The 56604-nt window shown below is 59.6% G+C and carries 52 protein-coding genes, 2 tRNA genes and 1 other RNA gene (1 of these 55 cut by a window edge); 25 read left to right on the top strand and 30 right to left on the bottom strand.

What is annotated here, in order from left to right; all coding sequences use genetic code 11:
- On the top strand, window positions 1–127 hold the final stretch of the coding sequence (ppk1, locus tag AACX99_RS10275; RefSeq protein WP_339411571.1) for a polyphosphate kinase 1. It extends 2078 nt beyond the left edge of the window; the window shows 127 of its 2205 coding nt (coding positions 2079–2205); its start codon lies off the left edge, out of view; its stop codon occupies window positions 125–127.
- Window positions 128–151: 24 nt separating this feature from the next.
- On the opposite strand, the gene ppx is transcribed toward ppk1, so the two are convergent.
- Entirely contained in the window at window positions 152–1654 is a 1503-nt protein-coding gene (ppx, locus tag AACX99_RS10280; protein ID WP_339411573.1) for an exopolyphosphatase, read from the bottom strand.
- A 280-nt stretch (window positions 1655–1934) separates the two neighbouring features.
- Between ppx and trxA the strand changes: the two genes are divergently transcribed.
- The 4 genes from trxA to AACX99_RS10300 all read left to right on the top strand — a co-directional run bounded on the left by trxA (window position 1935) and on the right by AACX99_RS10300 (window position 6351).
- Entirely contained in the window at window positions 1935–2261 is a 327-nt protein-coding gene (gene trxA / locus AACX99_RS10285) for a thioredoxin TrxA (RefSeq protein ID WP_090241426.1), read from the top strand.
- Between the two features lie 257 nt (window positions 2262–2518).
- A complete protein-coding gene (gene rho / locus AACX99_RS10290) occupies window positions 2519–3778 on the top strand; it encodes a transcription termination factor Rho (RefSeq protein ID WP_339411574.1) in 1260 nt (419 codons plus the stop codon).
- A 135-nt stretch (window positions 3779–3913) separates the two neighbouring features.
- Window positions 3914–5380, top strand: coding sequence for a 4-hydroxy-3-polyprenylbenzoate decarboxylase (gene ubiD, locus AACX99_RS10295; RefSeq protein ID WP_339411576.1), 1467 nt, complete (start codon window positions 3914–3916; stop codon window positions 5378–5380).
- The gene (locus AACX99_RS10300; protein ID WP_339411577.1) at window positions 5380–6351 is read left to right on the top strand and encodes a CDP-6-deoxy-delta-3,4-glucoseen reductase; all 972 of its coding nucleotides are present in this window, start codon (window positions 5380–5382) and stop codon (window positions 6349–6351) included. Before ubiD ends, AACX99_RS10300 begins: the two co-directional genes overlap by 1 nt.
- A 101-nt stretch (window positions 6352–6452) precedes the next feature.
- Here the strand turns inward: AACX99_RS10300 and AACX99_RS10305 are convergent, their stop codons facing one another.
- Window positions 6453–7430 carry an NADPH:quinone oxidoreductase family protein gene (locus AACX99_RS10305; RefSeq protein WP_339411578.1) on the bottom strand — a complete coding sequence of 326 codons (978 nt, stop codon included), beginning with the start codon at window positions 7428–7430 and terminating at the stop codon, window positions 6453–6455.
- 158 nt (window positions 7431–7588) lie between these two features.
- On the opposite strand from AACX99_RS10305, the gene AACX99_RS10310 reads away from it, so the two are divergent.
- Complete coding sequence (locus AACX99_RS10310; RefSeq protein WP_339411579.1) at window positions 7589–7999, top strand: flagellar basal body-associated protein FliL; 411 nt, start codon at window positions 7589–7591, stop codon at window positions 7997–7999.
- A gap of 26 nt (window positions 8000–8025) precedes the next feature.
- On the opposite strand, the gene AACX99_RS10315 is transcribed toward AACX99_RS10310, so the two are convergent.
- Window positions 8026–8475: an EVE domain-containing protein gene (locus AACX99_RS10315; protein ID WP_339411580.1), complete on the bottom strand. Its 450-nt coding sequence runs from the start codon at window positions 8473–8475 to the stop codon at window positions 8026–8028.
- Window positions 8476–8638: 163 nt separating this feature from the next.
- On the opposite strand from AACX99_RS10315, the gene AACX99_RS10320 reads away from it, so the two are divergent.
- Window positions 8639–8773, top strand: coding sequence for a hypothetical protein (locus AACX99_RS10320; RefSeq protein WP_339411581.1), 135 nt, complete (start codon window positions 8639–8641; stop codon window positions 8771–8773).
- A gap of 50 nt (window positions 8774–8823) precedes the next feature.
- Here AACX99_RS10320 and AACX99_RS10325 read toward each other — a convergent pair whose 3' ends face one another.
- From AACX99_RS10325 to AACX99_RS10340, 4 genes are all read right to left on the bottom strand, one after another.
- Window positions 8824–9420: a 5-formyltetrahydrofolate cyclo-ligase gene (locus tag AACX99_RS10325; RefSeq protein ID WP_339411583.1), complete on the bottom strand. Its 597-nt coding sequence runs from the start codon at window positions 9418–9420 to the stop codon at window positions 8824–8826.
- 49 nt (window positions 9421–9469) lie between these two features.
- Window positions 9470–9648, bottom strand: a non-coding RNA gene (gene ssrS, locus AACX99_RS10330) — 6S RNA.
- 33 nt (window positions 9649–9681) lie between these two features.
- Window positions 9682–9996 (bottom strand): cell division protein ZapA, encoded by a 315-nt coding sequence (locus AACX99_RS10335; RefSeq protein WP_090254691.1) that lies wholly within the window; start codon window positions 9994–9996, stop codon window positions 9682–9684.
- A complete protein-coding gene (locus tag AACX99_RS10340; protein WP_090254694.1) occupies window positions 9996–10202 on the bottom strand; it encodes a TIGR02449 family protein in 207 nt (68 codons plus the stop codon). The genes AACX99_RS10335 and AACX99_RS10340 overlap by 1 nt, the downstream gene beginning before the upstream one ends.
- Before the next feature lie 277 nt (window positions 10203–10479).
- Here AACX99_RS10340 and AACX99_RS10345 point away from each other — a divergent pair, with 277 nt between their 5' ends.
- The 5 genes from AACX99_RS10345 to AACX99_RS10365 are packed head-to-tail and all read left to right on the top strand — an operon-like array spanning window position 10480 to window position 15325.
- The gene (locus tag AACX99_RS10345; RefSeq protein WP_339411585.1) at window positions 10480–11034 is read left to right on the top strand and encodes a YecA/YgfB family protein; all 555 of its coding nucleotides are present in this window, start codon (window positions 10480–10482) and stop codon (window positions 11032–11034) included.
- A 44-nt stretch (window positions 11035–11078) separates the two neighbouring features.
- Window positions 11079–12413: a Xaa-Pro aminopeptidase gene (gene pepP / locus AACX99_RS10350; protein ID WP_339411587.1), complete on the top strand. Its 1335-nt coding sequence runs from the start codon at window positions 11079–11081 to the stop codon at window positions 12411–12413.
- A gap of 3 nt (window positions 12414–12416) precedes the next feature.
- Window positions 12417–13601 carry a 2-octaprenyl-6-methoxyphenyl hydroxylase gene (gene ubiH, locus AACX99_RS10355; RefSeq protein WP_339411588.1) on the top strand — a complete coding sequence of 395 codons (1185 nt, stop codon included), beginning with the start codon at window positions 12417–12419 and terminating at the stop codon, window positions 13599–13601.
- Between the two features lie 9 nt (window positions 13602–13610).
- Window positions 13611–14093: a DUF4442 domain-containing protein gene (locus AACX99_RS10360; protein WP_339411590.1), complete on the top strand. Its 483-nt coding sequence runs from the start codon at window positions 13611–13613 to the stop codon at window positions 14091–14093.
- Between the two features lie 14 nt (window positions 14094–14107).
- Complete coding sequence (locus AACX99_RS10365; protein ID WP_339411592.1) at window positions 14108–15325, top strand: 2-octaprenyl-3-methyl-6-methoxy-1,4-benzoquinol hydroxylase; 1218 nt, start codon at window positions 14108–14110, stop codon at window positions 15323–15325.
- Between the two features lie 188 nt (window positions 15326–15513).
- Here the strand turns inward: AACX99_RS10365 and dctM are convergent, their stop codons facing one another.
- The 5 genes from dctM to AACX99_RS10390 form a co-directional block, all read right to left on the bottom strand.
- The gene (dctM, locus tag AACX99_RS10370) at window positions 15514–16797 is read right to left on the bottom strand and encodes a C4-dicarboxylate TRAP transporter large permease protein DctM (RefSeq protein WP_339411594.1); all 1284 of its coding nucleotides are present in this window, start codon (window positions 16795–16797) and stop codon (window positions 15514–15516) included.
- A complete protein-coding gene (locus AACX99_RS10375; protein ID WP_339411596.1) occupies window positions 16794–17426 on the bottom strand; it encodes a TRAP transporter small permease in 633 nt (210 codons plus the stop codon). The genes dctM and AACX99_RS10375 overlap by 4 nt, the downstream gene beginning before the upstream one ends.
- Window positions 17427–17553: 127 nt before the next feature.
- Window positions 17554–18543: a C4-dicarboxylate TRAP substrate-binding protein DctP gene (dctP, locus tag AACX99_RS10380; RefSeq protein WP_339411598.1), complete on the bottom strand. Its 990-nt coding sequence runs from the start codon at window positions 18541–18543 to the stop codon at window positions 17554–17556.
- Between the two features lie 294 nt (window positions 18544–18837).
- Complete coding sequence (locus AACX99_RS10385) at window positions 18838–20232, bottom strand: sigma-54-dependent transcriptional regulator (RefSeq protein WP_339411600.1); 1395 nt, start codon at window positions 20230–20232, stop codon at window positions 18838–18840.
- Complete coding sequence (locus AACX99_RS10390) at window positions 20229–22043, bottom strand: sensor histidine kinase (RefSeq protein WP_339411601.1); 1815 nt, start codon at window positions 22041–22043, stop codon at window positions 20229–20231. The genes AACX99_RS10385 and AACX99_RS10390 overlap by 4 nt, the downstream gene beginning before the upstream one ends.
- Window positions 22044–22210: 167 nt before the next feature.
- On the opposite strand from AACX99_RS10390, the gene AACX99_RS10395 reads away from it, so the two are divergent.
- Window positions 22211–23836, top strand: coding sequence for a methyl-accepting chemotaxis protein (locus AACX99_RS10395; protein WP_339411602.1), 1626 nt, complete (start codon window positions 22211–22213; stop codon window positions 23834–23836).
- Here AACX99_RS10395 and rfbD read toward each other — a convergent pair.
- From rfbD to rfbB, 4 genes are read right to left on the bottom strand one after another with little or no spacing between them, the layout of a single operon-like run.
- Window positions 23833–24711, bottom strand: a complete 879-nt coding sequence (gene rfbD / locus AACX99_RS10400) for a dTDP-4-dehydrorhamnose reductase (RefSeq protein WP_339411603.1) — start codon at window positions 24709–24711, stop codon at window positions 23833–23835. The genes AACX99_RS10395 and rfbD overlap by 4 nt on opposite strands.
- Window positions 24708–25253 (bottom strand): dTDP-4-dehydrorhamnose 3,5-epimerase, encoded by a 546-nt coding sequence (gene rfbC, locus AACX99_RS10405; RefSeq protein WP_339411604.1) that lies wholly within the window; start codon window positions 25251–25253, stop codon window positions 24708–24710. The genes rfbD and rfbC overlap by 4 nt, the downstream gene beginning before the upstream one ends.
- A gap of 2 nt (window positions 25254–25255) precedes the next feature.
- The gene (rfbA, locus tag AACX99_RS10410) at window positions 25256–26122 is read right to left on the bottom strand and encodes a glucose-1-phosphate thymidylyltransferase RfbA (RefSeq protein WP_339411606.1); all 867 of its coding nucleotides are present in this window, start codon (window positions 26120–26122) and stop codon (window positions 25256–25258) included.
- On the bottom strand, window positions 26119–27186 hold the full coding sequence (gene rfbB, locus AACX99_RS10415; protein WP_339411608.1) for a dTDP-glucose 4,6-dehydratase: 1068 nt from the start codon (window positions 27184–27186) through the stop codon (window positions 26119–26121). The genes rfbA and rfbB overlap by 4 nt, the downstream gene beginning before the upstream one ends.
- 426 nt (window positions 27187–27612) lie before the next feature.
- On the opposite strand from rfbB, the gene AACX99_RS10420 reads away from it, so the two are divergent.
- From AACX99_RS10420 to AACX99_RS10475, 12 genes are all read left to right on the top strand, one after another.
- Window positions 27613–29049, top strand: coding sequence for an undecaprenyl-phosphate glucose phosphotransferase (locus AACX99_RS10420; RefSeq protein WP_339411610.1), 1437 nt, complete (start codon window positions 27613–27615; stop codon window positions 29047–29049).
- Between the two features lie 12 nt (window positions 29050–29061).
- On the top strand, window positions 29062–30513 hold the full coding sequence (locus AACX99_RS10425; protein ID WP_339411612.1) for a mannose-1-phosphate guanylyltransferase/mannose-6-phosphate isomerase: 1452 nt from the start codon (window positions 29062–29064) through the stop codon (window positions 30511–30513).
- Entirely contained in the window at window positions 30513–31424 is a 912-nt protein-coding gene (locus tag AACX99_RS10430) for a glycosyltransferase family 2 protein (RefSeq protein ID WP_339411614.1), read from the top strand. The genes AACX99_RS10425 and AACX99_RS10430 overlap by 1 nt, the downstream gene beginning before the upstream one ends.
- A 12-nt stretch (window positions 31425–31436) precedes the next feature.
- Complete coding sequence (locus AACX99_RS10435; protein ID WP_445261859.1) at window positions 31437–32219, top strand: polysaccharide biosynthesis/export family protein; 783 nt, start codon at window positions 31437–31439, stop codon at window positions 32217–32219.
- Window positions 32220–32354: 135 nt separating this feature from the next.
- A complete protein-coding gene (locus tag AACX99_RS10440; RefSeq protein ID WP_339411616.1) occupies window positions 32355–34346 on the top strand; it encodes an exopolysaccharide transport family protein in 1992 nt (663 codons plus the stop codon).
- The gene (locus AACX99_RS10445; protein WP_339411618.1) at window positions 34346–35524 is read left to right on the top strand and encodes a glycosyltransferase; all 1179 of its coding nucleotides are present in this window, start codon (window positions 34346–34348) and stop codon (window positions 35522–35524) included. Before AACX99_RS10440 ends, AACX99_RS10445 begins: the two co-directional genes overlap by 1 nt.
- Entirely contained in the window at window positions 35521–36852 is a 1332-nt protein-coding gene (locus AACX99_RS10450; protein WP_339411620.1) for a beta-xylosidase, read from the top strand. Before AACX99_RS10445 ends, AACX99_RS10450 begins: the two co-directional genes overlap by 4 nt.
- 5 nt (window positions 36853–36857) lie before the next feature.
- Complete coding sequence (locus tag AACX99_RS10455; protein WP_339411622.1) at window positions 36858–38063, top strand: glycosyltransferase family 4 protein; 1206 nt, start codon at window positions 36858–36860, stop codon at window positions 38061–38063.
- Window positions 38054–39157, top strand: a complete 1104-nt coding sequence (locus tag AACX99_RS10460) for a glycosyltransferase family 4 protein (RefSeq protein ID WP_339411624.1) — start codon at window positions 38054–38056, stop codon at window positions 39155–39157. Before AACX99_RS10455 ends, AACX99_RS10460 begins: the two co-directional genes overlap by 10 nt.
- A complete protein-coding gene (locus tag AACX99_RS10465; protein WP_339411625.1) occupies window positions 39157–40554 on the top strand; it encodes an O-antigen ligase family protein in 1398 nt (465 codons plus the stop codon). Before AACX99_RS10460 ends, AACX99_RS10465 begins: the two co-directional genes overlap by 1 nt.
- Entirely contained in the window at window positions 40551–41360 is an 810-nt protein-coding gene (locus AACX99_RS10470) for an acyltransferase (RefSeq protein ID WP_339411626.1), read from the top strand. Before AACX99_RS10465 ends, AACX99_RS10470 begins: the two co-directional genes overlap by 4 nt.
- A 9-nt stretch (window positions 41361–41369) precedes the next feature.
- Window positions 41370–42776, top strand: a complete 1407-nt coding sequence (locus AACX99_RS10475) for a lipid II flippase MurJ (protein ID WP_339411627.1) — start codon at window positions 41370–41372, stop codon at window positions 42774–42776.
- Window positions 42777–43021: 245 nt separating this feature from the next.
- Here the strand turns inward: AACX99_RS10475 and AACX99_RS10480 are convergent.
- The 14 genes from AACX99_RS10480 to AACX99_RS10545 form a co-directional block, all read right to left on the bottom strand.
- A tRNA-Thr gene (locus AACX99_RS10480) sits at window positions 43022–43097 on the bottom strand.
- Window positions 43098–43345: 248 nt separating this feature from the next.
- The gene (locus tag AACX99_RS10485) at window positions 43346–44620 is read right to left on the bottom strand and encodes a methyltransferase (RefSeq protein ID WP_339411629.1); all 1275 of its coding nucleotides are present in this window, start codon (window positions 44618–44620) and stop codon (window positions 43346–43348) included.
- A gap of 36 nt (window positions 44621–44656) precedes the next feature.
- Window positions 44657–45427 carry an ABC transporter permease gene (locus AACX99_RS10490; RefSeq protein WP_339411630.1) on the bottom strand — a complete coding sequence of 257 codons (771 nt, stop codon included), beginning with the start codon at window positions 45425–45427 and terminating at the stop codon, window positions 44657–44659.
- On the bottom strand, window positions 45424–46119 hold the full coding sequence (locus AACX99_RS10495) for an ABC transporter permease (protein WP_090254729.1): 696 nt from the start codon (window positions 46117–46119) through the stop codon (window positions 45424–45426). The genes AACX99_RS10490 and AACX99_RS10495 overlap by 4 nt, the downstream gene beginning before the upstream one ends.
- Before the next feature lie 50 nt (window positions 46120–46169).
- Window positions 46170–46922 (bottom strand): ABC transporter substrate-binding protein, encoded by a 753-nt coding sequence (locus AACX99_RS10500; protein ID WP_339411631.1) that lies wholly within the window; start codon window positions 46920–46922, stop codon window positions 46170–46172.
- A gap of 19 nt (window positions 46923–46941) precedes the next feature.
- Window positions 46942–47715 (bottom strand): ABC transporter ATP-binding protein, encoded by a 774-nt coding sequence (locus tag AACX99_RS10505; RefSeq protein ID WP_339411633.1) that lies wholly within the window; start codon window positions 47713–47715, stop codon window positions 46942–46944.
- Window positions 47716–47969: 254 nt separating this feature from the next.
- Window positions 47970–48045: transfer RNA gene (locus tag AACX99_RS10510), tRNA-Phe, on the bottom strand.
- Window positions 48046–48322: 277 nt separating this feature from the next.
- Window positions 48323–48595, bottom strand: a complete 273-nt coding sequence (locus AACX99_RS10515) for an oxidative damage protection protein (protein WP_339411634.1) — start codon at window positions 48593–48595, stop codon at window positions 48323–48325.
- Complete coding sequence (gene mutY, locus AACX99_RS10520) at window positions 48592–49671, bottom strand: A/G-specific adenine glycosylase (RefSeq protein WP_339411636.1); 1080 nt, start codon at window positions 49669–49671, stop codon at window positions 48592–48594. The genes AACX99_RS10515 and mutY overlap by 4 nt, the downstream gene beginning before the upstream one ends.
- On the bottom strand, window positions 49668–51902 hold the full coding sequence (locus AACX99_RS10525) for an AsmA family protein (protein WP_339411638.1): 2235 nt from the start codon (window positions 51900–51902) through the stop codon (window positions 49668–49670). The genes mutY and AACX99_RS10525 overlap by 4 nt, the downstream gene beginning before the upstream one ends.
- A gap of 123 nt (window positions 51903–52025) precedes the next feature.
- A complete protein-coding gene (locus tag AACX99_RS10530) occupies window positions 52026–53126 on the bottom strand; it encodes an NAD(P)/FAD-dependent oxidoreductase (protein WP_339411640.1) in 1101 nt (366 codons plus the stop codon).
- Window positions 53127–53284: 158 nt separating this feature from the next.
- A complete protein-coding gene (locus AACX99_RS10535) occupies window positions 53285–54067 on the bottom strand; it encodes an ABC transporter ATP-binding protein (RefSeq protein ID WP_339411641.1) in 783 nt (260 codons plus the stop codon).
- Between the two features lie 10 nt (window positions 54068–54077).
- Complete coding sequence (gene ntrB, locus AACX99_RS10540) at window positions 54078–54950, bottom strand: nitrate ABC transporter permease (protein ID WP_339411642.1); 873 nt, start codon at window positions 54948–54950, stop codon at window positions 54078–54080.
- A gap of 31 nt (window positions 54951–54981) precedes the next feature.
- A complete protein-coding gene (locus tag AACX99_RS10545) occupies window positions 54982–56313 on the bottom strand; it encodes a CmpA/NrtA family ABC transporter substrate-binding protein (protein WP_339411643.1) in 1332 nt (443 codons plus the stop codon).
- Window positions 56314–56604: the final 291 nt, after the last annotated feature.

Consider the following 56604-nt stretch of genomic DNA (forward strand, 5'->3'; position numbering starts at 1 on the left):
CCAGGCCTGGGTGCTGCAGTCGGACGGGCGTTATCTGCGCACCAGCCCAAGTGGCAACCAGAACCCGCGCAGTGCGCAGGCTGGCCTGCTGGATAAGCTGACTGCACCGCTGATCAGCGCACGATAAATAAGGTGGGAGAGGGCGTGGGCGTCAGCTCACGCTCAGTTCGATACCGATACGTTTGAGCCACTCCGCTTCCTGGGTGAAGTCTGCCTGGGTCAGCGGGTTGTTTTCCAGCCAGCCTTCCGGGAACTGTATCTCCAGGCGCTGTTCTGCGGCCTTGAGCTGCACGTTGGGCATTTCCTGGGTGCCACGGATGTGGTGAAACAGGATGGCGAAGCGCAGCAGCACGCACAGGCGGATCAGCTTGACGCCCTCGGCGCCGAAGTCGGCGAACTTGTCCTTGGGGATATTGCGCCGATGACCGCGTACCAAGAGCGCGAGCATTTGTTGATCCTGGCGCGAGAAGCCGGACAGGTCCGAGTGCTCGACCAGGTAAGCGCCGTGCTTGTGGTACTGGTAGTGGGCGATGTCCAGGCCAACTTCATGCACCTTGGCCGCCCAGCTGAGCAGTTCTCGGTGCCAGTCATCTTCCAGCTGCCAATCCTGAGCGACCTTCTCCAGCGCCGAGAGCGCCTTGCTTTCGACTCGCGCGGCCTGGTCCAGATCGACGTGATAGCGCTCCATCAATGAGCTCAGGGTGCGTTCACGCACGTCCTCATGCTGATGGCGACCGAGCAGGTCATAGAGCACGCCTTCGCGTAGTGCGCCTTCGGAATGGCTCATGCGCTGGATGTCGCAGGCGTCGAAGATTGCTTCGAGAATTGCCAGGCCCGCCGGGAAAATGCCCCGGCGATCGGGTTTGATGCCGTCGAGGTCAAGTTTTTCCGCCTCGCCGATCTTGAATACTTTGCGTTTCAACCAGGCCAGGCCCTGTGGGTTGACCTCGCCTGAGCCGAGGCCGGCTGCCTGAATGGTCAGACCGATGGCTTTGATCGTGCCGGAGGCGCCAACAGCATCTTCCCAGCCCAAGCGCCGCAGGGCGTGCTCGATGCCCATTATCTCCAGTCGTGCGGCTGTATAGGCCTGGGCGTAACGCGCCGGGGTGATCTTGCCGTCCTTAAAGAAACGCTGGGTGTAGCTTACACAGCCCATCTGCAGGCTTTCACGCAGCAGCGGCTCGAAGCGTTGGCCGATGATGAATTCGGTGCTGCCGCCGCCAATGTCGGCGACCAGGCGGCGGCCTGGCGTGTCGGCGATGCTGTGCGACACGCCGAGGTAGATCAGTCGCGCTTCTTCACGTCCGGAGATGACTTCAACCGGGTGGCCGAGAATTTCCTCGGCGCGGCGGATAAATTCGCCACGGTTACGTGCCTCACGCAGGGCATTGGTGCCCACCACGCGTACTGCGCCTTCCGGCAGGCTGGCGGTCAGCTGGGCAAAGCGGCGCAGGCAGTCGAGCCCACGCTGCATGGCTTCTTCGCTGAGCAGGCGTTGCTCGTCGATGCCAGCGGCCAGCTGGACCTTGTCGCCGAGGCGTTCGAGGATGCGGATCTCGCCGTGATCGGCTTTGGCCAGCACCATATGGAAGCTGTTGGAGCCCAGGTCGATAGCTGCAATCAAAGGAAAAGACTCGGCAGGGGTATGCGGCATGGCAGAAACCATCTCAATGCGTAACTGCGCCATCGTGCCACGATAGCCTGGCCCCGCCAACGCATACTGATGTCGCAGGTACAGGCCAAGCCCGCTGCGCTATGGCTCTTGCAGCGGCTGGCCAGGGCTTGCCGGCCGTCTGAATAAATTGTGACGCAGGCAGTCGTGTGGCTGGCTTGTGGTCAGGCCATAGAGAAGCTCAATTGCCGCCGCCTTCCTGTGTGGGAAAAGCCGGGCTATGATGTCGCCCATCTTTTGCTTCCGAACACGGAGACTTTCCATGAGCGAATTCATCACCAATGTCAGCGATGCCAGCTTCGACCAAGACGTCCTGCAGGCCGAAGGGCCGGTGCTGGTCGACTACTGGGCTGAGTGGTGCGGCCCGTGCAAAATGATCGCGCCGGTGCTCGATGAGATCGCTCAGACCTATCAGGGCAAACTGAAAGTCTGCAAGCTGAACATCGATGAAAACCAGGATACCCCGCCAAAGTTCGGCGTGCGTGGCATTCCGACGCTGATGCTGTTCAAGAACGGCAATGTTGAGGCCACCAAGGTTGGCGCACTGTCCAAGTCGCAATTGGCAGCCTTCCTCGACAGCAATATCTAAGTTGCGCTGAGACGGCAACAAGCCCTAGAAGCCCCGCACATTGCGGGGCTTTTTTCTATCTAGGCGCTGGACGTATCAATAAAACCGGTGTTACATTCGGCCTCGCTGCATTTCCTATGCAGCCCCCTGCAAGCCGTCGCCGACGCATTCCTACGCGAATACCTTCGATACACGCTGGCGATCCAATCGCCTTTTAGCGGCGCGGCCTCCCAAGCTGAATAGCTTATTTCCCCTCCTTCATGAATTACGTCATTCCTATGAATCTGACCGAACTCAAGCAAAAGCCGATCACCGAACTGCTGGAACTCGCTGAACAACAGGGCCTGGATAACATGGCTCGTTCGCGCAAGCAGGATGTGATTTTCTCCCTGTTGAAAAAACACGCTAAAAGCGGTGAGGAAATCTCCGGTGATGGCGTGCTGGAGATTCTCCAGGACGGTTTCGGCTTTCTCCGCTCTGCGGATGCCTCGTACCTCGCTGGCCCCGATGACATCTACGTCTCGCCGAGCCAGATTCGCCGCTTCAACTTGCGTACTGGCGATACCATCGTCGGCAAGATTCGCCCGCCGAAAGAAGGCGAGCGTTACTTCGCGCTGCTCAAAGTTGACACGATCAACTACGACCGCCCGGAAAACGCCAAGAACAAAATTCTGTTTGAAAACCTGACGCCGCTGTTCCCCACCAAGCGTCTGGTCATGGAGGCCGGTAACGGCTCCACCGAGGACATCACCGGCCGGGTGATCGACCTCTGCGCCCCGATCGGCAAAGGCCAGCGCGGCCTGATCGTCGCACCGCCGAAAGCCGGTAAGACCATCATGCTGCAGAACATCGCGGCGAACATCGCGCGTAACAACCCCGAGTGCCACCTGATCGTGCTGCTGATCGACGAGCGCCCGGAAGAAGTGACCGAGATGCAGCGCACCGTGCGCGGCGAAGTGGTTGCCTCGACCTTCGACGAGCCGCCAACCCGCCACGTGCAGGTTGCCGAAATGGTCATCGAGAAGGCCAAGCGCCTGGTCGAGCACAAGAAGGATGTGGTTATCCTGCTCGACTCCATCACCCGTCTGGCACGTGCCTACAACACCGTGATCCCAAGCTCCGGCAAGGTCCTCACCGGTGGTGTCGACGCCCACGCCCTAGAGAAGCCGAAACGCTTCTTCGGCGCTGCGCGTAACATCGAGGAAGGCGGTTCGCTGACCATTATCGCCACCGCGCTGGTGGAAACCGGCTCGAAGATGGATGAAGTGATCTACGAAGAGTTCAAAGGCACCGGCAACATGGAGCTGCCGTTGGACCGCCGCATCGCCGAGAAGCGTGTGTTCCCCGCGATCAACATCAATCGCGCCGGTACCCGTCGTGAAGAATTGCTGACTGCCGATGACGAACTGCAGCGCATGTGGATTCTGCGTAAGCTGCTGCACCCGATGGATGAGATTGCCGCCATCGAGTTCCTCACCGACAAGCTGAAAGCGACCAAGACGAACGAAGAGTTCTTTCAATCGATGAAGCGTAAGTAAGGCGTCCTTCGCCTTCCAACAAAAGCCGGGTAAGCCCGGCTTTTGTGTTCCTGGGTATTGGCTTTCCCTTCTGAAAGACCCAGTTCGGCGCTAAACTTTGCGCCCCTATTGCTCGGCCCGAAACGAGGCATCTGCATGCAGTATCGTGACCTGCGCGACTTTATCCGCGGTCTGGAGACACGCGGCGAACTCAAGCGCATCCAAACGCCGGTTTCCCCTGTGCTGGAAATGACCGAAATCTGCGACCGCACCCTGCGTAAAGGCGGGCCGGCGTTGCTGTTCGAAAATCCCACGGGTTTTGATGTGCCGGTGCTCGGCAATCTATTCGGCACACCCAAGCGCGTGGCGCTGGGCATGGGTGCGGAAGAAGTCAGCGAGCTGCGCGAGATCGGCAAGCTGCTAGCTTTTCTCAAAGAGCCCGAGCCGCCGAAAGGCCTCAAGGACGCCTGGAGCAAGCTGCCGATCTACAAGAAGGTGCTGAGCATGGCGCCCAAGGTGCTGAAGGATGCACCGTGCCAGGAAGTGGTCGAAGAGGGCGATGACGTCGATCTCGGCAAGCTGCCGGTGCAAACCTGCTGGCCCGGCGATGTCGGCCCGCTGATTACCTGGGGCCTGACCATTACCAAAGGTCCGAATAAAGAACGACAGAACCTCGGCATTTATCGCCAGCAGGTGATCGGCCGGAACAAAGTGATCATGCGCTGGCTCAGTCACCGCGGCGGCGCTCTGGATTTCCGCGAGTGGTGCCAGAAGTACCCGGATCGCCCCTACCCGGTGTGCGTGGCGCTAGGCGCCGATCCGGCAACCATTCTCGGCGCGGTCACCCCGGTGCCCGATACCCTGTCCGAATATGCGTTTGCCGGTCTTTTGCGCGGTCATCGCACCGAGCTGATCAAGGCCCGAGGCAGCGATCTGCAGGTGCCGGCCAGTGCTGAAATCGTCCTCGAAGGGGTGATTCATCCCGGCGAGACCGCGCCGGAAGGGCCGTACGGCGATCACACCGGCTATTACAACGAGGTCGATACCTTCCCGGTGTTTACCGTCGAGCGCATTACCCGTCGGCAAAAGCCGATCTATCACAGCACCTACACCGGCCGTCCGCCGGATGAGCCGGCGATTCTTGGCGTGGCGCTCAATGAAGTATTTGTGCCGATCCTGCAGAAGCAGTTTCCCGAGATCATCGACTTCTATTTGCCGCCGGAAGGTTGCTCGTATCGCATGGCGGTGGTGACCATCAAGAAGCAGTACCCCGGCCACGCCAAGCGCGTGATGCTCGGTGTCTGGTCGTTTTTGCGACAGTTCATGTACACCAAGTTCGTTATCGTCACCGACGACGATATCAACGCGCGGGACTGGAACGACGTGATCTGGGCGATTACCACGCGCATGGACCCCAAGCGCGACACGGTGATGATCGATAACACACCGATCGACTACCTCGACTTCGCCTCGCCGATCTCTGGCCTTGGCTCGAAGATGGGCCTGGACGCCACCCATAAATGGCCTGGGGAAACCAATCGCGAGTGGGGGCGAGCTATTGTTCAGGATGACGCAATCAAACAGCGCGTCGATGCGCTGTGGTCTGAGCTGGGAATTGATTGATGAAAGTCACCCTGAACCCTTCGGGGGCCGTGCTTGAGGTGCAACCTCGCGAGCGCATCCTCGATGCCGCGCGGCGTCTGGGTTACGACTGCCCGCAGAGCTGCCGCAATGGCAATTGCCATATCTGCGCGGCGCTGCTGGTTGAAGGCCGCGTGCAGCAGGGTGGGGTCGAGTTGAGCCAGGGGGAGCTGTTCACCTGCCTGGCCGAGCCGCTGCAAGACTGTGTGCTGCATTGGGATGGCGTGCTCGCCCCCGGTGAGTTACCGGTGCGTGAGCTGGCCTGCCAGGTTGCTGCGTGTGATGAGCTGGGTGGCGATGTGTTTCGCCTGCGGCTGAATACGCCGGCCGGTAAGGCGCCGCGTTACCATGCCGGGCAATATTTGTTGCTGCAGCGCGACGGCGATGATTACGCAGCCTTCTCCCTGGCCTCGGCACCGCATCGCGGCCGTGAGCTGGAGTTGCATGTGCTGGCTCGCGATGAGGTCACAATTGCGTTGATCGCCCAGCTGCGCCGCAGCGGCCTGGTGCGGGTGAAGCTGCCGTTTGGCGATACCCATCTGGCCGAGTTGCCGGACGGGCCGCTGGTGCTGATCGCCGCCGGCACTGGCATGGCGCAGATGCACAGCCTGATCGAGCATTGCCGCGCTGCCGGCTTCGTCCATCCGGTGCATCTGTACTGGGGCGCGCGCCGCCCAGAAGACTTCTATCAACTCGAGCACTGGGCGCAGTGGCAGCAGGTGCCCAATCTGTTTCTGCATCAGGTGGTCAGCGACCCCTGCGGTTGGCAGGGCCGCTGCGGTCTGCTGCACGAAGCGGTGCGTGAAGATTTTCCCAATCTCAAGGCGCTGCACCTCTACGCCAGCGGCTCGCCAGCGATGGTCTACGCCACTCTGGATGCACTGGTGGAGGCCGGTATGGATGCCCACCAGATGCGTGCGGATGTATTTGCCTACGCACCGCGGGGTGAATGAAAGAAGCCGCTCTGGAGCGGCTTCGTAGGGTGGATCGCGTTTCATCGATCCACCAATCTGGGCGTGAGTGGTGGATGAGTAAAGCGTCATCCACCCTACATTTAACGCACCTGCACCACGACCTTGCCCACGGCCTTGCGCTGGCCGAGGGTATTGATCGCCTCCGCCGCTTGTTCCAGTGGGAAGGTCTGCGAAACCAGCGGCTTGAGTTTGCCCTCTGCGTGCCAGGCGAACAGTTGCTGGAAGTTGGCGGCGTTGTCCTGCGGCTGGCGCTGGGCGAAGGAGCCCCAGAAAACGCCGACCACGGCCGCGCCCTTGAGCAGGGTCAAGTTTACCGGTAGCTCGGGGATGCGCCCGCTGGCGAAGCCCACCACCAGCAGGCGGCCGTTCCAGGCGATGGAGCGGATGGCGGCATCGAACAGATCGCCCCCTACCGGGTCATAGATCACGTCCGCGCCCTGGCCGCCGGTCAGGCGTTTCACTTCGTCCTTCAGGTTGCTTTCGTTGTAGTTGATCAGCTCATCGGCGCCGGCGGCCTTGGCCACTTCGAGCTTTTCTGCGCTGCTTGCTGCAGCAATCACCTTGGCACCCATGGCTTTGCCGATTTCCACCGCCGCCAGGCCAACGCCTCCAGAGGCCCCGAGTACCAGCAGGGTCTCGCCTGGTTGCAGGTTGGCGCGCTGCTTGAGGGCGTGCATCGAGGTGCCGTAGGTCATGCCGAAGGCGGCAGCGCTGGCAAAGTCCATGCTCGCCGGGATCGGCATAACGTTATAGCCGGGCACGGCCACTTCTTCGGCAAAACTGCCCCAACCGGTCAGGGCCATGACCCGGTCGCCGACTTTAAGGTGGCTGACTTTCTCACCGACAGCCGAGACCACGCCGGCCGCTTCGCCACCCGGGGAGAAAGGGAAGGGCGGCTTGAACTGGTATTTGCCCTCGATGATCAGGGTGTCTGGGAAATTGACCCCGGCCGCATGAACCTGGAGCAGCACTTCGTTCTTCTTCGCTTCGGGGCTGGCGATTTCTTCCAGTACCAGGGTTTCGGCGGGGCCGAAGGCTTTGCATAGCACGGCTTTCATCGGGCTTTTCCTCTGCGGGTGATGGCCATGCAGTGTAGGTGCGGGCGATGTCCGGTCAACGAGCATGCCTGTGCCTGATAGCTATGCATAAGCTTGGGGCTTGGGCCGCCGCCTGACTGTGGCTATGCTAGGAAACAAATTATCGAGGAATACCGCCCGTGAAAGCCTGGATCGCATTGTTTTTGGCTCTGTCCCTGCCCTTGGCGGCGCACGCCTCGGAAGATAAAGAGGACAAGGAGGCCGCCGTGCCCGCCGTGGCCTATGTCTCGCTGTTCCCCGCACTGGTGGGAAATTTTGGTGAGGGGCCGAAGCTCAAGTTCTTCAAGGCCGATATTTCCCTGCGGGTAACGGGTGCGGATGTCGAAGCCAAGGTCAAACATCACGATCCGCTGATCCGCAATCAACTGGTCATGTTGTTCTCTCAGCAGACTGAAGAGGCCATGTCGGCCCCGGGCGCTCGTGAAACCCTACGTGCCGAAGCGCTTAAGCAGGTGCAGGAAGTGCTCACTCAGGAAGAAGGCAAGCCCCTGGTGGAAGACCTGCTGTTTAACAATCTGATCATTCAATAAGCCCACTTAGCGAGCGCTGCGCTATTTCAGCGCAGCGCCAGCACGGCTGACCACTCCTCGGCACTGACGGGCATTACCGAGAGGCGACTACCCTTCTGCGCCAGTGGCAACTCCAGCAGTGCACTCTGCGCTTTCAGCTGCGCCAGCGGTATAACCCGCTTGAACGCTTCGACAAATGCCACATCGACCGCGCTCCAGGGATTCTTGGCGGCGCTGGCCTTCGCATCGAAGTAGTGGCTGTCCGGCTCCAGCGCCGTGGGGTCGGGATAATGCGCCGAAGCGATGCGGCCGATCCCGGCAATGCCCGGCAGCGGGCAACTGGAGTGATAGAAGAAGAACAGATCTCCCGGCTGCATGCTGCGTACGAAGTTGCGCGCCTGGTAATTGCGTACTCCATCCCAGCGTGCGTGCTCCAGGCGCTGTAGGTCGTGGATCGAGAGTTCGTCGGGTTCTGACTTCATCAGCCAATAAGGCATGAACTTTGCTCCTGTGGTTCAGTCCGTTAGCGGGCAGGTGCTGATCACCTTGTTGTGCCCAGCTTTTTACAGCTGGTGCGTGTAGATGGCAGCCGCTGTCGGACCTATAAAAATAATCGCCGCGAATACAGCGTGCACTATGCCTTTAAGGGGGAGGCATTCGATGAAACGTAAACCCGATGTGTTGTTGATCTTGGTAATACTGTTCAGCCTGGGCGTGGTTACTACCGGTTATACCCAGAGTTTGTGGGATCGCCAGGTTGATACGCCGGTCACTCAGTCGCAAGCGGCGGGTTGAACCTGGTACGTACCGCAGGGAGCGCGGTACAGCAGTTTAAACGGTCTGACTTAATACCAAGCCTTATCCGTCACGGTGCCTTGCATGGGCACGTCCCAGCTGGCCATGGCCAGGCGATCCACCTGCTGACACTCATGCGCCAAGCCCAGTAATGTCGGTTTGTGCCAATTTTTGCGCACTGCGCGATACGCCAGGCTGCGATCATAAAAGCCACCGCCCATCCCCAGGCGACCGCCGTGGCGGTCGAAGCCGACCAGCGGCAGCAATACCAAATCCAGTGCCCAGACCTTGCGTTGCCGCTTGCGGTTGCGCTGTGGTTCGTAAATGCCGAAGCGATTCTTTCGCAGCGGCTCGCCAGCGCGAACGCGTTGAAACACCATTTTGCTGCTCGGCCAGGGGCTGAGTACTGGCAAATAGGTCATCTTGCCCCGCAGCTGCGCAGCACGTAACAGCGGGCGTGGGTCGATCTCGCCATCATTGGGCAGGTACAAGGCAATCTGCCGTGCGCGACGAAACAGTGGGTGCTGCGCCAGCTGTTTATACAGGCCTTGGGCGGCTTGTCGCTGGGCATGGCTGCTGAGTGCGCGACGCTGTACGCGCAGGTGGCGGCGCAGTTGCGCGCGATTTAGTGCAGAGGTATCGAGCATGGGCTATTGCGATGGCGATCACCGCAGAGGGGCGATCGGCTGGAAAAAGTGACTCCCCGACGTGCCGCTGTCGGCTTAGCCCTTGAACCCGAAAGTTCAAGGTGGAGGTTGCAGGAGGCGTTAAGGCTTTCCGTCGGGCGGACATGCACACCGGCCTCAACATGCAACCCCCGGGTTTGTGCGTATCGGCTCAGGGACATCACCAACTGGCGCACACTCCAGGGAGCGGGGGCCAGTATACCCGAAAGCGTCGGCACGCAATCAGCTGCCTTGCTCATCGGCGTCTCGAGCCAGAGCGCTGTCGACCCGGTTAAGCAGGCTACGCACCTGATCGCGGTTGGCGCCGGCCTGTTGATCAAGGTGTTGCTGTTTGTGTAATAGGTCGTGGGTAATGTTGAGTGCAGCCATTACCGCGACGCGGTCGGCACCGATTACTTTGCCGCTTGAGCGGATCTCCCGCATTTTGCCATCCAGGTAGCGCGCGGCGCTTTCCAGATTGCTGCGTTCATCGCTCGGACAGGCGATGCAATATTCTTTGTCCAGAATCTGGACGGTCAAGGTGTTCGACTGGGTCATTAATCCTGCTCCAGGGCTTTGAGGCGCGAAATCATGGATTCGACCTTATGCCGGGCCATTTCGTTCTTTTCGATTAGATGGGCACGTTCTTCGCGCCAGGCCTTTTCGCTCGTCAGAAGCTGTCGGTTTTGCGCCTTGAGCTGTTCGACACGCTGGATCAGCAAGTCCAGCTTGGTCGTAAGAGCCTGCAGGTCGACGTCTTCCATGGTTCTCTACTCGTACTAGGTGAGTGGGCTGGCAGGTGAAAAATAGCGTCTTTGCGGCGTCTTCGACAGTACTGGGCGGAGCGCGGCGCTGGTTTGTCAGTGTGGGGCAGATTGCCATGCCAGAGGTTGATGCATTTCACCCGTGGAATACGGCGCGGCAATTTAGTGGCGGTTTGGCGGGCTCCGCCGAGCCGCCTGCATAGTCTTGGCACGCCTGCCGGTGCTAGGATACAAGGCCTCCATTCTAGTGATCGCGCAGCTTTGCGCCTAGTTATCTATGCCAACTTCAAATTCGCCGTATTCCGCTTTTGCCGCCTTGCTTGCCAGCAGCGGCCACACTGTTTCCCCCGCCGAGTTGCATGGCCTGCTGCTTGGCCGTAGCTGCGCCGGCGCGGGCTTTGAAATCGACTCCTGGCTGGTGGATGCCGCCGAGCTGCTTGGCGCTGCGCCGGAAGACAACGTGCGTCAGGCGCTGATCGGCCTGCAGGAAATGGTCAAGGGCGAACTGACTAGCAACGACGTCACCGTGGTACTGCTGGTGCCCAGCGACGATGCGCCGCTTAGCGAGCGTGCCGTGGCTCTGGGACAATGGTGCCAGGGCTTCCTCGGCGGTTTCGGTCTGACTGCCCGTGACAGCGCCCTGAGCGCCGAAGCCATGGAAGTGTTGCAGGACCTCTCGGCGATTTCCCAGGTGCAGAACGCCTTGGATGAGTCCGAGGACGGTGAGAGTGATTACATGGAGGTGATGGAGTATCTGCGCGTGGCGCCGCTGCTGCTGTTTAGCGAGTGCGCCAAGCCTGTGGCAGCAGCGGTGAAGCCGTCGCTGCATTGATTCTGTAGCTGTTTTATGCACTTTGAAGTGGACCCAATCGGCCTATGATCAGCATCCCCAAGTCGGAATACGCCCGTCGGCGCAAGGCGCTGATGGCGCAGATGGAACCCAACAGCATCGCGATTCTGCCGGCGGCGCCGGTGTATATCCGTAATCGCGATGTCGAGCACATTTACCGTCAGGACAGTGACTTTCAGTACCTGTCCGGTTTTCCCGAGCCAGAGGCAGTAGTGGTGCTGATTCCGGGGCGCGAGCACGGCGAGTATGTGTTGTTCTGCCGTGAGCGTGATCCGCTGCGCGAGCTCTGGGACGGGCTGCGTGCCGGCCAGGACGGCGCGATCAGCCAGTACGGCGCCGACGACGCCTTCCCTATTGGCGATATTGACGACATTCTGCCGGGGCTGATCGAGGGCCGTGATCGGGTCTATTCCTCCATGGGCACCAACCATGAGTTCGACCGCCAGCTGATGGAGTGGATCAACGTGATCCGTTCCAAGGCGCGGCAGGGCGCGACGCCGCCCAACGAATTCGTCACCCTCGAACACCTGCTGCATGACCTGCGCCTGTACAAGTCAGCGGCTGAAGTCAAAGTCATGAAGGAAGCGGCGGATATCTCCTGCCGCGCCCACGTACGCGCCATGCAGGCCAGCCGCGCCGGGTTGTTCGAATACCACCTGGAAGCCGAGCTGGATTACGAGTTCCGCAAGGGCGGGGCGAAGATGCCGGCCTATGGCTCCATCGTGGCTGCCGGCAAGAACGCCTGCATTCTGCATTACCGCGAGAACGACGCGCCGCTGAAAGATGGCGACCTGGTGCTAATTGACGCCGGTTGTGAAATCGACTGCTACGCCAGCGACATCACCCGCACCTTCCCGGTCAGCGGTAAATTCTCCCCCGAGCAGAAGGCCATCTACGAGCTGGTACTGGCCTCGCAGGAAGCTGCGTTTAAGGAGATCGGCCCCGGCAAGCACTGGAATCAGGCCCACGAAGCCACGGTGCAAGTGATCACCGCCGGACTGGTTGAACTCGGTCTGCTCAGTGGCGATGTTGCCGAGCTGATCGCCACTGAAGCCTACAAGCCCTTCTATATGCACCGTGCCGGCCACTGGCTGGGCATGGATGTGCACGACGTCGGTGAGTATAAGGTCGGCGGTGAATGGCGCGAGCTGGAAGTCGGCATGGCCATGACCGTTGAGCCGGGCATCTATATCGCCGTGGACAATCAGGACGTGGCCAAGAAGTGGCGCGGCATTGGCGTGCGCATCGAAGACGATGTGGTGGTGACTAAGAGCGGCTGCGAGATTCTCACCAACGGCGTGCCGAAAACCGTTGCCGAGATCGAGGCGCTGATGGCCGCAGCACGCAGCGTGGCTGCCTAGAGCATGTCACGCGTCGACATTGCGATTATCGGTGGCGGCCTGGTCGGCGCCAGCCTGGCCGTGGCCTTGCAGGGCGAAGCCAAACAGCGTGGCTGGCGCATTTGCCTGATCGAGCCGTTCACGCCAGGTAACGGTTATCAGCCCAGCTATGACGCACGCTCGACTGCCTTGTCGTTTGGTTCGCAGCAGATCTACCAGCGGCTCGGCCTGTGGCAGCAGATCAGTCAGCGTGCCGAACCGATCAAGCAGATTCATGTTTCTGACCGTGGCCGTTTCGCCGCGGCCCGCTTGAGCGCCGAAGAAGAAGGCGTGCCGGCACTGGGCTATGTGGTGGAAAACGCCTGGCTTGGTGAATGCCTGTGGCAGGCGCTGGATCAGCAGGTGGTGAACTGGCGCAGCCCGGCCCAGGTCACCCGTATGCAGGCGTTGGCCGATGGTTACAGTCTGACCCTGGATGATGGCAGCGAGCTTGAATGCAACCTGGCGATTCTCGCCGAGGGCGGCCGCTCTGGGCTGCGTGAGCAACTGGGCATAGCGGTCAGCAACACGCCGTATGGACAGAGCGCACTGATCGCCAACCTCAGCCCTACGGATGCGCATAACGGCCTGGCCTTTGAGCGCTTTACCGAAGAGGGGCCGATGGCCCTGTTGCCGTTGGCGGATAATCGCTGTGCCCTGGTCTGGACCCGGGCCACTCTTGAAGCCGAGCGCTTGTCGACGCTGGACGATGCGGCCTTTCTCGCCGAGTTGCAGCAGGCCTTCGGTTATCGCCTGGGCAGCCTGCGTCAGGTCGGCACGCGTCACCTCTACCCGCTGGCCCTGAGTGCCGCTCAGGAGCAGGTGCGTCAGCATCTGGTGGTGCTCGGCAATGCCGCGCACAGCCTGCATCCGATTGCCGGTCAGGGCTATAACCTGTCGCTGCGTGACACCCTGGTGTTGGCGGAAACCCTGCTGGCCAGTAACGCGCCCTTGGGTGATCTGGCCACCCTGCAGCGCTACCTGAGCAATCAGCAGATGGACCAGCAACTCACCGTAGGTTTTTCCGACCAGGTCACTCGCTTGTTCAGCACCGGCCAGCCGCTGCTGGCCGCCGGGCGCAATCTCGGCCTGTTGGGCCTGGATCTGCTACCTCCGGCGAAACGCTGGTTCGCTCGCCAGGCCATGGGCCTGGGCACCCGTACGTTATGAGGTTGTTTGATGAGCGATCGTAAACTGGCGCGCCGTGCCCGCCTGCTGCGTCTGGGCCTGAATCTCTACCCGCCGTATCTCGGAGCGGGGATCAAGGTGCAGCGTATTTCCCCCGATTGCCGCGAGGCGCGGGTGCGCATGGCGCTGCGCTGGTACAACCGTAACTTCGTCGGCACTCAGTTTGGCGGCTCGTTGTACAGCATGGTCGATCCGTTTTACATGCTGTTGTTGATGCCCTTATTGGGCGACGACTACATCGTCTGGGACAAAGCTGCCAGCATCGACTTTGTCACGCCGGGCAAGGGGCCGGTGTATGCCGACTTCCGTATCGATGACGCCTTGCTGGCGGATATCCGTGCGAAGACCGCTGAAGGTGACAAATACCTGCCCGAGCTGTATGTGGAAGTACGCGATGGCAGCGGCACCCTGGTGGCGCGGGTACACAAAACTCTTTACGTGCGACTCAAACCGCGCGCTCGGCAGGCAGCCTGAACAAGGAATATGTGATGCAAGCGGATCTGATCATCGTGGGTGCTGGCATGGTCGGCAGCGCTCTGGCGTTGGCACTGCAAGATCAGGGTCTGGATATTATCCTGTTGGATGGCAGCCCACTGAGTGTCAAACCCTTTGACGCCGCTTCGGCTTTCGAACCGCGAGTGAGTGCGTTGTCAGCGGCCAGCCAGCGCATCCTCGACCGTCTCGGTGTGTGGGATGGCATCGTCGCGCGGCGCGCCTGCCCCTATGCCGAGATGCAGGTGTGGGATGGCTCCGGCACCGGACAGATCCATTTCAGCGCGGCCAGTGTGCATGCCGAATCGCTCGGCCATATCGTCGAGAACCGCGTTGTGCAGGATGCTCTGCTTGAGTGTCTGCACGACAGCCAGATTGGCTTGTTGCCGGGTGCCCGTCTGGAGCAGCTGCGCCGTTCCGGCGATGGCTGGTTGCTGAGCCTGAGTGATGGCCGCGAGCTGCGTGCGCCGCTGCTGATTGCCGCCGACGGTGCCAACTCGGCGGTGCGGCGCCTGGCTGGTTGCGCCACCCGTGAATGGGATTATCTGCACCATGCCATCGTCACCAGCGTGCGTTGCAGCAAGGCCCACCAGGCCACTGCCTGGCAGCGCTTTACCGATGACGGCCCGCTGGCTTTTCTGCCGTTGGCAGGCCCGGCGGGCGAGCACTGGTGTTCGATTGTCTGGTCGGTTACGCCAACTGAAGCCGAGCGATTGATGGCGCTGGATGATGCAGGTTTCCGTCGGGCGCTGGGTTTTGCCTTCGAGCATCGCCTGGGCGATATCCTCCAGGCCGATCCGCGGGTCTGCATTCCACTGCGTCAACGCCACGCCAAGCGTTATGTCGAAGACGGTCTGGCACTGATCGGCGATGCCGCGCACAGCATCCACCCGTTGGCCGGGCAGGGCGTCAATCTGGGCTTTCTCGATGTTGCGGTGCTGGCGGAGGTGCTGCTACACGCGGCGCAGCGTGGCGAACGTTTGGGTGATGTGAAGGTGCTGAGCCGTTACGAGCGTCGGCGCATGCCGCACAACCTGGCGATGATGGCGGCGATGGAAGGCTTCGAGCGGCTGTTCCAGGCCGATCCACTGCCCGTGCGCTGGCTGCGCAACAGTGGCCTGAACTGGGTAGACGATCTGCCGGAAGCCAAGGCGCTGTTTGTGCGCCAGGCGCTGGGCTTGTCGGGTGATTTGCCGGAGTTGGCGCGGGTTTAATTATCTAGCTGGGTGACGTGTGTTACGCCGATGGTGGGTTACGCCGCGTTTCGAGTGGTTTGATACCTGGCAATGGCGGTACGCAGCTAACCTGCGCGGCCGATCCACCCTACAAACGCTACAGGCAAAAAAAGCCCGGCACCAAGGCCGGGCTGAAGGTGTGTAGGGAAGTACACACGGAGTTGCTGTCAGGTCATACCCAGCCAGTTCGGCAATGCCATGGAGACGGCAGGCACGTAGGTGATGATCATCAAGAAGCTGAGCAGCAGCATCAGCCACGGCCAGGCGGCTTTGATCACCGATGTCAGTGGCATGCCGGTCACCGCTGAGGTGACGAACAGGTTGAGCCCCACGGGTGGTGTGATCAGGCCGATTTCCATGTTCACCACCATGATGATGCCCAAGTGGATCGGATCGATGCCCAGCTGTACGGCAATCGGAAAGAGGATTGGCGCGAGGATCAGGATGATCGCCGACGGCTCCATAAAGGCGCCCGCCACCAGCAACACGATGTTCACCACCAGCAAGAACTGCCACGGCTGCAAGCCCATCTCGATCACCCAGGCGGTGATGGTCTGCGGGATCTGCTCGGTGGTCAGCACGTGGGCGAAGAGCATGGCGTTGGCGATGATGAACATCAGCATGATGGTCAGCTTGCCAGACTCCAGCAGCACCTTGGGGCACTCGCGGATGGTCATGTCCTTGTACACGAACAGCGCCACGAAGCCGGCGTAGACCGCCGCCACAGCGGCCGCTTCGGTCGGCGTGAACATACCCGAGTAGATGCCGCCGAGGATGATCACCATCAACAGCAGGCCCCAGATCGCCTTGCGTGCAGTGCTCAGCAGCTGACGCAGGCTGGCGCGTGGCATGGCCGGCAGGTTCATCTTCCGCGCGACGATATAGATCGCCACCATCAATGCCACGCCCAGCAGCAGGCCTGGTACGACACCGGCCATAAACAGCTTGCCCACCGATTGCTCGGTCGCGGCGGCATACACCACCATGACGATCGACGGTGGAATCAGGATGCCCAGGGTGCCGGCATTACACACGATGCCGGCGCCGAACGCCTGCGGATAACCGGAGCGCACCATGCCCGCGATGGCAATCGAGCCCACCGCAGCCACAGTCGCGGGGGATGAGCCAGACAGCGCGGCGAACAGCATGCAGGCCATCACCGCCGAGATCGCCAGGCCGCCACGGATATGGCCGACGCAGGCGTTGGCGAAATCGATCAGGCGCTGGGCCACGCCGCCGGTGGTCATAAATGCACCGGACAGCAGGAAGAACGGAATCGCCAGCAGGGTGTAATGCTCGGAGGTTTCAAACAGCTTGATCGCCAGCGAACGCACCGAGTCCGGGCTGAACAGCATGATAGTCACCGAGCCGGCCAGACCCAGGGACGCGGCAATCGGCACGCCGATAAACATCAGCAGAAACAGCAGCAGGAAGAGGAACAGAATGGTCATTGCTTGTGCTCCTCATGCTCGGTCAACTTCATCGCTTCGGCCGCTTCATCGGCCAGGCCGAGACCGGTCTGCTGGTTACGCAGGATGCGCACGAAAATTTCAAAGAAACGGATAAAAACCATGGCATAGCCGAATGGCACGATCAGGGTGATATGCCATTGCATGATGCCGTAGTGACCGAGGTCTTCAGCACCGATGCCCGCGGTGAACAGGGTTTTCACCCAGTCGAAGCTGGCCACAGTGATCAGCCCGGCGTAGCCCAGGCAGGCCAGGCAGGCGATCAGGCCGATAACCCGCTGTACGGGTTTGCTGGCCAGTTTTACCAGCGCATCGACGCCGATATGCCCGGCGGTGCGCACACCGTAGGCCAGGCCGAAGAAAATCAACCAGGCGAATAACGCCTTGGTCAGGGCAATGCTCCAGGTCATCGACTGGGCCATGCCGAGAATGCTGTCGCCAATGGCGAAGAAAAACTCACTGCTGCCTTCCCAGCGATCTGCCAGGTTATAGAACAGTGTGTAGAGGTTATTGAGGATCACGTAGACGAAGGTCACCAGCGTCATGGCGGCCAGCAGGAACGCGATAAAGCCTTCCTCGAAGTGGTCCCAGACGCGCCGCAAGGCGTTCATCGATAGAGTCTCCAGTGGTTAAGGGCGGCGTACCCAGGCAGCCGTGAGGAGGTTGCCTGGGTATTCGGCCAATCGCGCAGCAGCAAGGCTGCGCTGTGGTTTGGCGCAGGCCTCAGCCTGCTCCGCCTTACTGGTTGGCTGCGTCGGCAGCCTTGATCAGGTCAGCACCGATTTCAGCTTCGAACTTGCCCCACACCGGCTTCATGGCATCGCGCCATGCATTACGCTGCTCAGGGGTCAGGGTAATGATTTCGGTGGTTTTCGCGTCGAGGATGCGCTGCTTGTCGCCATCGTTCAGCGCGCCAGCCTGCTTGTTCACTTCAGCGGTCACTTCCACAATGATCTTGTCCAGCTCGCTGCGTACGTCATCCGGCAGGCTGTTCCAGAACTTGGTGTTGGTGATCAGCATGTAGTCCAGCACACCGTGGTTGGATTCGGTGATGAACTTCTGCACTTCATGCATCTTCTGGCTGTAGATGTTCGAGTAGGGGTTCTCGGCACCGTTTACCACGCCAGTCTGCAGGCCCTGGTAAACCTCGGCGAAGCTCATTTTGCGCGGGTTGGCTTTAACGGCCTTGAACTGCTCTTCCAGTACGGCAGAAGCCTGTACGCGGAACTTCAGGCCCCGGGCATCTTTCGGCTCACGCAGCGCCTTGTTGGCGGACAGCTGCTTGAGGCCGTTGTGCCAGTAGCCCAGGCCGGTGATGTTTTTCTCTTCCATGGATTTCAGCAGTGCCTGACCTTCCGGGCTCTGCTGGAAGCGGTCGACGGCTGCCATGTCCTGGAACAGGAACGGCAGGTCGAATACCTGGATCTGCTTGGTGTACTGCTCGAATTTGGCCAGCGATGGGGCGATCAGCTGCACGTCACCGAGCAACAGCGCTTCCATTTCCTTGCCGTCACCGAACAGCGAGGAGTTCGGGTAAACCTCGACCTTGACCTTGTCGCCCAGACGCTCTTCGGCGAGCTTCTTGAACAGCGCGGCACCCTGGCCTTTAGGGGTGTGGTCGGCGACCACGTGGGAGAACTTGATCACGATCGGGTCGGCAGCTTGGGCCATACCGGCGATGCTCAGCGACAGGGCGCATGCGAGCGCCTTGGCAGTCAGTTTGAACATGGAGTCTTTCCTCTTGTTTTTGTATAGCGTGATGCGCCGCAGCGCTACAAGTCGGGCGAACAGGCTCAAGTCTAGGCGGCCTGTCAGAAAATGACGGGCGTTGGCCGCGATTGCCTAGAGCTGTGCGTCTGTGAGTCGCCTACAAGAGGCTAGAGCAACCGTCATGCCAGGCGCTGAAGTGGCCACTGCGAACGTTGTGAAATGCAGCAGCGACAAGGCCTGGCGGGTTGTTGCAGAAGATTTCGCGCGGCGCTGGGCAGGCCGGCTACGTGGCTTTTGGCGGAAATCCGCCGGCTAGTCGAGGTTGTCTGGCGAGCTTCCGCCAGCGTCGGCGAAGCTCAGACCGTGTTTGCGCAGTTTGTCGTGCAGGGTTTTGCGTGGCACGCCCAGGGCTTCGGCCAGGCTGCGCAATGAGCTGTGCGAGCGGCTCAGTTCGGCACTGATCAGGCTGCGCTCGAAGGCTTCAACCTGGGCATTCAAGCCGCCACTGTTAGCGTCTTCATCGGGCATGGGCGCTGCGGTCTGGGTTTGCAGGTCGAGGTCCAGTTCAAGGCCTAGGGCGAAGCGTTCCGCGGCGTTCTGCAGTTCACGCACATTGCCCGGCCAGGGGTGGCGCAGCAGCGCCGCGCGTTGGCCTGGTTGCAAGCTGCGTTCGGCCAGGCCATGGCGACTGCTGGCGGCTTCGGCAAAGTGCTGGAACAGCAGCAGGGCATCTTCGCCGCGCTCACGCAGGGCCGGGATGCGCAGCGGTGCAACGTTCAGGCGGTAATACAGGTCGGCGCGGAAGCGGCCCTGATCGGCGGCTTGGCGCAGGTCTTCCTTGGTCGCTGCGATCACCCGGATATCCAGGGGAATCAACTGGTTGCCGCCGAGGCGTTCGACCACCCGCTCCTGTAGCAGGCGCAGTAGCTTGACCTGAACTTCCAGGCTCATGCTTTCGATTTCGTCGAGAAACAGCGTGCCGCCATTGGCGAATTCGAATTTGCCGATGCGGCGCTTTTGCGCGCCGGTAAAGGCACCTTGTTCATGGCCGAACAGCTCGCTTTCCACCACCGACTCGGCCAGGGCGCCGGCGTTGATTGCCACAAACGGCCCGGCGCGGCGGCTGGACAGGTCGTGCAGCGCGCGCGCCACCACTTCCTTGCCGGCACCGGTTTCACCGAGGATCAGCACGTCGCTGTTGATCCCGGCCAGGGCGCCGATCTGTTCGCGCAGGCGCAGCATGGCTGGCGACTGGCCGACCAAACGTGCTGACAGGGTATGGCGATCCGCCAGGGCCATGCGCAGGCTGCGGTTATCCAGCACCAGGCGGCGCAGAGACAGCGCGCGGCGTACGCTGTCCAGCAGGTCGTCGCTGGCAAAAGGTTTTTCGAGAAAGTCATAGGCGCCGGCGCGCATGGCCTGCACGGCCAGGGGTACATCGCCGTGGCCGGTAATCAGCAACACTGGCAGTTCCGGGTCCTGTTCCTGCAGTTGTTGCAGCAGTTGCAGGCCATCGATGCCGGGCATGCGGATGTCACTGACCACCACCCCCGGCCAGTCGCGCTCGATGCGCGCGGCAACGCCATGGGCATCGGCCAGGCTGCTGACCTTGAGCCCGGCCAGGTCGAGGGTCTGGCTCAGTGCCTGGCGCAGGTGCGGGTCGTCGTCGATCAGCAGCACCTGGGTGCGGGAGTCGATCATGCTCATACAACAAAGTCCTCTGGCGACTGGGTTTTGATGCCTTGATCCGCGGCGCGCAGGCGCAGGGTCAGCAGGGCACCGCCGTCGGGGTGGTTGGCCAACAGCAGTTCGCCGTCCAGGGTGCGTATCAGGGTATCGCAAATGGCCAGGCCTAGGCCTAGGCCCTGAGCGCTGGTTTTGGTGGTGAAGAAGGGCTCGCGGGCGCGTTGCAGTGCCTCCTGGCTAAAGCCAGGGCCATTGTCACGCAGGTGTAGATCGACGCCTGCGGCGGTGAGTTCGGCACTTAACCAAAGCCGGCGTGGCTGCGGCACTTCGCTCAAGGCATCGAGGGCGTTGGCCAGCAGGTTGCCGAGTACCTGGCGCAAGCGGGTTTCCCCGGCTTGTACCCACAGGGTGGCGTTCGGCAGGTCGCGGATCAGCTCGACCTGCATGGCCTGGCGGCGCTTGGCCAGCAGGGCCAGGGCATCGTCGATGGCTGGCTGCAGGGCCACGCTTTCCGGGGCGTGACGGTCGCGTCGCGCGAAGGCGCGCAGGTGCGCGATGATCGACGCCATGCGCTCGGTGAGCTGACTGATCAGCTTGAGGTTGGCGCGGGCATCGTCGCCGCGCTGGTGATCGAGCAGCACGCCAGCGTTGTCGGCGTAGCTGCGTATGGCGGCCAGCGGCTGGTTGAGTTCATGGCTGATGCTCGCGCTCATGGTGCCCAGGGCCGAGAGTTTGCTGGCCTGCACCAGTTCATCCTGGGCCTGGACCAGCTCCTGCTGGGCCTGTTCGCGCTCCAGCACTTCCTGCTTCAGCCGGCTATTGAGGCGCTCCAGATCGAGGGTGCGCTCCAGCACGCGCTGCTCCAACTGCTGGCGGGCCTGGCTGTCGAGGGCGATACGTTCCAGGTAGTGACGGCGGCGCTGCATCAGCAGGCCGAGCAACAGGATCAGCGCCAGCAAGGTGCTGCCGCCGACTGCCAGGGTGGTACGCACCGGCTGGTCGAGCTGTGAGCGTGGCGTGAGGATGCTCACCGTCCAGCCAATTTCATCGAGCTTTTGCCCCTGGCGTAACCAGGCGTCGGCGTTGAGCTGCAGCGGTGGTGGCGACTGGATGCGATAGGGCTGGGTGTCGGCAATGGCTGCCCGCTCGGCATTGTCCAGTTCACGGGTGGCGTGAAAGCGCCACTCGGCGTTTGAGGTGAGAATCACCACGCCGTAGTTATCGGTAACCAGCAACTGTTCGGGGCGCTTGCCCCACAGGGTTTCGGTGTGGTCGAGGTCGACCTTGACCACCATGGCGCCGAGAATCTGCTCGCCGTCGCGAATCGCCGCCGCGAAGAAGTAGCCGCGTTTACCCGAGGTGGTGCCCAGCCCGAAGAAATGCCCGGGGCGGCCCTGCATGGCTTCGCGAAAGTAGGGGCGGTAGGAAAAGTTGCGACCTACAAAAGAGTCTTCCTGCGCCCAGTTCGAGGCTGCCAGGGTGGTGCCGTCTGCGGCCATCAGATAGATGACATCGGCCCCGGTTTGCTGGCGAATCTGGCTGAGCAGGTGGTTGGCCGCTGTGCGTTGTGCCGCTTGATCAGGGGTTTGCAGAGCGCTACGCACGTCGGGTAAGTCCGCAAGAATGGGCGGCAGGACTTCGTAGCGGCGCAAGGTGCCCAGCAGGTTGGCCACATAGAGATCGAGGGTCTGCCGGTTCTGTTCGGTCAGCACGCCGCGGTAATAGCGCTCTGTCAGGTGTTGCAGTGGCCACAGCAGCGGCACCAGCAGTAGCACAAGGACTGCCAGGCTTCTCCAGCGTGGGCGACGAGGGTGGGATGACGGGGTGGGCATGCGCTTACTCGGGCAGGGTTATCAGTTCAGAGTGGCGGTTATGCAATAAGTGGGCAAGCTCGTCGATATGAGTCAATACTCAGATTGTTCGGCGTCTCCCTGGAGTAGTGATGCCGCCCCGGTTGCGCCCTGCATGGACGGCTGCGCTTTTGTCCCTGGAGAACTCCATGTTGGCTCAATTGACTGTAAGAGCGAGGCTGCTGCTGTTAGCGGTGGTGCCGCTGCTGGTGCTGATTGTGGTGATCGGTATGGCGTTGTCCAACGCCAGCAAGCTCAATGACAGCTTTGATGAATTGTTTACTGACCGCATGCGGCCGATCAGCCAGCTCAAGGTGGTGTCCGATGCCTACGCGGTGGCGATGGTCGATGCGCTGCATAAATACCGTGCCGGGGTATTCGATGAGTCCGCGTTGCGCAAGGCGTTCAGCGATGCCCGTAGCCGCGGTGACAAGGCCTGGGCCGAGTACATCGCCACCCGTCTGACCACAGACGAAAGCAACCGGGTCGAGCGTACTAAGCCGCATCTGCTGCGGGTGCAGCAATTGGCTGATCAGTACCTGGGGCAGCTAGGCAGTGGCCAGTTATTGGCAGCCGAGGCAGGCCCATTTAATCGCACCCTGTATGACACCTTCGATCCGCTGGGGGGTGAGCTGGAAGGCTTGATCAGCTTGCAACTGAGTGAGGGCGAGCGGCTTAACGTCCAGACGACGGCGCAGTACCAGTCGATCCGCAACACATTCGTGCTGATTGGCGCGGTGGCGCTGGTACTGGTGCTGGTGGCCGCGTTAATGATCAGCCTGTCGATCATTCGTCCGCTGGCAGGGCTGCGCAGCCTGATCAGTGAAGTGCAGGAGTCTTCCAATTTGACCCTGCGTGCCGACGCCAGCGGCCGCGATGAGGTGTCCGATACCGCACGGGCCTTCAATACCATGCTTGAGCACCAGCAGGCGTTGATACGCCATCTGACCGACACGGCCACCCAACTGGCGGCGGCATCCGAGGAAATGAGCGCAATCAGTGCTCAGGTCAGCCAGGCTGCCACCGCCCAGGGTGATCAGACCAGCATGGTTGCCACCGCCGTGCACCAGATGAGCGTGGCGGTGCAGGAAGTGGCGCGCAATGCGCAGTCCACCGCCAGTAATGCGGCGGACGCAAACAAGGAGGCGCGTCAGGGCAGCGAGCTGGTGCAGTCCAACCTCAAAGCGATCCAGGGCCTGTCGACGTCGGTGGAAAAGGCCGGCGAGGTCATTGATACCCTGCACAGCCAGAGTGATGAGATCAGTAAGGTGCTCGGGGTTATTCAAAGTATTGCCGAGCAAACCAACTTGTTGGCGCTGAACGCCGCCATCGAGGCAGCGCGCGCTGGGGAAGCGGGTCGCGGCTTTGCAGTGGTGGCCGATGAGGTGCGCAGCCTGGCCAGCAATACACAGAAAGCCACCGAGTCGATTCGCAGCATGATCGATGCTCTGCAGGGCGGTGCACGTAGCGCGGTCAGCGCCATGCAACTATCGCGCGAGCAGGCGCAAAACAGCGTCAGCCATGCCCGTGAAGCGGGTGAGGTGCTTAATCATATTGCCCATGCCATTGAGGGTATCGCCGATGGCAATGTGCAGATATCCGCTGCCACCGAGGAGCAAACGGCGGTAGCCAATGAGATCAGCCAGAACATTAGCAGCCTCAACGACAGCATTGGCGAGGTGGTTAACGGCGCCGAACAGAGCTCGATTGCCAGTCGCGACCTGGCACAACTGGCCACTGGATTGCAGCAGCAGATTCAGCGTTTCAGGGCTTAGTTGTGTAGTGACTGAGTCGCTAGGCAGTCGGATAGTGCCTGCTGCCAAGTCGGCAGCTGAACTTGCCAGTCTTGCTGCAGGCGGTTGCAGTTCAGGCGTGAGTTAAGCGGGCGCTGCGCTGGCGTTGGGTAGTCGCTGCTAGGAATGGGTTGCAGCGTCGCGACGCTTTTGCCCTGGCTGCGCAAGTACGCGGCAATCGCGCTGGCGAAACCGCACCAGCTGGTTTCACCCTGTGCGGTCAGGTGATATACGCCCCACGGGCCGGCTTGTCCGCTGCGCCACTGCTCAATTAGCTGCGCTGTGGTCTGTGCAATAGTGCCGGCCCAGGTCGGCGCGCCGATCTGGTCGTCCACCACGGACAGGCTTTCGCGCTCCTGCAGCAGACGTTGCATGGTCAGCAGAAAGTTTTTGCCGTGCTGCGAATAGACCCAGCTGGTCCGCAGAATCAGGTGCATGCCGCCCACCGCCTGAATCGCCTGCTCGCCTGCCAGTTTGCTGCGACCGTAAATACTCAGTGGGTTTGTGCTATCGCTTTCGCGGTACGGCTCGGTGTAGCTGCCATCGAATACATAGTCGGTGGAGTAATGGATCAGCGCAGCGCCCAGGTCGGCGGCGGCTTCGGCGAGGGTGCCGGGCGCTGTGGCGTTGATCGCGAAGGCCAGCTCGGGTTCGCTCTCGGCTTGATCGACTGCAGTGTGCGCGGCGGCGTTGATGATCAGCTCGGGGCGCAGACGCTGCACGTGTTGGCGAATCAGTTCGGGCTGGGCCAGATCCAGCTGATCGCGGCCCAATACCGTCAATTCACCTGTGCCGTGCAGAGCTCGCTGCAGTTCCTGGCTGACCTGGCCGTACTGGCCGAGCAGGAGAATCCTCATGGAAAAACCTGCGCATCGACGAAGCTGAGGCCGGCCTGATCCTTGGCGGATAGCTGTGGCGCGCCGTCCAACGGCCAATCGATGCCCAGTGTAGGGTCATCCCAGCGGATGCAGCGCTCATGTTCGGGGGCGTAGTAGTCAGTGGTTTTGTAGAGAAATTCGGCGAACTCGCTAAGCACCACAAAGCCATGGGCGAAGCCTTCCGGCACCCACAGCTGGCGGTTGTTCTCGGCGGACAGCTGCACGCCGACCCAGCGGCCAAAGGTGGGCGAGCTGCGGCGTAGATCCACGGCCACGTCATACACTGCACCAGCGGTGACCCGCACCAATTTGCCCTGCGCCTGCTGCACCTGGTAATGCAGACCGCGCAACACGCCGCGTTGCGAGCGTGAATGGTTGTCCTGAACGAACTCACGCTGCAGACCGGTGGCCTCGGCGAAGTTGCGGGCATTGAAACTCTCGAAGAAAAAACCGCGCTGATCGCCGAACACTTTGGGTTCGAGGATGATCACGCCGGGTAGCTCGGTGCTAATTGCCTGCATGCTTACTCCTCGGCCAATTTGAACAGGTACTGGCCGTAGCCGGTTTTGTCGAAAGCCTTGGCTTGTACCAGCAACTGCTGGCGATCAATCCAGCCCTGCTGGTAGGCGATTTCTTCCAGGCAGGCGACTTTCAGGCCCTGGCGGTGTTCGATGGTCTGCACGTATTGCGAGGCGTCCAGTAGGCTGTCATGGGTGCCGGTGTCGAGCCAGGCAAAGCCACGACCGAAACGCTCTACACGCAGGTCGCCGCGTTGCAGGTAAGCGTTGTTGACGTCGGTGATTTCCAGCTCACCGCGCGCCGAAGGTTTAACTGCCTTGGCGATCTCGACCACGTCGTTGTCGTAGAAATACAGCCCGGTTACCGCGTAGCTGGATTTCGGTACGGCGGGCTTCTCTTCGATGGAGATGGCCTTGCCCTGGGCGTCGAATTCGACCACGCCAAAGCGTTGCGGGTCATTGACCCAATAACCGAAGACGGTAGCGCCCGCAGGTTTGGCTGCGGCGCGCAGGAGTTTCTCGGTGAAGTGCTGGCCATGGAAGATATTGTCGCCGAGGATCAGGCACACCGAATCCGTGCCAATAAAGTCTTCGCCCAGAATAAAGGCCTGGGCCAGGCCGTCGGGTGAGGGTTGTTCGATGTATTCGAAACGCAGACCAAACTGGCTGCCATCGCCGAGCATCTTGCGAAAGTTCGGTAAGTCCTGCGGGGTGGAGATGATCAGAATCTCGCGTACACCCGCAAGCATCAGCACCGAGATCGGGTAGTAGATCATCGGCTTGTCATAGATCGGCAGCAACTGCTTGGATACGCCCAGGGTAATCGGGTGCAGGCGGCTACCGGAGCCGCCTGCGAGAATGATGCCTTTCATTGTGCTGCTCCTTGGGGCGCGCCGAGGCGTTCGCGTTGGTAGCTGCCATCCTGCACGCGGCGGCACCAGTCGAGGTTGTCCAGGTACCAGAGCACGGTCTTGCGCAAGCCGCTGGCGAAGGTTTCCTCGGGTTTCCAGCCCAGCTCGCGTTCGATCTTGCTGGCATCGATGGCATAGCGCAGGTCATGGCCGGGGCGGTCGCTGACGAAGCTGATCTGCTCTTTATATGAGCCGCTTTGGCGTGGAGCCAACTCATCCAATAGCGCGCAGATGCTTTCCACCACATGCAGGTTCTTCTGCTCGTTGTGTCCGCCGATATTGTAGGTTTCACCGACCTTGCCCTCCGTCACCACCTTCAACAGCGCGCGGGCATGGTCCTCAACGTACAGCCAGTCTCGCACCTGCTGGCCGTTGCCGTAGACCGGTAGCGGCTTGCCATCCAGGGCATTGAGGATAACCAGCGGAATCAGCTTTTCCGGGAAGTGGTAAGGGCCGTAATTGTTTGAACAATTGGTCAGCAGGACCGGCAGGCCATAGGTACGTTGCCAGGCGCGGACTAGATGATCGGACGCGGCCTTGCTCGCCGAGTAGGGTGAGCTGGGTGCGTAGGGCGTGGATTCGGTGAACAGATCGTCTACGCCGTGCAGATCGCCATACACCTCGTCGGTAGAAATATGGTGAAAGCGAAACGCTGCCTTGCGTGCGGGATCAAGCTGCGACCAGTAGCTGCGCGTGGCTTCGAGCAACGCATAGGTGCCAACGATGTTGGTCTGGATAAACGCCGCTGGGCCGTCGATGGAGCGATCAACATGCGACTCAGCTGCAAGGTGCATGATCGCGTCCGGCTGAAACTGGGCCAGTACCTGGCTGACTGTCGCGCAATCGCCAATATCCGCCTGTACAAAGCTATAGCTGGGACGGTCCGCAACACTGGCCAGTGACTCGAGATTGCCGGCATAGGTCAGCTTATCGAGGTTGAGTACTTGGTGTTCGGTGTTACTCAGCAGATGACGAACTAGCGCCGAACCGATAAAGCCGGCACCGCCGGTGATAAGGATGTGCATATTAATGGCCTAACTCGAGGTAGTTCCGGCGAGGCACGCCAGTTGCATGGGTTGTGTCGTCGTTGCTGTTCAATGGTATAGGAAAATTAGCGATAAACCATCATGACCAACTACCACGAGGCACTATGCAGATGGCGAGGGTTGCTCTTGTGGTGGGCCGTGGGTAGTTGTTTTTCAGCGCACTCTTATTGCTCATTTCTCTTATTACGCTCTGCTCTGGCGCGTGATCTTTTTAGGGAGAGGCATAAAAAATATGACGTCAAATTAATGACATTAATTTATGGCCAATAGCCATGTTTTGGGTTGAAGTGACATCTGAATCATGTTTAAGTCCGCACCATTTCTCGGGAGGTGTTGTGCCGTTAATTTGACGTTCTGTGTTTGGTTTTAGCCGTTTTGGCTTGGCTGGGGAAGTGGGGAGGGGGTGTGCGTCAGCATCAGGTAGATAGTCTGCTTTTAGCGCGACCAGGGTTTATTGAGTACCTTCTGGCGGCAATTCGTATTGTGCATGGGGCTACCGCAAGTTTTCCTGGCTTTATCTTGTTATGGCTGCTGACTGATAGTTCTGCCGATTTAAATCATGGTTATGTAGGTTTTTTACTGTTCTTTGGAATGTTAAGCGTTTTAATGTTTCAGGCGCTTGGTGTTTATTCGGAAGAGATATTTAGTAATCTTTTGCGTTTTCGTGTGATGTTTTTTGCGTGGACCGCTGCATTTTGTTTGCTGTTGTTTATGCATCAGGCTCTTGAGCTATTTCGCTATATATCCTTGCCGGTTCTCGTTTTCTGGTTTGCTTTTAGCCTTGCTGCTTTTGGTGTTGAACGTTTGCTGCTGTTGGCGGTTTTTCGTTACCTGATAAAGCGTGGACATTTTTTGCAAACTGCGGTGATTGTGGGCGGTACGGAAAACGGTGTTCGGCTTGCCGAATATCTGTTGCGAGGACAAGACATTCGTTCGGGTTTACTTGGCTTTATTGATGATCGGATGGGGCGAATGCCCGAAACCCTGGCAGGTTTGCCGGTCATTGGTAATAGCAGTCAGTTAGAGAAGATGATCCGTGAAGAGCGAGTGACGCAGGTGCTGGTCGCTTTGCCATGGTCTGCAGAGAACCGTATTGGGCAGATTGTGCGCGACCTGCGCCGTTTGCCGGTGAATGTGTTGTTGGTGCCAGACATGGTTGCATTCCGGCATGCGCACAATCGAATCACCACTATCGGTGGTCTGCCGATGTTCAACGTATCGCAAATACCGTTGTCGGGCTGGTCGCCGTTGATTAAACGCCTAGAGGATTTATTGCTGGCTGGGTTGGCTGTAACTGCATTGTTACCAGTGATGCTACTGCTTGCAGTGATCATCAAGTTCGATTCGCCCGGCCCTGTGCTGTTTCGGCAGAAGCGTTATGGTTATAACAATCGGTTGATAGAAGTATTCAAATTTCGCTCAATGTTTTATCACCAGAGCGACGCTAATGCCGAGCGGCAGACAACACGTAATGATGACCGGGTGACGCGGGTCGGCCGCTTTATTCGCAAGACAAGCCTGGATGAGCTGCCACAGCTGTTCAATGTGTTGCTGGGCAGCATGTCGATGGTGGGGCCGCGGCCACATGCCACGGCAACGAAGGCTGCCGGTGTGCTGTTTGAAGAGGCCGTTGAGCAATACAGCGCTCGCCACCGTGTAAAACCCGGTATTACTGGTTGGGCGCAGGTCAACGGCTACCGGGGTGAGACTGATACCCTGGAAAAAATTGAGAAGCGTGTGGAATACGACTTGGAGTACATCGAGAGTTGGTCGGTGTGGTTCGACCTGTACATTTTATGCAGGACTCTGCCCGCGCTAATTCTAACCAAGGAGGCTTACTAGATGGAGCAGTCGATGAGCCAGTTGATTCCCTGCATTATTGCCGGCGGCGCAGGCACAAGGCTGTGGCCGGTATCCCGTGAGGCTATGCCCAAGCCCTTTATGCGGCTTCCGGATGGTCAGAGTCTGTTGCAGAAAACCTTTGCCCGGGTTGGCCAATTGCCTGGTGTTGAGCGCGTACTTACGGTGACGAATCGTGAGGTACTGTTCCGTACATTGGATGACTATCGCACGGTCAATCAGCAGGATCTGCCCTTGGAGTTCCTGCTTGAACCTTTTGGCCGTAATACCGCGCCTGCCATTGCCGTGGCTGCATTGCATGTCCAGCAGCAGTATGGCGATCAGGCGCACTTGCTGATACTTCCGGCGGATCATCTGATTCGTAATGAGCAGGCTTTTGCTCAGGCTGTGGCCAGCGCCCGCGAGCTGGCCGCGCAAGGCTACTTGGTAACCTTTGGCATTCAGCCGGAGCATCCAGAAACAGGTTTTGGCTATATCGAGCAAGGGCAACCGCTTGCGGCCGGTGCTTATGCCGTTTCTCGATTTGTTGAAAAGCCGGACTTGGCGACTGCCGAGACCTACATAAAAAGTGGCCAGTATCTGTGGAACGCCGGCATGTTCTGTCTGCAGGTTGATACCGTACTGGCGCAATTGCAGCTGTTCGCTCCCGATGTGCTGGCAGCTGCACAAAACTGCTTGGCAAGAAGCCCCGAACTCTCAGGCAATAAGCTGTGTCAGCGTGAGCTGGACAGCGAAACCTTTGTTCTGGCACCTGACATCTCCATCGACTACGCCTTGATGGAGCGCTCTGATCGTGTGGCGGTTGTTCCCTGCAGCCTGGGCTGGAGTGATATTGGCTCCTGGCAAGCGTTGCGTGAACTCAGTCCGCGCGACAGCGAAGGTAACCAGATTCTTGGCGAGGTAGTCTTGCATGATGTACACAACTGCTACATCGACTCGCCCCGGCGCCTCGTCGGCATGGTTGGGCTGGATAACCTGATTGTGGTTGATACACCGGATGCGCTGTTGATTGCGAATGCTGAGCGCAGTCAGGAGGTCAAGTTTATTGCCCAGGAGCTCAAGCGCCGGGGTCATGACGCTTATCGTCTGCACCGTACTGTGACCCGTCCATGGGGAACTTACAGTGTTCTTGAAGAAGGGCCGCGCTTTAAGATCAAGCGCATTATGGTTCGCCCTGGTGAGTCGCTGTCGTTGCAGATGCACCATCACCGTAGCGAACACTGGATTGTGGTCAGTGGCATGGCCCGCGTTGTGAATGGTGAGGGCGACTTCCTGCTCAACACCAATGAATCGACCTTTATCCCGGCCGGCCACACTCATCGCCTGGCCAACCCAGGGGTTATTGATTTGGTGATGATCGAAGTGCAAAGCGGCGAGTATCTGGGGGAAGACGATATTGTGCGCTTTAGTGATGTTTACGGGCGGGCCCCTGAGGTCAAGTCCTGATGCGTACTGCGCTGATCATCCCGACGCGCAATGCTAGTAGTTACCTGGACCGACTGTTGCCGGCCCTTGTAAGCCAGACACTGCAGCCCGATGAATTTCTGGTCATTGACAGTGATTCTCGTGATGACACAGTGGCGCGCCTCCGAGCCGCGGGTGCGCGGGTGGAAGTGATTGATGCGTCCACCTTCAACCATGGTGGTACACGTCGGATGGCCAGTCAGATGGTCGACGCCGATATCCTGATTTTCCTTACCCAGGATGCTATTCCGGATAACCCAGAAAGCTTCGCCAATATTTGTGCTGAGCTGCTTGCCGAGTCCGATGTCGGCATAGCCTACGGGCGCCAGTTACCGCACCCTAATGCCGGGTTGCTGGCTGCCCAGGCGCGTCGTTTCAACTACCCACCGCTGAGTCGCACCAAACGCATGGCGGATGCTGCCCAGTTGGGCATCAAGACCTGCTTCAGTTCGGACTCATTCTCGGCATATCGGCGTACGACTTTGGACGCTATAGGCGGCTTTCCCGAAAATGTTATCGGCAGCGAGGATGCATATGTTGCAGGTAAGCAACTGCTTGCGGGATATGCCGTGCGCTATGCGGCATCGGCTTGCGTACAGCACTCGCATGACTACCGCTTGCTGGAAGAATTCCGTCGTTACTTTGATATTGGCGTCTTCTATGGCCGCGAACGCTGGATTGCTCAATCCTTCGGTAGCGCGGGGGGGGAGGGACGGCGCTTTGTACAGGCAGAAGTCTCGGCTTTGCGCGAAGCCGGTGCGATGCATCGGGTGCCGGAAGTGCTGCTACGCAGCGCATTGAAATTGCTGGGTTACCGCCTCGGTCATTTGGAACGCTATCTGCCACGTGGGTTGAAGCGGCGGATCAGCATGTTTGCTACGTACTGGAGCTGAATCATGATTGTTATGCCATGCAGGTTTCGCTTATTGGCCCTTATGGCTGTGCTCTTGATGGGGCAGCTGTTGGTTGCCTGTACGCCTGCTCGTGTTCATATGCCCAGCAGTGATGCGCTCAAACTGCGGCACCAGGAAATCTATAAGCTGTCAGACCTGCCGCCGCCCCAGGTGCGTATCCAGAGTGGCGATACCCTGCGTATCGTTCGTGATGCGCAGGAGCCGGCAGAAAGTGATGATGTCACTTTGTTTCTCGTGCGTCCGGACGGTTACTTTTCGATGCCTTTTATCGGCTTGATCAAGGCTGATGGCCGTACGCCAGAGAGCGTTGCCGAGGAAGTGACTGAAAAGCTCGGCAAGATATATCGGCAGCCAGCCGCCACGGTAAACATTGCAATAGCCCCAAGCAATAGAGTGTTTGTTGGTGGCGCGGTGCCTAACCCGGCGTTATTTGATTTGGTTGGCCATGCCACTGTTGAACAGGCGCTGCTAGGTTCTGGCGGCGTGTTGCCATCGGCGGACAGCGACAATATTGCACTGCTGCGTGCTGGCGATGACGGCAAGTACAAAACCTATTTCTTCAGCCTAGCGACCCTGCTGCAGGAAGAGAATCGACCCATGGTCGCACTGCAGCGAGGCGACATAATTTTTGTTCCGCAATCGGGTATCGGCAGTGCCGTTGAAGCGGTTGATATGTATGTCACGCGCTTGATACCGATCAATAAGTCGATCGGCTTGGGGTTCAACTACGACCTCAATGCAGTGGATGAAATCGAATGTTCAAACTGCCCATAGGTGCCCCGCAGTCTTGTTCAGCTACGGTCTCAATTTCGTGGATCAAATCGCCCTTGATCAGCGAGCCCATGATCCGCTATTTCGAATTTAGAGCCTTACCCGCAGGCTACCAGCCCTCACGGAGCGAGAATCCGCATGATTGAAATCCGTTCTCTGCGCGATCTTTTGCGCCTTTTCTTCATCTTTCGCCGAGAGTTTCAGTGGGCTGTCATTGTTACGGTTGTGGTTGCGCTGCTCGGCGCATTTCTTTTACCGACCAAATATGAGTCCAATGCCCGCTTGCTGGTAAAGCCGGGTCGTGACAACACCACGTTGCCAATTGAGGCGAGCAACCGTCAGGCATTGATCGCCCCTAGTACTCAGCGCGACCCCATCGTTGATGAGGAGAAAATGCTGACTGGCAGGCCAATCGTGCGCATGGTCGCCGAGCGTTACTTCGAAGAAATGGCCAATGTTCAGCCACAGGGGTTCTGGAAAACCCTAAAGGCCTACATAAGCCAAGGCATCAGTGCTGTGATGGACGGCATCCGCAGCATTCTGCAAGTGCTGGGGATTGTTGAAGAGCAAACGGCAGTAGACCGCCTGGCGAAGAAACTGGAAAAAAGCTTTAGCGTCGGCCATGAGCCCGGGTCGGCGGTAATCGAAATCAGCTTCACCTGGGGTGATCCGCTGATTGCCCAGAAAGTGGTCGATTTTTGGGTTGAGGCCTTTCTCGAAGAGCGCACCCGGGCTCTGGGTCGCAAGAGCCTGTACACCTTCTACGAAGGTGAGAAACAGAAGGTTGCTGAGCAAATCACTCTGCTCAAGGAACAACTGCAAGGCCGTCTGGTGAATATCGATTCGATCAATGTGACTGAGCGTCTGGAAAGCCTGACCACTCAGATCAATCGGTTGAATGACGCCCGGATTGAGACGCGCACTGAGCTTGCGGGTATCCGGAGTTTTCTAACACTGGCCCGTGAGCAGCTGAAGCGCCAAGTGCCGGAGGTTGTGACTGATCGTGAAATCAGTCTTAACCCGACCCAGTTGGACCTCAAGCGCCAGCTCAATGCCTTGAATCTGGAACGTGCTCGGTTGCTACGTACTTTCCTGGCGGATGCTCCGCCGGTGGTGCAGCTTGAGCAGAACATCCGTGATATCGAGGCCTTGGTCGCGCGTGAGAGCGAGCGCCTAGAGCGTTCACAGAACCGTGCGCCAAACAGCTTAGTGACCAGTCTGAATCAGCAGATCCTGGATGCTGAACTGCGTGAGCGCCAGCTTAACGGTGAGTTGCAAGACCACGACCGGCAGCTTGGGCAGTTACGTGAAGTGCGCCGGCAAGTGCTGGCAAGCGAGCCGCAGCTGACGCGTATGGCCCTGGAGTTGCAGGCTGCAGAAAAAAGCTATGCGCTTTATACCGAGAACCTTGAGAACGCGCGCATTGATCGTGAGCTGGACCGTAGTCAGATCAGCAACATCGCGCTGATCGAGCAGGCAACCTTCAATCCCAGCAGAGTGTTTCCCAAGAGTCTGCTGATCTTGTTTCTTGCCATCCCGGCTGGGATTGCTGTGGGATTGTTGACGCTGTATCTCTGCTATCTGCTGGATCAGCGGATTCATGATGGGGCGCGTATCGAAGAGGCTTTTGGCGTCCCGTTGTGGAGCAGTATGCAGGACTTAGGCACGCCTGCAGGGCCGCCAAACAGTGGCTTTATCGCCAGCATCTACAGGCTGTATGGGCAGTTACCGCTTGAGCAGGTTAAAGAGCAGGGCTTGGTCTTAGCATTGACTTCGGCCCGTCGGGGCGAGGGCGTCAGCTTTATTCTCGGTCACTTGCAAGCGCTGCTGGTTGAGCGTGGGCACCAGGTTCGTCACGATGTCGATCAGCCCGTTCAGCCCGGTGAAATTGTGCTACTTGATGCATCGGCGCTGCTCTCCAACCAGCAAGCCTTTATCAATCTGCGTCAAGCTGACCAAATCGTCTTGGTGGTTGAGGCGCAGCAAAGCACCATCCCTATGGTGCAGAGTGCGTTGGCAACACTGACTACTGCATTCAAACGGGTTGATGGCATCATCCTCAACCGTCGCCGCTTCGAGGTACCTGACCGCGTGTTGCAGGTAGTAGGCCGCTGGCGAGGTATGAGCTGATGCGCATCGCCTTGCTCGCGCCGTTACCGCCTGAGCAGACCGGCATTGCTGATTATGCCGCGCATTTTCAGGCGGCCCTGCAGGCCGAGGGGGTCGAGGTGCTGACCCCGCTTCGTGGCTGCGGCATGGATAAAGTGCGTTTAGATGAATGCATCAAGGCATTCGATTGGGCCCAGGTTGACTTGGTTCATGGCGAGCTCGGTGGCGGGCGCCTTGGTGAGTTCTATGCCTTGCGCCAATTGCGCGATAAGCACCCAGCCCTACCGTTGAGCGCTACGGTACATGATCCGGAGCGGCTGGTCTGGCGGCGTGGCGCATTGCCCTGGCCGCTTTCGCTGCTGGAAAAGTTGCCGCGGCCTTTTCCCCAATTGGCCGCTTTGTTGGCTGACCCCCTAACGTTGCGTGAAGAGCGGCGCTTGGCACAAAGCATGACGCGCCTGGTGACGCTAACGGAGTCCGGTGGTCGTGCTTTGGTGCGCCGTATGGGGCTGGATGTTGCGCAGCATGCAGTGATTGCCCATGGCAACCTGAGTATTGCGCATAAGCCCCTCCCGCCTTTGCAGCCAATCAGGTTGCTGTATTTCGGCTTTATCTATCGTGGCAAGGGCATTGAAGACTTGCTTGATGCCTTGGCTCAGACCCTGCTAAGGCAGCCGCAGCTGCGCGGCGCGATACGTTTGACGCTGGCGGGCGGTACCGTACCAGATATGGCTTTTGGGCCTGCCGGCAATTACCTCGACGAATTGCGACGCCGCGCGCGTGAATTGCATCTGGATGATTGCCTCGATTGGCAGCTGGACCTGCCGGCAAGTGAAATTGCCGATACGATTCAGGCGCACCATGTAATGGTGCTGCCTTACCGTGAGTCGAAGAAGCTGGGTCTACTCGGCGAGATGCGTGGTACCAGTGGCGCTCTATCCTGGGCGAACGCCTGCGGTCGTGGTGCGATCACGTCCAATGCCCGTGCATTCTCTGAAGAAGTGGCGAGCGGCAATGGTGCGACTTACCAGCAGGGCGATACAGCGGCGTTGTCCGTGTGTATTGAACAACTGGCACTGAATCCTCAATTGGCAGAGCAATGGGCGGCGCGAGCCAGCGTCATCGGTCAGGCGCGGAGCTGGCCGGTTACGGCTAGGCGTTTTCAGCAGCTCTTTGCATCGGCGTGTGGAGGCACATGAATATGCTGTGTAAAGCACTTGGTGCGTTGCCTGTGCTGGGCTTAAGCCTGTTTCTCGGCGCTTTTAGCGTGGGTTGCTCGGCTGAGGCTGACCCTGCCTTGTTGAAGGCGCCACGCGAGGTGGTGTGGAAGGACTTCCTTGGCGTCAATGCGCATTTTTTATGGTTCAGCCCAGAGCAGTACAAGGTACAGATGAGCCGGTTGCAGGCGCTTGGCCTGCACTGGGTGCGCGTCGATTTACACTGGGACCGCCACGAACCGTCCAAGGAACGCTATCGTCTGGGTGAATTGGATACGCTGGTCGAGGATATGCGTAAGCAGAAACTCAAGTCGGTCCTCTATCTGGTTGGTTCGGCACCCCATATCACCACGGCTCCATCGGGCTCACCAGTGCCTGATCAGTATCCGCCACGTGATCCGAATGTATTCGCTCATCGCATGGTCATGTTGGCCAAGCGCTATCCCAGCGTGGATGCCTGGCAGATCTGGAATGAGCCTAATTTGCCTGCGTTCTGGCGTCCCCATGAGGATGCGGAAGGCTATGCTCGGCTGCTGTATCCGTCGGTGAAAGCCTTGCAAAAATCTGTACCGGGCAAACCGGTTGTCATGGCCGGCATGGCCTATTACAGCCAAATGCCGGTCAAGGGCGGGCTGATGCTGGAAAAACTGGGTCAGTTCGGCGTGCAGAAGCTGGGTGCCATTGCGGCATATCACCCGTACTCGCAGCAACCCGAAAGCGATGAGCCCGGTGACAACGATTTTATCTTGCGCAGTCAGCAGCTCAATCAGATGCTGCGCGGTGCTGGATTGCCAGGTATTTGGGCCACTGAATGGGGCTGGTCAAGTTATGCCGGGCCCAAAGAGCACCAGGACATAATCGGTGATGAAGGACAGGCCGATTATGTATTGCGGCGCTTGGCACTGATGAGTGCGCTGGATTTTGACAAGGTATTCCTGTTCGCCCTGTCTGATCTGGATAGCCGGGCCGGCGTCCGTGATCAGCACTACGGCTTGCTTGATCTGCAAGGCAAACCAAAGCCGGTTTACCAGGCGTTGCAGCGCTTCTTGCAGGTTACCGGGCCACGCCTGAAACCGGCTGATGCTCCCCAGCTAAGCAAGATCCCCAAGGGGCTTTATGGCGTTGCCTGGCAACGTGCGGATGGCAAAAATATCTGGCTGTTCTGGGCGAGCAAGGATACCTCCCTGCACTTGCCGCAAGTGGCCGGTGCCGAGCTGCATGATCCGCTTAGTGGTACGCGCCAGATGTTGAAAGATGCAGACGGAATTCGCCCCCAAGCAATCAAACACCTACAAATGTTGGTCTGGTAGTGGGCATGCGCATTCTTTGGGTTTTACCTTATTTGCCCTGGCCCACGACAAGTGGCGGTAAAACGCGGCAATACCACCTGCTGCGTAGCCTGGCCGCACGGGGTCATCGCATAACGTTGCTGGTGCAATCGAAAAGCTCTCTGGATACCCCGATCCAGACTGCTCTTGAGCCGTTTCTGGAACGTTTGATCGTATTACCGAGGCGCTCGTTGAGACACCCTGTAACGCTACTCAGCGCGCTGTTTGGGCCGTGGCCCTTGCTGACGGTTGTGAACGGGTTGTCTGCGCCCCTGCAGGCGCGTTTCAGCCAATTGCTGGAAGAAACCTGGGATGTGATCCAGATCGAGCACAGTTACAGCTTTCAGCCGTTTGACCGATTGTTGCGCGGGCAGAGCTTTGTGTTGACCGAGCATAATTTGGAATCGAGTTTGGGCGCGGCTACATACGATCGTTTTCCGGGTTGGCTGACGTTTTTTGTGCGCTTTGATCAATGGCGCGCAAGACGTTGGGAGAACCAGGTATTTGACCATGCCAGCCGTGTAATCGCGGTAACCGAGGATGATGCAGTGGCGATGCGGCAGCTGACCCAGACGCCAGTAGATGTCGTGGTCAATGGGGTAGATACGCGCGAGTTTGCTGCGGTCCAGAGGGATGCTGCCAGCCAGCGAATTCTATTTGTCGGTAACTACGAATACGCGCCTAACAAGGATGCCGTGCAGTGGGCACTGGATGAAATTCTGCCGCTGCTTTGGCGGCGCTGTCCTCAGGCTCGTTTTGCCATCGCCGGATATGCCTTGCCGCAAGATTGGGCCGAGCTTTGGCCGGATTCTCGTATTGAATGGGTTGGCTTTGTTCCGCAATTGACCGAATTACAGGCGCGTAGTGCGGTGTTTTTCGCACCACTACGTCATGGTGGGGGCTCCAAGCTCAAGGTGCTGGAGGCCCTGGCGGCGGGCCTGCCGTTAGTCAGTACCGCTCAAGGTGTGTCCGGGTTGCCGCTGGTGGATAAGCAAGAGTACTGCGCAGGCGAAACACCAGAGGAGTTGGCTGCGGCGTTGGCGCAGCTACTTGAAGATCCGCACTATGCCCGGCAATTGGCCGTTAAGGGGCGCGACTACGTGCGGGATCACCACGACTGGCAAATCGCTGCGGCACAGTTGGAGCATGTTTATCAGCAGTTGCCGGTTAAGGACTCCAGTGCATGCGTGTAGGTCTTGATTACCGCCCCGCCACAGTCGCGCCGCAATCCGGGATTGGCCGGCAGGTGCGCGCTCTTGAGCAAGCATTACTGTCGCGTGAGCAGACTGAGCTGGTGCGGTTTACCGAAGCGCCATTGCAGCATGCGCAACGGCAAACCGCCTGCTGCCCTCCTTGGAGCGGGCTTTTGGATGGCTTGCAGCGCCCGCATGTGCGCATGCGTTTCGAGGCTCGCTTTCTGCCCAGAGCTCTGCGTGAGCAGCGGATTGATTTGTATATCGCCACCGCCAACATGGGCCTGCCCATAGGCCGCAAGCCAGCGGGAACGCGCTATGTTGTGCTGCTGCATGATCTGTTTCAGCTGACGGAGCGCAATTTTCACCGCTCCCGATTCAAGGCTCTGGCGTATCGGCTGATTGATGGGGTGTCTATCGCCTGGTCGGTATGGATTGCCGATTATGTCTGGTGCCCATCACAGTTCTCCGCCAAAGAAGCCGCGCGGTTGTTTCCGTTCGCCGCGCACAAGCTGCGGGTGTTGCCCAACCTGGTTGAGGCTTTTGCGGGTACTCCGGCGCGCTGCCCAGATAGCTTGCCGCGACGCTTCTGGCTAGCCGTGGGTACCCGTGAGCCGCGCAAGAATATGCCGCGCTTTGTAGATTGCTGGCGTCAGGCCCGCGAGCAGTCGGATCAGGTGCCGGATTTGGTGCTGATTGGCCATGCGGATGATTTACCCGCACCGCTTCGACAGTTACCAGGTCTGCATTGGCTTAGCGGTATCGGTGATGCCGAACTGCATGGTTTGTATGCGACAACAGAGTGCCTGTGGCAGCCGTCTTTTGCCGAGGGCTTTGGTCTGCCGGTGGTGGAGGCCTTGAGCCTGGGAACGCCTGTGGCGTTAGCCTGTGGCTCAGCTCTGGATGAAGTCGCCCCCTTGAGCAGTCCGCGCTTCACCGCAGACCAGCCGGATGAATTACTGGCCTGCATGCTGCGCCTCGCTCATCAACCCGAGCTGCGTAATCAGTTGGAGCTGCAGCAATGGGCTGCGCGCTTTGATTTCACTGCCTACCGCACACGGCTTGAACAACTGCTGCAAGAGTTGGCGCGCTAATGGCTATCGGGCTTCCCATCGCAGTCCTGCTTGGGCTCCTTTTCGGTGCTCTGCTGTGGGTGCTGCCAATCGTCAAATTGCTGATTCTGTTGGTTGGCGTAGCGCTGACTCTGACGTTGCTGCGCAAGCCGCTATGGGGGTTGCTGATCTTTGCTGTGTTGGCTACTAGCCTGCCGTACACCACGGTGCAATTGGGTATTCGCACAACTATCAGTGAGGCCGTGTTGGCACTGACCTGGCTGGCAGTGTTTTGGCAGGCATTTCTCGGTCATACGCGTGGATTATTTAAGTGGCATCCTACTGAACGCAGCTTGGCCTGGCTGATGTTGTTCAGCGCGGTGCCATTTGTGATCGGCATGCTGACCATCGCTGCCGAAGGCAATGGCCCAGTCAACTGGGTGCGTTGGTTGATGAACCTATCTGTTTTGTTCCTAGTTCCATTATTGCTACGCACAGACCGTGATCGTGACCAACTTATCGTGGCGTTGCTGCTTGGCAACTTGGCCATGCTCTGTCTTTCGATTTTTATCTTTCTGAAAGACCGCAATGCGATGACCATGATTCCGATTCTGACCGACCTCAAATATGCACATCCTGAGGCGGTGAAGGACATTTTCTCCGCTAACTATCAGCGTATGGCATCGCCCTGGGTTCATCCGAATCTGACTGGCGGTATTCTCGCGCTGTTTATTCCCCTGGCCTTTCTCTATGGCATGACTCGCAATGGCTGGCGCCGAGCACTAGGGCTTTCGGTGGCAATTCTCGGTTGCGCCGGGTTGCTCCTGAGTATCTCGCGCGGGGCTATCGTCGCCTTGGTCTTGGTATTGTTCTGGTTGAGTTATAAGCGGGTGCCTTACAGCGTGCGCATCATCGGGTTGGGCGCAGCCTTTGGCGTGGCTCTGGTGATGTTCTATCCGCCGCTGCAAGAACGCCTCATGAGCATGTTCTCGGCCAGTAATGCCAGTACCGAGATCCGTTTCGAGGAATACGCCATGTTCCCCGAGGCCATGGCGCGCTACCCGTTCGGCATCGGCTTCAAGATTGACCCTCCGGTGCCAGGTAGCGGCTTGCCGGGCATTTCCAATCTCTGGTTGAACTTTATCTACAAGATCGGCATTCCGGGCATGCTGCTATTTATTGCGGTAACCGTGCTTTGGTGGCGCGAGGTCCGTCCGAAGGGGGCAATTCGCAGCATCAACCCGCAGAACGCCATTTGGCTGGGTAGCTTGGCAGGCGTGATGGCGGCTTTGCTGACAGGCATTTTTGACCATTACTACAGTTTTACCTTTGTCATCATTGCCCTGTTTTGGCTGCTGGTGGGCCTTAGCCTGCAGCAGGTCAGGCTTTATCCACAACAAACGCGGGATTGCAGCACCGCCAAGGATGTCTCGCCATGAAGCATCGCATTTTCCACTCCAACGATTTGCGTTCGCGGCTCTGTGATTACGCTAAGCGCCTGACATGTAACGAAGAGGAGCTAGCCGAAGCCTACGACTATATGTTGGCTAACGACATCCTCTTCGAGGAGGGCGCACGTAGCAGTATCTGCTCGGTCAATATTGAGCCTCTGGTCGAGCATCTGTTGGCTCGGCGCTTCTACGCGATGTTGCGTGACGAGATCCCAACTAATTTGGTTCCGCTTTACGGCAAAAACTGGGTAACCCTCAAGGATCGCTGGCTGCGGGCATGGGAGCAGGCTTACAACATCCTGATCAACAAAATCCCCAGTCACCATGTGCGTATCTGGTGGTTGCGTGCCGGTGGCGCGAAGATCGGTAAGGGCTCCTCTATCTGGCGTAATACGGAGGTGCTGGGTGTGGAAAACTTAGTGCTGGGTGATGACAGTGTTATCGCCTGGCATTGTCAGGTGGATGCGCGCGCTGGGCTGATTATTGGTGATCATGTAGCTATTGCCTCCCATGTACTGATCATCGCTGGCAGCCATGATTTGGCCGCGCCAGAGTTCTGGTCGATTTCTGCGCCCATTTACATCGACGATTACGCCTGGATTGCTAGTCGAGCGTTAATTGGTCATGGCGCGCGTATTGGCCGTGGTGCGGTGGTGACGGCCAATACGCTGGTCGCCAAAGAGATTGCGCCATACAAGATTGTCGGCGGCAGCGGTGCCAAACCAATGGGGGAGCGGCCGCAGAACCTCAATTACAAGGTCGGCGGCAAAGGCCTGTTCACGTTGTTCCACTGACGGTCCGTTATGTTCAACAGCACGCTCTGGTTGACCCTGGCCACTTTGGCTGGCCTTGCAGCAGGCTTCGCCCGCGAGTGGCTGCTGGTGGCTGCGTGGGGGGCTGGTAGCCGCAGTGACGCCTTTCTGGTTGCGCTGTTTCTTCCGGAAGCATTACGCATGACCATGGCGGGTGGGTTACTGGCCGCGGCGGCATTACCGCTCTACAACCTGCGTAACAACCTGGCCCAGCAGCGCTGGCTGAATGGGCTGAGCCCTTGGTTGTTGTTGTGTGCGCTCTTGTTGACCGGGCTGTTTGCTCTTGGTGCGCCGCTCTGGGTGCAATTGATTGGCCCTGGCTTGGGCGAAGTCGCGCGCAGTCAGGCGGCAGATAATCTTTTCCTGCTGGCCGCCTGTGCGCCTGGGTTTGTGTTGCATGCCCTGCTGAGCATTCCTTTGCAGGCCCGCGAACGTTTCGTCCTCGCAGGCCTTGGCTCACTGGTGTTCAACCTGCCTGCGGTCATTTACCTGGGATTGTTGGGGGCTGACAGTCAGCCTCAGCATGTGGCATTGGCTTGCCTGTTCGGCAGCCTATTGATGCCACTATCGTTGTTGATACCGGTCTGGCGTCTTGGCTGGCGTCCATACAGCCGTAATGGTGAGGCGGGTGCGGGGCGTGAGCTGTTGAGTAAGCTTGGCCCTCTATTTGGCAGTAACCTCGCGAGCCAAGGGCTTGCGCTGCTGGAACGAATGGTTGCGAGCATGCTGGGAGAGGGCGCCGTTACCTGGATCAACCTGGCGCGCAAGTTGATCAACCTGCCGCTGATTGCCCTGATGAACCTGAATCAGGTTCTGCTGGGCATGATGAGTGCTCGCCAGGGAGCCGCACGTCTCGGTCTGCTCAAGCAGGGGCTGGCTGCGGCTACCATCCTCAGCGTGCCAGCTTCGCTTGGCCTGGTGGGCACCAGTCCGACGTTGGTTGCGTTGCTGCTGCCTGGAAAAGTCGAAGGCGGCCCACTTCCCTTGTTACTGGCCTGGTTTGCGGTGCCATTGGTTTTTGGTGCTTGGAACGCGCTTTTGGCACGCTACGCCTACGCCGCCGGAGATACTCGCTTGCCGCTGCGCTGTGAGCTATGGGGGAGCTTGTGTACAGCGCTGTTGCTGATCAGTGTGCCGTTCGCCATCGGTGTGGTCGGCGTGGCATTGGCAGCGCTGGCGGGCGTGCTTGTCACCGGATTGTTGCTGATGCAACGGCAGGGGCTTCTTGCTGATGTAGGCTGGGCCAGGCAATGGCTACTTGGCCTTTTGCTGCTCGGCCTGATGGCCGCGGTGTTGTATCCGCTTGAACCCGGCTGGCTACAGTTGGGTTTGGGTACCTTCGTGTCTTCTCTGGTTCTTGTGGCATTAGCTGTCTGGCTCAAGCCATGGCGCGCCTAGTTAGCATTCTTTACAGCTTTTCTGAGTAATGACTTGAGGTATTGGACCGGGTCTGACTGCAGCGGTTTTCGATCCGGATTTATGGGTGCCGTTCGGCGCATGCATTCTTTTTCGGCGCGTCAGCGGGCGCAGATACACCCCTATTCCTGCCACTGTATTGGTACAAATGCGTACCCCCAATGCACTCCGAGTCGAATTTCAGGCACAAAAAAGGGTTACGTTTTCACGTAACCCTTTGCTTTGTATGGTGCCGGCACCAGGAGTCGAACCCGGGACCTACTGATTACAAGTCAGTTGCTCTACCAGCTGAGCTATACCGGCCTTTGAGGGTCGCCATTATATCCATTCGTTTGGCTGAGTAAAGCCGTCTGAGCATAGTTCTGTGCAGGCATTGTTATCAGCAGCAAAAGGCTTATGCACATATGCAGGGCATCTGGTACGAGCGTGCGTGGACACTGTGCGCTGGTTCGCGGTATTAGCTAAGTGCCTGTTTTTACGAGATATATATCAAGATCAAAAAATGCGCAGGTTGATGATATGCAGCTGGGGCGGGCGTTTGCGTGATTTGCTCAGAATCTGTCAACAGAGTTATCCACAGCAAATGTGGGCAACTCTTTCACGCGTTCGGCCAGCAGCAGCAGGTTGCGTGGGCTCTGTTGCCGACTGCAAAAGGTGCCAAGGCGCACGTTGTAGCCTTGTTCTTGCAGGAACAGGGCGCGGTCGAGCAGAAGCCAGAGCTCCAGTGGGCGCCGGAATAAGCCGCGCAACAGCTCCAGATTGCGCACCTCGGCCAGGCGTTGCCAGCCTTGTTGCTCCAGTTGTTGCCAATCCTGGGGCGCGGGTGTGGGCAGTTGTTTGAGTGCGGCGAGGTCGTTGCAATAATCGGCAAAAGGCTTGTCCAGCCAGGCCGCGGGTAGGGATGGGGTTGGCAAATATTCATCGCTGCCCCGCAGCTGGCGTTGCAGCAGATCGAAAGCCAAGCGACGGGCCATGGATTGGTCGCGCTGGCGACGTACCCGGGCGCCAGCGGTGACGGTTTCGCTCAGAGGCAGACCGAGATCGTCGATGGACAGTTGCAGTGCCGAGGCTTGGGCGCTCGTCGACAGCGGCCGATAGGTCGCTGTACTGATGCGGTTGTAGCAGCAGGGTGCTACGGCCAGTTGTTGGCAGCCGGCTTGGCTGGCCAATTGCAGCAGGCGCGTATGCAGCTCGCCGCAGGCATGTAGGGCCACGGGGGTGTGTTGCGCCTGCAACTGTATTACGGCGTCGTCAGCTAGCACATCTTGCTCAATATGCTGGGCGTCGATGCCGAGTTTATGGCTGAGTTGTTGACCACTGCTGACCAGCTGCGGGTCGTATTCCAGGCACGTCAGGCTGCCGCCATTGTGCGCGAGCATCCGCCCGAGGTGTCCTTTGCCAGCGCACCAGTCCAGCCAGTGCTGCGGTGTTTGGCTAAAGCGCAGGCTGCGGGCGAAGGCATCAATCTGTTGCCACTTACGTCCCGGTACATCGCTGCTAAAGCGTGCAGGTAATACCGCCACGGGTAACTGTGGCAGTTCACCGATCTGGCTTAGGTCGTAAGCCTGGGCGGCCAGTTGCGGGAAGGGCGCGGGTGCTTGCAGCAGATGCGGCTGGTTATGTGCGGCTTCGGCATGCTCAAGGCTTTGTGCCCTGAGCCAGGTGGCCAGCTGTGGCTGTTCGGTTTCCCAAGGCAATGCTGGGTAATGCACAAAAGGCCGTGGTCGCCACAGCGCCAGGTGCTCGATAAGAAAGCTGTCGAGCGCCTGAAAGCGCTGCAGCAAGGCAGTGTTTTGCAGGATTTGGGTGGGAGTGGTGGTTGGCATGATGGACGGTGCCTGAGGGTGCGAGCCCTCAGGCAATCAGCGGCCCTGGCAGGCGTCGACGCGCAGCCAGCGCTCCAGCAGCTTGAAACCGCGTACCAGCAGGAAGGCGATCAGCAGGTAGAACATCCCCGCGGCGAAGAAGATTTCCACTGGAAGGTAGGTGCGGGCGATGATAGTGCGGGCCATGCCGGTCAGTTCCAGCAGGGTCACGGTGCTGGCCAGGGCGCTGGCCTTGAGCATCAGAATCACTTCGTTGCTGTAAGCCGGCAGACCTATGCGCGCAGCTCTTGGCAGGACGATATAAAACATGGTCTTGGCCCGCGACATGCCTAGCGCGCGAGCGGCTTCGATCTCGCCCGGTGGCACGGCCTGAATCGCCCCACGCAGAATCTCGGCGATATAGGCCGCGGTGTGCATGGTCATGGTCAGCACGGCGCACCAGTACGGGGAGCGCAGGTAGGGCCAGAGCGGGCCTTCGCGCACCGCATCGAACTGCGCCAGGCCGTAATAGACCAGAAACAGCTGCACCAGCAGCGGCGTGCCACGGAAGAAGAAGATGTAGCCATAGGGCAGGGCGCGCACATACCAGTGCCGCGAGGCGCGGGCGATGCCCATGGGCAGGGCGAGAATCAACCCGGCGAGAACCGCGATGGCCACCAGCTCCAGGGTCAGTAGGGCGCCTTCCGACAGGCGCGGCAGCCATTTAATGATCACGTCCCAGTTGAGGGCTGTTAGACCTCCCCAGAGCGCATAGGCGACAAGCGCGAGGGCAGCCAGCCAAGCGACTATTTCAGAGATTTTTCTCATGACGCGCTCCTGACAAAGCCACGGCTGGAGCGTTTTTCAAGGAAGTGCATGCCAATCATTGCCAGCACGGTCAGGCCCAGGTAGATAAAGGCCGCCACCATATAAAAGGTGAAGGGCTCTTTACTGGCGGTCACGGCGATTTGCGAGCGGCGCATGATTTCTTCCAGGCCGATCACCGACACCAGTGCGGTGTCCTTCATCAAAATCATAAACAGGTTGCCCAGGCCGGGCAGGGCAATGCGCCACATCTGCGGCAGGATCAGTCGCCAGAAGATCCGTGGTTTGGACATGCCCAAGGCTTGGCCGGCTTCTCGGTGGCCTTTGGGGATGGCCAGGATGGCGCCGCGAAACACCTCGGTGGCATACGCGCCGAAGCAGATACCGAGGGCAATGGTGCCGGCGGCGAAAGCGTTCAGCTCAAGGCTTTCGATGCCGAGCAGGTCTGCCAGGTTGCGCATCAGCTGTACGGTGCCGAAATAGATCAGCAACACCCAGAGCAGCTCGGGAATACCGCGCACGATGGTCGAATACGTACCGCCAAGCCATTGCAGTGGCTTGTACGGGGAAGTCTTGGCGAGGGCGCCGAGCAAGCCAAGCACCAGACCCAGGCACAGCGCACTGAGCGCCAGCTTGATAGTCATCAGGGTGCCAGCAGCCAGGGCCGGGCCGAATCCGTAGAGGTCGAAATTCATAGGGGCTCAGAAGCCTGCGCCGCCCGGACGGGCGACGCAGTGCCGGCAGCTTAGTAGATGCTGAACGGGAAGTACTTGTCGTTGATCTTCTTGTAGGTGCCGTCAGCCACGATCTCGGCCAGGGCGGCATTCAGCTTCTCGCGCAGGGCATCGCCCTTGCGTACGGCGATGCCGATCTTATCGTTGTCGAATACCGGGTCGCCCTTGAATTCGAAACTTTTGCCTGCGTCGCTCTTCAGCCATTCCCAGTTGACGAAGGTGTCGGCCAGCACACCATCAAGGCGACCAGAGGCCAGGTCGAGGTAGGCGTTTTCCTGGGTGTCGTACAGCTTGATATCAACCACGCCGTCCAGGTTGTCTTCCAGCCAGGTGCCGGCGATGGTGGCGCGTTGAGCACCAATCACTTTGCCTTTCAGGCTGGCTTTATCGGTCTTGAAATCGCCGCCTTTTGGGGCGATGAACTGCAGTTTGTTGGTGTAGTAAGGCTCGGTGAAATCAACGGCGGCTTTGCGCTCTTCGGTGATCGACATGGAGGCGATCAGGAAGTCGAATTTCTTCGCGTTCAGGGCCGGGATGATGCCGTCCCAGTCGGAGGTGACCACTTCGCACTCGGCCTTCATCTTGGCGCACAGGGCCTGACCGATTTCCACGTCAAAGCCGCCGACCTGGCCGCTGGCGTCAATCAGGTTGAACGGTGGGTAAGCGCCTTCGGTACCCAGTTTCAGCTTGTCCGCGGCGACGGCGCTGGTGCCGAAGGCCAGGGTGGCGACAGCGGCCAGCAGGATATTCTTGTAGTTCTGCATGCGTAGTTGCTCCGTGTTTTCAGTGATTACTGGACATGAATTGTTTGCAGCGCGCCGAGTTCGGGTTGTCGAACACCTGCTCCGGGGAGCCCTGTTCTTCAACCAGACCCTGATGCAGGAACACCACCTCGCTGGACACCTGACGGGCAAAGCCCATTTCATGTGTTACCAGCAGCATGGTGCGACCTTCCTCGGCGAGTGCGCGGATCACATTAAGCACTTCTTGTACCATCTCCGGGTCGAGGGCCGAAGTGGGCTCATCGAACAGGATAATTTTCGGCTGCATGGCCAGGGTACGGGCAATCGCCGCACGCTGTTGCTGGCCGCCGGAAAGTTGATTCGGGTAAACATGGCGCTTGTCAGCGATACCGACCTTGGCCAGCAGCGCCTCGGCCACCTCAATGGCCTCGGCCTTGCTCTGCCCCAGCACGCGGCGCGGTGCCTCGATGATGTTGTCGAGCACGCTCATGTGCGGCCACAGATTGAAATTCTGGAAGACAAAGCCGATCTCGCTACGCAGACGATTGATCTGGCGACTGTCGGCGGCAACCAAGTCGCCATTCTTCGCGGCTTTGAGCTTGAGCTCTTCACCGGAGAGGATGATCTGCCCCTTGTGCGGGTTTTCCAGCAGATTGATGCAGCGCAGAAAGGTCGACTTGCCGGAGCCGGAAGAACCGAGGATGGAAATCACATCGCCGTCGCGAGCGGTGAGGGAGATGCCCTTGAGCACCTCAAGGTCGCCGTAGCGTTTATGCAGGTCGCGTATTTCCAGCGCGGGCGTGGCCTCGGCCATGGAGTGTCCTCTTATTCTTCGAATGCGCTCAGGCGATGCGTGGCCTTCCTGGCGAGGCGTCAAGCTAGCATAGCGTTTCGCTGACCGCCAAGCCGTTTACCGGCCTTGGAGCGCTCACCCGGTCACGCTGTCGCTTGGCTGCAGTTGGCTGTCGCGCGTGCACAATTTCAGTGGGTTTATAAGCCGTTGTGCGGTAAATCGCAGGCAAGAAAAAACCCCAAGGAGGTTGAGTTCTCTTGGGGTTTCTCTGTATTTGGTGCCCGGGGACGGAATCGAACCGCCGACACGGGGATTTTCAATCCCCTGCTCTACCGACTGAGCTACCCGGGCTAACGGGGCGCTATTAGACGGATTTGAAGGGTGGGTGTCAAGCGTGAGTTTGAAAAATATTTAATTATTACGGGCGCTTAGGTTCGAGTGCCGGGAAAAGGCCGGCGGCGTTGGGTAGCCCGGATGCAATCCGGGGAGCGATTAGCGGTGTAGGGTGGATAACGCTTTGCTTATCCACCATCGCGGTGTGGTGGATGGATAAGGCGTTATCCACCCTACGGTCTGCTGTTAGCGCATTTCGCCGCTAAAGCGGAACGCCTCCCACGCTTCTCTAAGGTCACTCGCTGGGCGGCACGTAGCCTTCGGCCTGGGCGTATTCCTCACCGGAGAGGAATTTGTCCATCTCGGCCTGGAGGAACTTGCGGTCTTCGGCGTTCATCATGTTTAGGCGGCGTTCGTTGATCAGCAGGGTCTGGTGCTTCTGCCATTCGTCCCAGGCTTGCTTGGAGACGTTATTGAAGATGTCCTCACCTTTGGCGCCCGGATAGGGTGGGCGTTCGAGGGCGGGCAACTCCTGTTTGTGCTTGCGGCACATGACGGTGCGGGTCATGACATTTCTCCAATATTCGGGTTTGTTGCGAGTGCGTCGGCCGCGCGCTTCAGCAACTTCTTCACCGGGGCGGCGAGGCCCAGGCGCGGCGGGGTGGCGAGGTTATACCAGAGCCAGTCGGCCTCGGCCACGGCGGTTGGCGCAGCGTCGACCTGGATCAGCCAGGGCTCGATGGCCAGCTGGAAGTGGCTGAAGGTGTGAGTCAGGCCGCTCATGGCTTGGGGTATACCCAAATGCAGGCTGTGGCGGCTGGTCAGCGCTTCTATGCCTTGTAGATTCTCCAGCTCCGGCAGGCTCCACAGGCCGCCCCAGAGGCCGCTGGACGGACGGCGGTAGAGCAGCACCTCGCCGTTGCGATTGGCGAAGATCGGCATCAGTGTGCGCTTTTGTGGCAGCGCCTTGCGCGGTTTGGGGATCGGGTAGCGGATCTCCAGGCCGAGCAGGTGCGCCTGGCAGCCGCTTTTCAGCGGGCAGAGCAGGCAGCTGGGTTTGCTGCGGGTACACAGGGTGGCGCCCAGATCCATCATCGCCTGGGTGTAGTGGTTGACTCGGGCGTGCGGGGTAAAGCGCTCGGCGACATCCCACAGCTGTTTGGCCACCTTCGGCTCGCCGGGATAGCCTTCCTGCGCGACGTAGCGCGCCAGTACGCGCTTGACATTGCCGTCGAGGATCGGTGCGCGCAGGCCCATGCTGAGGCTGGCGATGGCGCCGGCGGTGGAGCGGCCGATGCCGGGAAGTTCGGTGAGCTGGTCGACATCGCGGGGGAATTCGCCAGCATGTTCGCGCATAACGATCTGCGCAGTTTTCTGCAGGTTGCGTGCGCGGGTGTAGTAACCGAGACCCGTCCACAGGTGCAGTACTTCATCTTCTGGCGCCGCGGCCAGGTCATTGACCGTCGGCAAGGCGGCCATAAAACGGTCGAAATAACCGAGCACGGTGCTGACCTGGGTCTGCTGCAGCATGATCTCCGAGACCCACACGCGGTAGGGGGTGATGCCCTGTTGCCAGGGCAGATCCTTGCGCCCGTGGCTGTCGTACCAGTTCAGTACCGCGCTGGAAAATTGCTCGGGGCTCATCGGTTGAACAGGCCCTTGAGTGCGTCTTTAAGCTCGGGGCTGACCTTGTCGCCGAGCTTTTCTTCGATCTTCTCGTTGAGTTTGTTGCCGGCCAGTTTGGCAGCAACCTTGCCCAAGCCGTCCTGATCCAGGCGGCAGGCCTTGCCGCCCATTTCCAACGGGCCGCGGCAGCGCACAGGCCATTCGATGCCGACATAGCGCTCGTTGACCTGGCAGGCCGGGTCGGGCATTTCGCGCTGGTCGCCAATAATAGTGATGCCGACGCGGTAATCCAGGCCAAGGATGCGCAGGTCCAGATCGCCATTACCTTTGACTGCCAGGCCCGGAATAACGGCCTTGAGGTCGGGGTTGTGGGCGACGCCGTTGCGCAGAGTCAGGCTGCCTTGCAGGGTTTCGAAGGGCGTGTCCTTGCCGCGTGGATCGCTGCTCAGGGATTTGCGGTTGAGTGTGGCGATGCCGCGGCACAGCTGTTGTTCCAGGTTGGCGTCGACCAGTACGCCGTCATTCAGCATGAAGCTGGCGTCGCCCGTCAGCCCATCGACCCAGGCGCGCTGGCTGTTGCCGCTGGTGGTCATGTTGGCTTTGAAATCCAGCAGGCCTTTGACCGGCGAAGGCTGGTCGGGCTTTTTCAGGAACGGCTCAACCGGGATGTTGCTGAGGTTCTTCTGCACGCTGAGCAGTGGGATCGCCGGCCGCACATCGATGCTGGCCTTGCCGTTGAAGCTGCCGTTGCCGATAGTGCCGCGCACATCCTGCAGGGTCAGCAGGCCGCCTTTGCTCTGCGCCTTAGCGCTGAAATTACTGATCACCAGCTGCTGTGCGGTGAGCTGGTCCAGGCCAAGGTCGAGTTGCATGTCGAGCTTACGCAGCGTCGCGATTGGCAGTACTTCACTGTTGCTCCAGGCGTGCTGGGTCGGTGCGTCGGGCAGTGGTGTGCTGCCGCTCTGCCCTGCGCTGGCAACACTGGCCTTGACCTCGGCCTGGCGCGCGGCGCCAGGATCGTTGGCGTCTTTGGAAGGTGCGGGCAGGTAGCGGTCGAGGTTCAGTTGGTCGCCCTTGAGCTGCACACGCAGGGCCTGTTTGGCGAAATCGGCAATCGCCAGCTGGCCGCTGAAGTGGCTGTCATCGAGGGTTAGCTTGAGGTCTTCGAAGGTCAGGCTATTGTCGGTGCCGCTCAGGCGGGTTACCAGTTCGAACTGGCTGAGGGTTTTTTCATCGGTCATCGGCGGCAGTTTCTGGCCGATGGTGGTGAGGAATTCACGCAGGTTGAGTGGCGCGATGGATAGCCCCCCACTGAGTTTTGGCTGCTTGTCGAGATCACGTACTTTCAGTTCGCCAAGTGCGCGCAGCTGGTTGCCGGAGAACTTCAGGCCGTTCCATTCAGCGACTTGAGCGGCCAGGTCGACCAGCAGTTGGCCCTGGGCCGAGTAGGTCAGGGTCTGGCCGTCGAAGGGCTCGCCAGATACTTCGCCAGAGAGCTTGGCGTCTTCCAGTTGATAGCGCTTGAGCGCGCGATCAAAGCGCAGCTCGCCCTGCAGTTCGCTACGGGCGCGCAGGACTGGCTGGTTGAGGCCAAAGAAGGCACTGAGCTTGACCGGGATGCCTGCGCCTTCGCGGATTGCGCCGGTGGTCAGCTGGATGCTTTCAGCGCTGAATTGCTGGCCTTTTTGCACATCGTGGTAGTCGATGCGCGCGCTGTTGACGATCAGGCTGTCGATATCCAGTTTCAGCGGCTGGCTGCTTTCAACAGGCTCAGCAGCTGGGTTTTCGGCCTGCGGTCTGTCGCTGTTGGCTGCTGGGGCTTCTGCTGTTGCGGTCGTGGTGTTAGCCGGTTTGCCGACATCCTCCCAGTTGCTGCGGCCTTTTTCATCGCGCTGCAGGTTGAGGTTGAGGCCGTCGATGCGGATATCGCTCATCTGCACTTCTTTGCGCAGCAGCGGCAGCACGCGCACCGATAGACCAAGCAGACGAAGGTCGGCGAAAGGTTTGTCCGGAGTGCTGGGGCTGGCGAGCGTAGCATCAGTCAGCTCCAGGCCGAGCCAGGGGAACAGGCTCCAGCCAATATCGCCTTTGAGGGTCAGCTCCAGATTGGCCTTGTCACGGGCAAGCTGGCGGATTTCATCTTTGTAATCGTTGGGATCGAACAGGTGGGTGAGGGCAAAGCCCAGCGCCACGATGATCAGCAATAGCCCGAGAAAAAACAGGCCGAGGATTTTGCCGAGCGCTTTCATGTGCGAATCCTTGTTTCGAAACTTAATGGTGAAAAGCAGCAATTCAAGCCGGCGAGTATAGCGCCAGCGCTTTTACATGGACCGCCGACAGTCCCGTTTACGCGGTGATTTTGCAAGCGGCTTTTACAGGACCTGCGCCACGCGCTCGGCAATAGCCAGGCTGGCAGTAAGGCCGGGCGACTCGATGCCGAACAGGTTGACCAGACCTGGCAGGCCGTGCTCCTTGGGCGTTTGGATAATGAAGTCGGCGGCCGGTTCCCCGGGGCCTGCGAGTTTCGGCCGGATGCCGCTGTAGCCTGGTACCAGGCGCGCGCTATCGATAGCGGGGAAGTAGCGGCGGATGGCTTCGGCGAACGGCTCGCGCAGATTTTCATCGATCTGATAGTTGATCTGTGTGAGGTAGTGGGTGTCCGGCCCAAAGCGCAACTGGCCGCCGAGATCCAGGGTGGCGTGGATGCCTAGGCCAGCGGTATTGGCTTCCGGCATCGGGTAAATCAGATGCTGGAAGGGCGAGCGACCGCTGTAGCTGAAGTAGCGGCCCTGGCATAGATGCAGTGGCGGCACGCTCCGCAGCCCTTGGGTTTGCTGGGCCAGTTGTTGGGCGAATAGACCGCCGGCATTGATCACTCGCTGAGCTTTCAGCTGGAACGGTTCACCGCCACTGTGGCCTGAGGCTATCCAGCCGTCGCCACTTGCTTCGAGTCGCTCGACGCGGCTGTGTAGCACCAGCTGTGCGCCGCGATTTTCCGCCGCCGCCAACAGTGATTGCAGGTAGGCGTGGCTATCGATAATCCCGGTGCTGGGCGAAAGCAGAGCGGCTACTCCGCGCACCGCTGGCTCCAATTCGTGCAGGCGTTTTTGCTCGATAGGCTGCAGGTCGTGCACCCCGCAGGCCGCCGCATTGCGCTGCAGTAGTTCGAGTTTGGTGATTTCCGCCGTTTCTACTGCCATCAGTAGTTTGCCGAGTTGGTGGTGTGCCACCTGATGGGCGCGACACCAGGCATACAGGCGCTCGCGGCCTTCCAGGCACAGTTCGGCCTTGAGCGAGCCGGGCGTGTAGTAGATACCGGCGTGGATCACCTCGGAGTTGCGGCTGGAGGTGTGGCTGCCGATCAGGCTTTCCGCTTCGACTATCAGGCAGCTCTGTCCCGGACTGCTCAGGCGCGCGGCGCAGGCCAGGCCGAGGGCGCCTGCACCGATAATCAGGGTGTCGATACTGTCCATGGCGTTGTCGGTGCTGCGAGTTGACGGGTTAGGCGGGGAGCATAACAAGAACCTGTGAGGTGGCCATAAGCGTCACGGTGCGGGTTAGCCTTTGATAATTTTTTCGGGAGTCTCGCGGCTAAAGCGCCTTCCCACCCTTTAGCCGCGAAAGCTGTCGCTTACTGCAACCGATGACGGTCGTGGAGAAAGCTCAGCACCGCCCGGCGGCAGCGGTTGTACTCGTGGTCGTCGGCCAGGGCGATGCGGTCGCGCGGGCGCGGCAGGTCGACTGTGAGGATTTCACCGATGGTGGCTGAGGGGCCGTTGGTCATCATCACGATGCGATCCGACAGCAGCACCGCTTCGTCGACGTCGTGGGTGATCATCATCATGGTGTTGCCCAGATCTGCCTGTATGCGCATCACCTCGTCCTGCAAATGGGCGCGGGTGAGGGCGTCGAGGGCGCCGAAGGGTTCGTCGAGCAGCAACACCTTGGGCTTCATCGCCAGGGCGCGGGCGATGCCGACGCGCTGCTTCATGCCGCCGGAAATCTCCTGCGGGTACTTGTCCAGGGCGTGACTCATGCTCACCAGCTTGAGGTTGTGTTCGATCCACTCGCGGCGCTCTGCCTTGCACATGCTGCGCTTGAACACCTTGTTGACCGCCACTTCGACGTTTTCGAATACCGTCAGCCAGGGCAGCAGCGAGTGGTTCTGGAACACCATGCCGCGATCCGGGCCGGGGCCGCTGACTTCCTTGCCGTCGAGAATGACCACGCCGAGGTTGGGGTCGAGCAGGCCGGCGACGATATTCAGCACCGTCGATTTACCGCAGCCGGAGTGGCCTATGATCGAGATAAATTCACCTTTGTCGATGCGCAGGTTGATGTTCTTCAGCACCTGGGAGGCCAGGTTGCCGCGCACGAAGCTTTTGTCCAGTTGTTCGATGGAGAGATAGCTCATGTTCGAATCCTCAGGCGGCGGGGATGCCGCGGGTGATGCGTCGGCCGGTGAAGGCCACCAGACGGTCGAGGCAGAAGCCGACGATGCCGATATAGACGAGGGCGAGAATGATGTCGCTGATCCGCGAAGCGTTCCACGCGTCCCAGATAAAGAAGCCGATGCCGACCCCGCCGATCAGCATCTCCGCGGCGATGATCGCCAGCCATGACAGGCCGACACCGATGCGCAGGCCGGTGAAAATGTAGGGCGCGGCTGCCGGCAGCATAATGATGCGGAAGTACTCCCAGGCATTCAGCTGGATCACCTGAGCGACGTTGCGGTAGTCCTGGGGAATATTGCGGATGCCCACCGAGGTGTTGATGATGATCGGCCAGATCGCGGTGATAAAAATCACGAAGATCGCCGATGGGTGGCTGTCCTGAAAACCGGCCAGGGACAGCGGCAACCAGGCCAGCGGCGGCACGGTACGCAGCACCTGGAACAGCGGATCGAGACCGCGCATGGCCCAGTCCGACTGGCCGATCAGCACGCCGAGGGCGACGCCCGCCACAACTGCCAGCAGATAACCCACCGCCACCCGTTGCAGGCTGGCCAGCAGTTGCCAGGCCAGGCCGACATCGTTGCCGCCATTGTTGTAGAAGGGGTCGACGATGAGCTCCCAGGTATCGCTGAGCACTTGGGAGGGCGGCGGTAGAGCAGCGCCTGCACCCGAACAGAGCATCTCCCAGATCAGTCCGAGCAATAGCAGGATCACCAGCGGCGGCAGCAGATCATGCAGCAGGGTCTGCTGCAGGCGCGTGCCGATACGGCTAAGCCGCGAGGGTGTGGTTTGTGTAGCCGGGCTGGCCACTGCGGCAGGCTCGATTTTTACGTTGGCGTTCATCGGGTGTCTCCTCGCAGGCGGTGCATGGCGGTCAGGCCATGGCCTTGATGGTCAGGCTGTCCAGGTAGGCTTGCGGGTTCTCGGGATCGAACACCTTGCCGTCGAAGAAGGTCTCGATGCCGCGCGAGGTCGAGGTGGGGATCTGCTCGGTCGGCAGGCTCAGGGCGGCGGCAGCGGCGCGCCAGATGTCCTCGCGGTTGACCTGGGCGATCAGCGCCTGGCTGTCGAAATCGGCCGGCAGGTAGCCCCAGCGCTTGTTCTCGGTGAGGAACCAGAGGTCGTGACTCTGGAAGGGGTAGGAGGCGAAGTCGTCCCAGTAGCGCATCTGCTCAGGATGGTTTTCCACCACCTTGCCGGTACCGTAGGCGAAGTTGCCCTTCATGCGGTCGACCACGTCGGCGTAAGGCGCGCCGATCCAGCGCCGCTGCGAGCAGATCTTCGCCACTTCTTCCTTGTTTTCCGGCTGCTCGCAGAACATCTGCGCTTCCATGATGGCCATGGTCAGGGCCTGGGCGGCCTTGGGGTTGGCGGCCACGTAATCGCTGCGCATGGCGAAGGATTTTTCCGGGTGGTTATGCCACAGCTCGCCGGTGGTGTTGGCCGTGTAGCCGATCTTCTGGTTGATTAGCTGGGCGTTCCACGGCTCGCACACGCAGAAGGTGTCCATGCTGCCGACCTTCATATTGGCGACCATCTGCGCCGGCGGCACGGTGATGGTGCTGATGTCGTTGTTCGGGTCGATGCCGCCGGCGGCCAGCCAGTAGCGCATCCACAGGTCGTGGGTGCCGCCGGGGAAGGTCATGGCCGCGCTGACTTTCTTGCCGCTGGCTTTCTTGGCCTCCAGGGCGGCCTTGAACGGGGTGCTGTCGACGCCGATCTGCAGGTCGCGGTATTCCTCACCCACCGAAATGCACTGACCGGCCAGGTTGAGGCGGGCGAGGATGGAAATCGGCACCGGCTGGTTGTTCGGGGTGACGATGCCGGCGCTGATCAGGTAGGGCATGGGGGTGAGGATATGGCCGCCATCGATGCCGTTCTTCGCCGAGCCCAGCACCAGGTTGTCGCGGGTGGTACCCCAGGAGGATTGCTTGAGTACCTCGACCTCGGTCATGCCGTATTTGGCGAAGAAGCCTTTCTCGGCGGCGACAAACAGCGGCGCGGCATCGGTCAGGGCGATAAAGCCAAGTTTGGCCTTAGTGGTTTCCACGTCACTGCCGGCAGCCCAGGCGCTGCCCTGGCTACTCAGGCCCGTGGCGCCGAACAGGGCGATACCGCTGGCGGCAGCGATGGACTGCTTGAGGAAGCGGCGGCGCGAGGCCAGCAGCGGGCTGATGCTTTCGTCTTGGGTCGGCTTGTCGGTCATGGCTCGGTTTCCTCTGGGCGAAAAAAAACGATGTCACGCCGACCGGCTAAGCCGGTGGGCGTGGACATCGTTGTCCGGATTGGATTGTGGCGCTCGGCATGGCTGCCAGGCTTGTTCTAGCCGTAGCGAAAGCCGTGCCAGGATCTGCCGAATGGCTTCGGCGCGGCTCCGCACGGGGCGGTTGGCCTGGCAGATCAATGGCTTGCGTTGCTCGGCCGGGCTAGCGTTGCGTTCGCTCTGGCCGAGCGCTGCGCTGATCGGCCGCGGCGGCCTGCGGCGGTGCACGTTCGC

This window comes from Pseudomonas sp. EA_35y_Pfl2_R5 (assembly GCF_963970805.1).
GTDB lineage: Bacteria > Pseudomonadota > Gammaproteobacteria > Pseudomonadales > Pseudomonadaceae > Aquipseudomonas.

Coding starts and splice junctions, on each gene's coding strand:
- ppx (WP_339411573.1), bottom strand. CDS start 1,654: ATGCCGCATACCCCTGCCGAGTCTTTTCCTTTGATTGCAGCTATCGAC.
- trxA (WP_090241426.1), top strand. CDS start 1,935: ATGAGCGAATTCATCACCAATGTCAGCGATGCCAGCTTCGACCAAGAC.
- rho (WP_339411574.1), top strand. CDS start 2,519: ATGAATCTGACCGAACTCAAGCAAAAGCCGATCACCGAACTGCTGGAA.
- ubiD (WP_339411576.1), top strand. CDS start 3,914: ATGCAGTATCGTGACCTGCGCGACTTTATCCGCGGTCTGGAGACACGC.
- AACX99_RS10300 (WP_339411577.1), top strand. CDS start 5,380: ATGAAAGTCACCCTGAACCCTTCGGGGGCCGTGCTTGAGGTGCAACCT.
- AACX99_RS10305 (WP_339411578.1), bottom strand. CDS start 7,430: ATGAAAGCCGTGCTATGCAAAGCCTTCGGCCCCGCCGAAACCCTGGTA.
- AACX99_RS10315 (WP_339411580.1), bottom strand. CDS start 8,475: ATGCCTTATTGGCTGATGAAGTCAGAACCCGACGAACTCTCGATCCAC.
- AACX99_RS10320 (WP_339411581.1), top strand. CDS start 8,639: ATGAAACGTAAACCCGATGTGTTGTTGATCTTGGTAATACTGTTCAGC.
- AACX99_RS10325 (WP_339411583.1), bottom strand. CDS start 9,420: ATGCTCGATACCTCTGCACTAAATCGCGCGCAACTGCGCCGCCACCTG.
- AACX99_RS10335 (WP_090254691.1), bottom strand. CDS start 9,996: ATGACCCAGTCGAACACCTTGACCGTCCAGATTCTGGACAAAGAATAT.
- AACX99_RS10340 (WP_090254694.1), bottom strand. CDS start 10,202: ATGGAAGACGTCGACCTGCAGGCTCTTACGACCAAGCTGGACTTGCTG.
- AACX99_RS10345 (WP_339411585.1), top strand. CDS start 10,480: ATGCCAACTTCAAATTCGCCGTATTCCGCTTTTGCCGCCTTGCTTGCC.
- pepP (WP_339411587.1), top strand. CDS start 11,079: ATGATCAGCATCCCCAAGTCGGAATACGCCCGTCGGCGCAAGGCGCTG.
- ubiH (WP_339411588.1), top strand. CDS start 12,417: ATGTCACGCGTCGACATTGCGATTATCGGTGGCGGCCTGGTCGGCGCC.
- AACX99_RS10360 (WP_339411590.1), top strand. CDS start 13,611: ATGAGCGATCGTAAACTGGCGCGCCGTGCCCGCCTGCTGCGTCTGGGC.
- AACX99_RS10365 (WP_339411592.1), top strand. CDS start 14,108: ATGCAAGCGGATCTGATCATCGTGGGTGCTGGCATGGTCGGCAGCGCT.
- dctM (WP_339411594.1), bottom strand. CDS start 16,797: ATGACCATTCTGTTCCTCTTCCTGCTGCTGTTTCTGCTGATGTTTATC.
- AACX99_RS10375 (WP_339411596.1), bottom strand. CDS start 17,426: ATGAACGCCTTGCGGCGCGTCTGGGACCACTTCGAGGAAGGCTTTATC.
- dctP (WP_339411598.1), bottom strand. CDS start 18,543: ATGTTCAAACTGACTGCCAAGGCGCTCGCATGCGCCCTGTCGCTGAGC.
- AACX99_RS10385 (WP_339411600.1), bottom strand. CDS start 20,232: ATGAGCATGATCGACTCCCGCACCCAGGTGCTGCTGATCGACGACGAC.
- AACX99_RS10390 (WP_339411601.1), bottom strand. CDS start 22,043: ATGCCCACCCCGTCATCCCACCCTCGTCGCCCACGCTGGAGAAGCCTG.
- AACX99_RS10395 (WP_339411602.1), top strand. CDS start 22,211: ATGTTGGCTCAATTGACTGTAAGAGCGAGGCTGCTGCTGTTAGCGGTG.
- rfbD (WP_339411603.1), bottom strand. CDS start 24,711: ATGAGGATTCTCCTGCTCGGCCAGTACGGCCAGGTCAGCCAGGAACTG.
- rfbC (WP_339411604.1), bottom strand. CDS start 25,253: ATGCAGGCAATTAGCACCGAGCTACCCGGCGTGATCATCCTCGAACCC.
- rfbA (WP_339411606.1), bottom strand. CDS start 26,122: ATGAAAGGCATCATTCTCGCAGGCGGCTCCGGTAGCCGCCTGCACCCG.
- rfbB (WP_339411608.1), bottom strand. CDS start 27,186: ATGCACATCCTTATCACCGGCGGTGCCGGCTTTATCGGTTCGGCGCTA.
- AACX99_RS10425 (WP_339411612.1), top strand. CDS start 29,062: ATGAGCCAGTTGATTCCCTGCATTATTGCCGGCGGCGCAGGCACAAGG.
- AACX99_RS10430 (WP_339411614.1), top strand. CDS start 30,513: ATGCGTACTGCGCTGATCATCCCGACGCGCAATGCTAGTAGTTACCTG.
- AACX99_RS10435 (WP_445261859.1), top strand. CDS start 31,437: ATGCCATGCAGGTTTCGCTTATTGGCCCTTATGGCTGTGCTCTTGATG.
- AACX99_RS10440 (WP_339411616.1), top strand. CDS start 32,355: ATGATTGAAATCCGTTCTCTGCGCGATCTTTTGCGCCTTTTCTTCATC.
- AACX99_RS10445 (WP_339411618.1), top strand. CDS start 34,346: ATGCGCATCGCCTTGCTCGCGCCGTTACCGCCTGAGCAGACCGGCATT.
- AACX99_RS10450 (WP_339411620.1), top strand. CDS start 35,521: ATGAATATGCTGTGTAAAGCACTTGGTGCGTTGCCTGTGCTGGGCTTA.
- AACX99_RS10455 (WP_339411622.1), top strand. CDS start 36,858: ATGCGCATTCTTTGGGTTTTACCTTATTTGCCCTGGCCCACGACAAGT.
- AACX99_RS10460 (WP_339411624.1), top strand. CDS start 38,054: ATGCGTGTAGGTCTTGATTACCGCCCCGCCACAGTCGCGCCGCAATCC.
- AACX99_RS10465 (WP_339411625.1), top strand. CDS start 39,157: ATGGCTATCGGGCTTCCCATCGCAGTCCTGCTTGGGCTCCTTTTCGGT.
- AACX99_RS10470 (WP_339411626.1), top strand. CDS start 40,551: ATGAAGCATCGCATTTTCCACTCCAACGATTTGCGTTCGCGGCTCTGT.
- AACX99_RS10475 (WP_339411627.1), top strand. CDS start 41,370: ATGTTCAACAGCACGCTCTGGTTGACCCTGGCCACTTTGGCTGGCCTT.
- AACX99_RS10485 (WP_339411629.1), bottom strand. CDS start 44,620: ATGCCAACCACCACTCCCACCCAAATCCTGCAAAACACTGCCTTGCTG.
- AACX99_RS10490 (WP_339411630.1), bottom strand. CDS start 45,427: ATGAGAAAAATCTCTGAAATAGTCGCTTGGCTGGCTGCCCTCGCGCTT.
- AACX99_RS10495 (WP_090254729.1), bottom strand. CDS start 46,119: ATGAATTTCGACCTCTACGGATTCGGCCCGGCCCTGGCTGCTGGCACC.
- AACX99_RS10500 (WP_339411631.1), bottom strand. CDS start 46,922: ATGCAGAACTACAAGAATATCCTGCTGGCCGCTGTCGCCACCCTGGCC.
- AACX99_RS10505 (WP_339411633.1), bottom strand. CDS start 47,715: ATGGCCGAGGCCACGCCCGCGCTGGAAATACGCGACCTGCATAAACGC.
- AACX99_RS10515 (WP_339411634.1), bottom strand. CDS start 48,595: ATGACCCGCACCGTCATGTGCCGCAAGCACAAACAGGAGTTGCCCGCC.
- mutY (WP_339411636.1), bottom strand. CDS start 49,671: ATGAGCCCCGAGCAATTTTCCAGCGCGGTACTGAACTGGTACGACAGC.
- AACX99_RS10525 (WP_339411638.1), bottom strand. CDS start 51,902: ATGAAAGCGCTCGGCAAAATCCTCGGCCTGTTTTTTCTCGGGCTATTG.
- AACX99_RS10530 (WP_339411640.1), bottom strand. CDS start 53,126: ATGGACAGTATCGACACCCTGATTATCGGTGCAGGCGCCCTCGGCCTG.
- AACX99_RS10535 (WP_339411641.1), bottom strand. CDS start 54,067: ATGAGCTATCTCTCCATCGAACAACTGGACAAAAGCTTCGTGCGCGGC.
- ntrB (WP_339411642.1), bottom strand. CDS start 54,950: ATGAACGCCAACGTAAAAATCGAGCCTGCCGCAGTGGCCAGCCCGGCT.
- AACX99_RS10545 (WP_339411643.1), bottom strand. CDS start 56,313: ATGACCGACAAGCCGACCCAAGACGAAAGCATCAGCCCGCTGCTGGCC.